Source organism: Cupriavidus sp. 05N38 (assembly GCF_056397345.1).
On the sequence record NZ_JBFTNF010000008.1, the window covers coordinates 1 to 56,021 of the forward strand.

The 56,021-nt window shown below is 67.8% G+C and carries 56 protein-coding genes (1 of these 56 running past the window's edge); 47 read left to right on the forward strand and 9 right to left on the reverse strand.

Annotated features, from left to right (window positions below):
• The first annotated feature begins 95 nt into the window (after positions 1-95).
• The 7 genes from AC1DK4_RS07825 (at position 96) to crcB (ending at position 6,735) form a co-directional block, all read left to right on the forward strand.
• Positions 96-1,328, forward strand: coding sequence for a pyridoxal phosphate-dependent aminotransferase (locus AC1DK4_RS07825; RefSeq protein ID WP_441613344.1), 1,233 nt, complete (start codon positions 96-98; stop codon positions 1,326-1,328).
• 50 nt (positions 1,329-1,378) lie between these two features.
• Positions 1,379-2,689, forward strand: coding sequence for a homoserine dehydrogenase (locus tag AC1DK4_RS07830; protein ID WP_441613345.1), 1,311 nt, complete (start codon positions 1,379-1,381; stop codon positions 2,687-2,689).
• A 7-nt stretch (positions 2,690-2,696) separates the two neighbouring features.
• A complete protein-coding gene (gene thrC / locus AC1DK4_RS07835) occupies positions 2,697-4,142 on the forward strand; it encodes a threonine synthase (RefSeq protein ID WP_441613346.1) in 1,446 nt (481 codons plus the stop codon).
• Between the two features lie 170 nt (positions 4,143-4,312).
• Positions 4,313-5,554 carry a molybdopterin molybdotransferase MoeA gene (locus AC1DK4_RS07840; protein WP_441613347.1) on the forward strand — a complete coding sequence of 414 codons (1,242 nt, stop codon included), beginning with the start codon at positions 4,313-4,315 and terminating at the stop codon, positions 5,552-5,554.
• A gap of 14 nt (positions 5,555-5,568) precedes the next feature.
• On the forward strand, positions 5,569-5,826 hold the full coding sequence (gene moaD / locus AC1DK4_RS07845) for a molybdopterin converting factor subunit 1 (RefSeq protein WP_441613348.1): 258 nt from the start codon (positions 5,569-5,571) through the stop codon (positions 5,824-5,826).
• Between the two features lies 1 nt (position 5,827).
• A complete protein-coding gene (moaE, locus tag AC1DK4_RS07850; protein ID WP_441613349.1) occupies positions 5,828-6,355 on the forward strand; it encodes a molybdopterin synthase catalytic subunit MoaE in 528 nt (175 codons plus the stop codon).
• Positions 6,355-6,735: a fluoride efflux transporter CrcB gene (gene crcB, locus AC1DK4_RS07855; RefSeq protein WP_441613350.1), complete on the forward strand. Its 381-nt coding sequence runs from the start codon at positions 6,355-6,357 to the stop codon at positions 6,733-6,735. The genes moaE and crcB overlap by 1 nt, the downstream gene beginning before the upstream one ends.
• 19 nt (positions 6,736-6,754) lie before the next feature.
• Here crcB and AC1DK4_RS07860 read toward each other — a convergent pair whose 3' ends face one another.
• The gene (locus AC1DK4_RS07860) at positions 6,755-7,651 is read right to left on the reverse strand and encodes an alpha/beta fold hydrolase (protein ID WP_441613351.1); all 897 of its coding nucleotides are present in this window, start codon (positions 7,649-7,651) and stop codon (positions 6,755-6,757) included.
• 151 nt (positions 7,652-7,802) lie between these two features.
• Between AC1DK4_RS07860 and AC1DK4_RS07865 the strand changes: the two genes are divergently transcribed.
• The 11 genes from AC1DK4_RS07865 (at position 7,803) to clpB (ending at position 21,901) form a co-directional block, all read left to right on the forward strand.
• Positions 7,803-8,408: a TetR/AcrR family transcriptional regulator gene (locus AC1DK4_RS07865; RefSeq protein ID WP_441613352.1), complete on the forward strand. Its 606-nt coding sequence runs from the start codon at positions 7,803-7,805 to the stop codon at positions 8,406-8,408.
• Positions 8,405-9,091 (forward strand): enoyl-CoA hydratase/isomerase family protein, encoded by a 687-nt coding sequence (locus AC1DK4_RS07870; RefSeq protein ID WP_477131456.1) that lies wholly within the window; start codon positions 8,405-8,407, stop codon positions 9,089-9,091. The genes AC1DK4_RS07865 and AC1DK4_RS07870 overlap by 4 nt, the downstream gene beginning before the upstream one ends.
• Before the next feature lie 167 nt (positions 9,092-9,258).
• Positions 9,259-10,443, forward strand: coding sequence for a substrate-binding domain-containing protein (locus AC1DK4_RS07875; RefSeq protein ID WP_441613355.1), 1,185 nt, complete (start codon positions 9,259-9,261; stop codon positions 10,441-10,443).
• 14 nt (positions 10,444-10,457) lie between these two features.
• Positions 10,458-11,297: an ABC transporter ATP-binding protein gene (locus tag AC1DK4_RS07880; RefSeq protein WP_441613569.1), complete on the forward strand. Its 840-nt coding sequence runs from the start codon at positions 10,458-10,460 to the stop codon at positions 11,295-11,297.
• A complete protein-coding gene (locus AC1DK4_RS07885) occupies positions 11,290-12,027 on the forward strand; it encodes an ABC transporter ATP-binding protein (RefSeq protein WP_441613356.1) in 738 nt (245 codons plus the stop codon). Before AC1DK4_RS07880 ends, AC1DK4_RS07885 begins: the two co-directional genes overlap by 8 nt.
• A gap of 155 nt (positions 12,028-12,182) precedes the next feature.
• The gene (locus AC1DK4_RS07890; protein WP_441613357.1) at positions 12,183-13,214 is read left to right on the forward strand and encodes a branched-chain amino acid ABC transporter permease; all 1,032 of its coding nucleotides are present in this window, start codon (positions 12,183-12,185) and stop codon (positions 13,212-13,214) included.
• A 17-nt stretch (positions 13,215-13,231) separates the two neighbouring features.
• Positions 13,232-14,308 (forward strand): branched-chain amino acid ABC transporter permease, encoded by a 1,077-nt coding sequence (locus AC1DK4_RS07895; protein ID WP_441613358.1) that lies wholly within the window; start codon positions 13,232-13,234, stop codon positions 14,306-14,308.
• Between the two features lie 44 nt (positions 14,309-14,352).
• Positions 14,353-15,912: an acyl-CoA synthetase gene (locus AC1DK4_RS07900; RefSeq protein ID WP_441613359.1), complete on the forward strand. Its 1,560-nt coding sequence runs from the start codon at positions 14,353-14,355 to the stop codon at positions 15,910-15,912.
• A 121-nt stretch (positions 15,913-16,033) separates the two neighbouring features.
• Entirely contained in the window at positions 16,034-18,190 is a 2,157-nt protein-coding gene (locus AC1DK4_RS07905; RefSeq protein ID WP_477131471.1) for a D-(-)-3-hydroxybutyrate oligomer hydrolase, read from the forward strand.
• A complete protein-coding gene (locus AC1DK4_RS07910) occupies positions 18,190-19,101 on the forward strand; it encodes a MaoC/PaaZ C-terminal domain-containing protein (RefSeq protein ID WP_441613360.1) in 912 nt (303 codons plus the stop codon). The genes AC1DK4_RS07905 and AC1DK4_RS07910 overlap by 1 nt, the downstream gene beginning before the upstream one ends.
• Positions 19,102-19,309: 208 nt before the next feature.
• Positions 19,310-21,901, forward strand: a complete 2,592-nt coding sequence (clpB, locus tag AC1DK4_RS07915) for an ATP-dependent chaperone ClpB (protein ID WP_477131457.1) — start codon at positions 19,310-19,312, stop codon at positions 21,899-21,901.
• A 185-nt stretch (positions 21,902-22,086) separates the two neighbouring features.
• Here the strand turns inward: clpB and AC1DK4_RS07920 are convergent, their stop codons facing one another.
• The 3 genes from AC1DK4_RS07920 to AC1DK4_RS07930 form a co-directional block, all read right to left on the reverse strand.
• A complete protein-coding gene (locus AC1DK4_RS07920; protein ID WP_441613362.1) occupies positions 22,087-22,485 on the reverse strand; it encodes a hypothetical protein in 399 nt (132 codons plus the stop codon).
• 143 nt (positions 22,486-22,628) lie between these two features.
• Entirely contained in the window at positions 22,629-23,279 is a 651-nt protein-coding gene (locus AC1DK4_RS07925; protein WP_441613363.1) for a hypothetical protein, read from the reverse strand.
• 98 nt (positions 23,280-23,377) lie between these two features.
• Positions 23,378-24,337, reverse strand: a complete 960-nt coding sequence (locus tag AC1DK4_RS07930) for a LysR family transcriptional regulator (RefSeq protein ID WP_441613364.1) — start codon at positions 24,335-24,337, stop codon at positions 23,378-23,380.
• 104 nt (positions 24,338-24,441) lie between these two features.
• On the opposite strand from AC1DK4_RS07930, the gene AC1DK4_RS07935 reads away from it, so the two are divergent.
• The 10 genes from AC1DK4_RS07935 to AC1DK4_RS07980 all read left to right on the forward strand — a co-directional run bounded on the left by AC1DK4_RS07935 (position 24,442) and on the right by AC1DK4_RS07980 (position 33,740).
• Positions 24,442-24,771 carry a hypothetical protein gene (locus tag AC1DK4_RS07935; protein WP_441613365.1) on the forward strand — a complete coding sequence of 110 codons (330 nt, stop codon included), beginning with the start codon at positions 24,442-24,444 and terminating at the stop codon, positions 24,769-24,771.
• A 73-nt stretch (positions 24,772-24,844) separates the two neighbouring features.
• Entirely contained in the window at positions 24,845-25,615 is a 771-nt protein-coding gene (gene tam, locus AC1DK4_RS07940) for a trans-aconitate 2-methyltransferase (RefSeq protein ID WP_441613366.1), read from the forward strand.
• 147 nt (positions 25,616-25,762) lie between these two features.
• On the forward strand, positions 25,763-26,143 hold the full coding sequence (locus AC1DK4_RS07945) for a DUF427 domain-containing protein (protein ID WP_441613367.1): 381 nt from the start codon (positions 25,763-25,765) through the stop codon (positions 26,141-26,143).
• A 90-nt stretch (positions 26,144-26,233) separates the two neighbouring features.
• Positions 26,234-27,136 (forward strand): lysophospholipid acyltransferase family protein, encoded by a 903-nt coding sequence (locus tag AC1DK4_RS07950; protein ID WP_441613368.1) that lies wholly within the window; start codon positions 26,234-26,236, stop codon positions 27,134-27,136.
• Between the two features lie 686 nt (positions 27,137-27,822).
• Positions 27,823-28,830, forward strand: a complete 1,008-nt coding sequence (locus AC1DK4_RS07955) for a sulfate ABC transporter substrate-binding protein (RefSeq protein WP_441613369.1) — start codon at positions 27,823-27,825, stop codon at positions 28,828-28,830.
• A gap of 62 nt (positions 28,831-28,892) precedes the next feature.
• A complete protein-coding gene (ssuE, locus tag AC1DK4_RS07960; RefSeq protein WP_441613370.1) occupies positions 28,893-29,534 on the forward strand; it encodes an NADPH-dependent FMN reductase in 642 nt (213 codons plus the stop codon).
• A gap of 131 nt (positions 29,535-29,665) precedes the next feature.
• Positions 29,666-30,700, forward strand: coding sequence for a sulfonate ABC transporter substrate-binding protein (locus tag AC1DK4_RS07965; protein WP_477131458.1), 1,035 nt, complete (start codon positions 29,666-29,668; stop codon positions 30,698-30,700).
• Positions 30,701-30,847: 147 nt separating this feature from the next.
• Positions 30,848-32,011, forward strand: a complete 1,164-nt coding sequence (gene ssuD / locus AC1DK4_RS07970) for an FMNH2-dependent alkanesulfonate monooxygenase (protein WP_441613372.1) — start codon at positions 30,848-30,850, stop codon at positions 32,009-32,011.
• A gap of 11 nt (positions 32,012-32,022) precedes the next feature.
• Complete coding sequence (gene ssuC, locus AC1DK4_RS07975) at positions 32,023-32,832, forward strand: aliphatic sulfonate ABC transporter permease SsuC (protein ID WP_441613373.1); 810 nt, start codon at positions 32,023-32,025, stop codon at positions 32,830-32,832.
• Positions 32,833-32,858: 26 nt separating this feature from the next.
• Positions 32,859-33,740: an ATP-binding cassette domain-containing protein gene (locus tag AC1DK4_RS07980; protein WP_441613374.1), complete on the forward strand. Its 882-nt coding sequence runs from the start codon at positions 32,859-32,861 to the stop codon at positions 33,738-33,740.
• On the opposite strand, the gene AC1DK4_RS07985 is transcribed toward AC1DK4_RS07980, so the two are convergent.
• Positions 33,737-33,892, reverse strand: a complete 156-nt coding sequence (locus AC1DK4_RS07985; RefSeq protein ID WP_441613375.1) for a hypothetical protein — start codon at positions 33,890-33,892, stop codon at positions 33,737-33,739. The two genes, AC1DK4_RS07980 and AC1DK4_RS07985, sit on opposite strands and share 4 nt — an antisense overlap.
• A 105-nt stretch (positions 33,893-33,997) precedes the next feature.
• Between AC1DK4_RS07985 and AC1DK4_RS07990 the strand changes: the two genes are divergently transcribed.
• The 16 genes from AC1DK4_RS07990 (at position 33,998) to loiP (ending at position 48,657) form a co-directional block, all read left to right on the forward strand.
• Positions 33,998-34,213: a TOBE domain-containing protein gene (locus AC1DK4_RS07990; RefSeq protein WP_006161487.1), complete on the forward strand. Its 216-nt coding sequence runs from the start codon at positions 33,998-34,000 to the stop codon at positions 34,211-34,213.
• 54 nt (positions 34,214-34,267) lie between these two features.
• Positions 34,268-35,194, forward strand: a complete 927-nt coding sequence (locus AC1DK4_RS07995; RefSeq protein ID WP_477131459.1) for an EAL domain-containing protein — start codon at positions 34,268-34,270, stop codon at positions 35,192-35,194.
• Entirely contained in the window at positions 35,191-35,877 is a 687-nt protein-coding gene (locus AC1DK4_RS08000; RefSeq protein ID WP_441613377.1) for an RBBP9/YdeN family alpha/beta hydrolase, read from the forward strand. The genes AC1DK4_RS07995 and AC1DK4_RS08000 overlap by 4 nt, the downstream gene beginning before the upstream one ends.
• Positions 35,878-36,094: 217 nt before the next feature.
• Complete coding sequence (cysT, locus tag AC1DK4_RS08005; RefSeq protein WP_441613378.1) at positions 36,095-37,039, forward strand: sulfate ABC transporter permease subunit CysT; 945 nt, start codon at positions 36,095-36,097, stop codon at positions 37,037-37,039.
• 1 nt (position 37,040) lies between these two features.
• Positions 37,041-37,979, forward strand: a complete 939-nt coding sequence (cysW, locus tag AC1DK4_RS08010) for a sulfate ABC transporter permease subunit CysW (protein ID WP_441613379.1) — start codon at positions 37,041-37,043, stop codon at positions 37,977-37,979.
• Positions 37,976-39,100: a sulfate/molybdate ABC transporter ATP-binding protein gene (locus AC1DK4_RS08015; protein ID WP_441613380.1), complete on the forward strand. Its 1,125-nt coding sequence runs from the start codon at positions 37,976-37,978 to the stop codon at positions 39,098-39,100. The genes cysW and AC1DK4_RS08015 overlap by 4 nt, the downstream gene beginning before the upstream one ends.
• A complete protein-coding gene (locus AC1DK4_RS08020) occupies positions 39,097-40,044 on the forward strand; it encodes a CysB family HTH-type transcriptional regulator (protein WP_441613381.1) in 948 nt (315 codons plus the stop codon). Before AC1DK4_RS08015 ends, AC1DK4_RS08020 begins: the two co-directional genes overlap by 4 nt.
• A 284-nt stretch (positions 40,045-40,328) precedes the next feature.
• Positions 40,329-40,535, forward strand: a complete 207-nt coding sequence (locus tag AC1DK4_RS08025) for a LiaI-LiaF-like domain-containing protein (RefSeq protein ID WP_441613382.1) — start codon at positions 40,329-40,331, stop codon at positions 40,533-40,535.
• Complete coding sequence (locus AC1DK4_RS08030; RefSeq protein ID WP_441613383.1) at positions 40,532-40,957, forward strand: terminase; 426 nt, start codon at positions 40,532-40,534, stop codon at positions 40,955-40,957. Before AC1DK4_RS08025 ends, AC1DK4_RS08030 begins: the two co-directional genes overlap by 4 nt.
• A gap of 118 nt (positions 40,958-41,075) precedes the next feature.
• Positions 41,076-42,266: a sensor histidine kinase gene (locus AC1DK4_RS08035; protein WP_441613384.1), complete on the forward strand. Its 1,191-nt coding sequence runs from the start codon at positions 41,076-41,078 to the stop codon at positions 42,264-42,266.
• A gap of 65 nt (positions 42,267-42,331) precedes the next feature.
• Positions 42,332-43,165, forward strand: a complete 834-nt coding sequence (locus AC1DK4_RS08040) for a LytR/AlgR family response regulator transcription factor (RefSeq protein WP_441613385.1) — start codon at positions 42,332-42,334, stop codon at positions 43,163-43,165.
• 121 nt (positions 43,166-43,286) lie between these two features.
• Complete coding sequence (locus AC1DK4_RS08045; protein ID WP_441613387.1) at positions 43,287-44,549, forward strand: MFS transporter; 1,263 nt, start codon at positions 43,287-43,289, stop codon at positions 44,547-44,549.
• A gap of 101 nt (positions 44,550-44,650) precedes the next feature.
• On the forward strand, positions 44,651-45,148 hold the full coding sequence (gene rraA, locus AC1DK4_RS08050) for a ribonuclease E activity regulator RraA (RefSeq protein WP_441613388.1): 498 nt from the start codon (positions 44,651-44,653) through the stop codon (positions 45,146-45,148).
• A 2-nt stretch (positions 45,149-45,150) separates the two neighbouring features.
• Positions 45,151-45,573, forward strand: a complete 423-nt coding sequence (locus AC1DK4_RS08055) for a gamma-glutamylcyclotransferase family protein (protein WP_441613389.1) — start codon at positions 45,151-45,153, stop codon at positions 45,571-45,573.
• A gap of 631 nt (positions 45,574-46,204) precedes the next feature.
• The gene (gene aceA / locus AC1DK4_RS08060; protein ID WP_441613390.1) at positions 46,205-47,497 is read left to right on the forward strand and encodes an isocitrate lyase; all 1,293 of its coding nucleotides are present in this window, start codon (positions 46,205-46,207) and stop codon (positions 47,495-47,497) included.
• A gap of 404 nt (positions 47,498-47,901) precedes the next feature.
• The gene (gene loiP / locus AC1DK4_RS08065) at positions 47,902-48,657 is read left to right on the forward strand and encodes a metalloprotease LoiP (RefSeq protein ID WP_441613391.1); all 756 of its coding nucleotides are present in this window, start codon (positions 47,902-47,904) and stop codon (positions 48,655-48,657) included.
• 155 nt (positions 48,658-48,812) lie between these two features.
• Here loiP and AC1DK4_RS08070 read toward each other — a convergent pair whose 3' ends face one another.
• Together AC1DK4_RS08070 and AC1DK4_RS08075 are read right to left on the reverse strand one after the other, a co-directional pair.
• Positions 48,813-49,247: a universal stress protein gene (locus AC1DK4_RS08070; RefSeq protein ID WP_441613392.1), complete on the reverse strand. Its 435-nt coding sequence runs from the start codon at positions 49,245-49,247 to the stop codon at positions 48,813-48,815.
• Between the two features lie 100 nt (positions 49,248-49,347).
• Positions 49,348-50,319 carry a LysR family transcriptional regulator gene (locus AC1DK4_RS08075; protein ID WP_441613394.1) on the reverse strand — a complete coding sequence of 324 codons (972 nt, stop codon included), beginning with the start codon at positions 50,317-50,319 and terminating at the stop codon, positions 49,348-49,350.
• Between the two features lie 256 nt (positions 50,320-50,575).
• Between AC1DK4_RS08075 and AC1DK4_RS08080 the strand changes: the two genes are divergently transcribed.
• Positions 50,576-51,277, forward strand: coding sequence for a haloacid dehalogenase type II (locus AC1DK4_RS08080; RefSeq protein ID WP_441613395.1), 702 nt, complete (start codon positions 50,576-50,578; stop codon positions 51,275-51,277).
• A 43-nt stretch (positions 51,278-51,320) separates the two neighbouring features.
• Positions 51,321-52,907, forward strand: coding sequence for a malate synthase A (gene aceB / locus AC1DK4_RS08085; protein WP_441613397.1), 1,587 nt, complete (start codon positions 51,321-51,323; stop codon positions 52,905-52,907).
• A 195-nt stretch (positions 52,908-53,102) separates the two neighbouring features.
• Here aceB and AC1DK4_RS08090 read toward each other — a convergent pair whose 3' ends face one another.
• The gene (locus AC1DK4_RS08090; protein WP_441613398.1) at positions 53,103-53,999 is read right to left on the reverse strand and encodes a LysR family transcriptional regulator; all 897 of its coding nucleotides are present in this window, start codon (positions 53,997-53,999) and stop codon (positions 53,103-53,105) included.
• 96 nt (positions 54,000-54,095) lie between these two features.
• Here AC1DK4_RS08090 and AC1DK4_RS08095 point away from each other — a divergent pair, with 96 nt between their 5' ends.
• On the forward strand, positions 54,096-55,019 hold the full coding sequence (locus AC1DK4_RS08095) for a dihydrodipicolinate synthase family protein (RefSeq protein WP_441613399.1): 924 nt from the start codon (positions 54,096-54,098) through the stop codon (positions 55,017-55,019).
• 104 nt (positions 55,020-55,123) lie between these two features.
• Here the strand turns inward: AC1DK4_RS08095 and AC1DK4_RS08100 are convergent, their stop codons facing one another.
• Positions 55,124-56,021 carry the 3' portion of a Bug family tripartite tricarboxylate transporter substrate binding protein gene (locus AC1DK4_RS08100; RefSeq protein ID WP_441613400.1) on the reverse strand. Its footprint extends 71 nt past the window's final position, so 898 of the gene's 969 nt are visible here — the last part of the coding sequence; its start codon lies off the right edge, out of view; its stop codon occupies positions 55,124-55,126.

Consider the following 56,021-nt stretch of genomic DNA (forward strand, 5'->3'; position numbering starts at 1 on the left):
GCAGCGGACAGGCGCTCGCGGACCGCTCCTTCCCACCCAGATTCTCTAGCCAGCCGCCGTTCACCCGGCGGCCCTTGCCTCCTGCCGACATCGCCGTGAAACCGATCCAGAAATCCAACAAGCTCAACAATGTTTGCTACGACATCCGCGGCCCGGTGCTGGAGAAGGCCAAGCAGATGGAAGAGGAAGGACACAAGATCATCAAGCTGAACATCGGCAACCTGGCCGTGTTCGGTTTCGACGCGCCGGAAGAGATCCAGCAGGACATGATGCGCAACCTGCCCAATTCGGCGGGCTATTCGGATTCCAAGGGCATCTTCGCCGCGCGCAAGGCGATCATGCACTACACGCAGCAGAAGAACATCGAAGGCGTGGGGCTGGACGACATCTACGTGGGCAACGGCGCCTCGGAGCTGATCGTGATGTCGATGAACGCGCTGCTCAACAGCGGCGACGAAGTGCTGGTGCCGGCGCCGGATTATCCGCTGTGGACCGCCGCGGTGAGCCTCTCGGGCGGTACCCCGGTCCACTACGTATGCGACGAGGCCAACGAGTGGATGCCCGACCTCGACGACATCCGCGCCAAGATCACGCCCAATACCAAGGCCATTGTCGTCATCAACCCGAACAACCCCACCGGGGCGCTGTATTCGGACGAACTGCTCAAGAGCATCGTGACGATCGCGCGCGAGCACGGCCTGATCATCTTCGCCGACGAGATCTACGACAAGGTACTCTACGACGGGCACACCCACACGTCGATCGCCGCCTTGTCGACCGACGTGCTGACGGTGACCTTCAACGGCCTGTCCAAGAACTACCGCTCCTGCGGCTACCGTGCCGGCTGGATGATCGTGTCGGGCGACAAGCGTCCGGCGCTGGACTATATCGAGGGGCTCAACATGCTGTCCTCGATGCGCCTGTGCGCCAACGTGCCCGGCCAGTGGGCCATCCAGACCGCGCTGGGCGGCTACCAGAGCATCAACGACCTGGTGGCCGAAGGCGGCCGCCTGCGCCGCCAGCGCGACCTGGCGCACGAGCTGATCACGCAGATCCCGGGTGTCACCTGCGTCAAGCCCAAGGCCGCGCTATACCTGTTCCCGAAGCTCGACCTGTCGATGTATCCGATCCAGGACGACCAGGAGTTCATCTACGAACTGCTGCAGGAATCCAAGGTGCTGCTGGTACAGGGCACGGGCTTCAACTGGGACAAGCCGGACCACTTCCGGATCGTTTTCCTGCCGCACGAGGAAGACCTGCGCGAGGCCATCGGCCGCGTAGGCCGCTTCCTGGAGGCATACCGCAAGCGCCACGGCCTCGCGGCCTGAGCCGGCGCGCGGCGCAATTCATTTTTCCGCAACTCTGAGTCAGATCGTCCATGAATCCCATCAAAGTAGGCCTGCTTGGCATCGGTACCGTCGGTAGCGGCACGTTCAACGTGTTGCAGCGCAACCAGGAAGAAATCCGCCGCCGCGCAGGACGCGGCATCGAGATCGCCATGGTCGCCGACCTCAACACCGAACGCGCCCGCGAGCTGACCGGTGGGCAGGTCGAGGTGGTGGCCGACGCGCACCAGGTCGTCACCCGTCCCGAGATCGACATCGTCATCGAACTGATCGGCGGCTACGGCATCGCGCGCGAGCTGGTGCTCAAGGCCATCGAGAACGGCAAGCACGTGGTCACCGCCAACAAGGCGCTGCTGGCCGTGCACGGCAACGAGATCTTCGAGGCCGCGCGCAAGAAGGGCGTGATCGTGGCCTTCGAAGCCGCGGTGGCCGGCGGCATCCCCATCATCAAGGCGCTGCGCGAAGGCCTGACCGCCAACCGCATCGAGTGGATCGCCGGCATCATCAACGGCACCACCAACTTCATCCTGTCGGAGATGCGCGACAAGGGCCTGGACTTCGACACCGTGCTCAAGCAAGCCCAGGCGCTGGGCTATGCCGAGGCCGATCCCACCTTCGACATCGAAGGCATCGACGCCGCCCACAAGATCACGCTGATGAGCTCGATCGCCTTCGGCATGCCGGTGCAGTTCGACAAGGCCTATGTGGAAGGCATCACCAAGCTGTCGGCCGTGGATATCCGCTATGCCGAAGAGCTGGGCTACCGCATCAAGCTGCTGGGCCTGACGCGCCGCCGCGAAAACGGCATCGAGCTGCGCGTGCACCCGACCCTGGTGCCGACCAAGCGCCTGATCGCCAATGTGGAAGGCGCCATGAACGCCGTGCTGGTGCAGGGCGACGCCGTCGGCGCCACGCTGTACTACGGCAAGGGCGCCGGCGCCGAGCCGACCGCTTCGGCCGTGATCGCCGACCTGGTCGACGTGACCCGCCTGCACACCGCCGACCCCGAGCACCGCGTGCCGCACCTGGCGTTCCAGCCGGACGAACTCTCCAGCGTGCCGGTGCTGCCGATCGAGGAAGTCACCAGCTCGTACTACCTGCGCATGCGCGTGGCGGACGAGACCGGCGTGCTGGCCGACATCACCCGCATCCTGGCCGACGCCGGCATCTCCATCGATGCCATGCTGCAGAAGGAATCGCGCGAGGGCGAGCCGCAGACCGACATCATCATGCTGTCGCACCTCACGCGCGAGAAGCAGGTCAATGCCGCCATCGCCAAGATCGAGGCACTCCCCACCGTGCTGTCCGCGGTCACGCGCCTGCGCATGGAAGAACTGAACTGAGCGAGCGATGAAATACCAGTCGACGCGCGGCCACGAGATGCCGCAAACCTTCTCCGAGATCCTGCTGGGCGGCCTGGCGCCGGACGGCGGCCTGTACCTGCCGCAGGAATACCCGCAGGTCACCACCGACGAGCTCGAAGCCTGGCGCAAGCTGTCGTACGCCGATCTCGCCTTCGAAGTCCTGTCGAAGTTCTGCGACGACATCCCGGCCGAGGACCTGCGCGCACTCACGCGCAAGACCTACACCGCCGAGGTGTACTGCAATGCCCGCCCCGGCGACAACACCGCGGACATCACCCCGCTGCGCACGCTGGGTGAGGAGGGCGGTACTCCCCTGCAGCTGCTGGGCCTGTCCAACGGCCCCACGCTGGCCTTCAAGGACATGGCCATGCAGCTGCTCGGCAACCTGTTCGAGTACGCGCTTGCGCGTGCCGGGCAGGAGCTGAACATCCTCGGCGCCACCTCCGGCGATACCGGCAGCGCCGCCGAGTACGCGATGCGCGGCAAGCAAGGCATCCGGGTGTTCATGCTCAGCCCGCACCGCAAGATGAGCGCGTTCCAGACCGCGCAGATGTTCAGCCTGCAGGACCCGAACATCTTCAACCTGGCGGTCGAAGGCGTGTTCGACGATTGCCAGGACATCGTCAAGGCCGTGTCGAACGACCTGGACTACAAGGCCCGCCAGAAGATCGGCACGGTCAACTCGATCAACTGGGCGCGCGTGGTGGCCCAGGTGGTGTACTACTTCAAGGGCTGGCTGCTGGCCACCGACGGCCCGGGCCAGAAGGTCTCCTTCTGCGTGCCATCGGGCAATTTCGGCAATGTCTGCGCCGGCCATATCGCGCGCATGATGGGCCTGCCGATCGACAAGCTGGTGGTGGCCACCAACGAGAACGACGTGCTCGACGAGTTCTTCCGCACCGGCACCTACCGCGTGCGCAAGTCGGCCGAGACGTATCACACCTCCAGCCCGAGCATGGACATCTCGAAGGCCTCGAACTTCGAGCGCTTCGTGTTCGACCTGCTCGGCCGCGATGCCGGCAAGCTGGCCGAGATGTTCCGCGATGTGGACACCAGGGGCGGCTTCGACCTGGCCGGCACGCCGGAATTCGACCGCATCCGCGCCTTCGGCTTCGTCTCGGGCCGCAGCACCCACGAGGACCGCGTCGCCACCATCCGCGACCTGTCCGGACGCTACGGCATCACCATCGATACGCACACCGCCGACGGCGTCAAGGTCGCGCGCGAGCACCTCACCCCCGGCGTGCCGATGGTCGTGCTGGAAACCGCGCTGCCGGCCAAGTTCGCCGACACCATCCGCGAGGCGCTCGGCCACGAGCCGGAGCGGCCGGCCAGCTTCGACGGCATCGAAAAGCTGCCCCAGCGTTTCGAGGTCATGCCGGCCGACGCCGGCAAGATCAAGGCCTTCATCGCCGGCCATACCGGCTTGTAAAGACCATGCCGCCGCCGGCCCGTTGGCCGGGGCGGCGGCAACTCGCTACAATCGGATCTGCCGAGCTGAACCGCACGGCCCGCGCATCGCCCCGCATGTACCGGGGGCGGTACGCGGGCCGTTTCCCATGGGCGACCGTGGGGTTGCCGTCCCACCTAACCGCTTTCGTCATGACCCAAGCCGCCGCGCAAGCCCGTCCCCCCATGCTGACCATGGCCCAGGCCCTCGAAGCCCTGCTGGCCGGCGCCACGCCGCTCGCGCAAGCCGAGCGTATCGCCACGCTGGACGCCAATGGCCGCGTGCTGGCCACGCCCGTGGCGAGCTCGCTGGACGTGCCCCCGGCGGACAACACCTCGATGGACGGCTACGCCGTGCGCAGCGCCGACGTGGCGGCGCCCGGGGCGCGCCTGCGCGTGGCGCAGCGCATTCCCGCGGGCCATGTCGGCACGGCGCTGGCTGCCGGAACCGCCGCGCGCATCTTCACCGGCGGCCTGATCCCGCCGGGTGCCGACGCCGTGGTCATGCAGGAGCAATGCGTGGCGGAGGGCGACGAGGTGATCGTCAACCATGCGCCGCAACCCGGCGAATGGATACGCCGCGCCGGCGAGGATATCCGCTCGGGCAGCGTGATCCTGCCGGCCGGCACGCGGCTGACGCCGCAGGCGCTGGGCCTGGCGGCCTCGGTGGGGCAGGCCGAACTCGACGTGGTGCGGCGCGTCAAGGTCGCCGTCTTCTTCACCGGCGACGAGCTCGCCATGCCCGGCGAGCCGCTCAAGCCGGGCGCCATCTATAACTCCAACCGTTTCACGCTGCGCGGCCTGCTGGAAAAACTCGGCTGCGAGGTCAGCGATTTCGGCATCGTGCCCGACACCCTGGCCGCCACGCGCGACACGCTGCGGCGCGCCGCAGCCGGGCATGACCTGATCATCACGTCGGGCGGCGTCTCGGTGGGCGAGGAAGACCATATCAAGCCGGCGGTGGAAGCCGAAGGGCGCCTCAACCTGTGGCAGATCGCCATCAAGCCGGGCAAGCCGCTGGCCTTTGGCGAGGTCGCGCGCGACGGGCAGGCCCCGGTCTACTTCCTGGGCCTGCCGGGCAACCCGGTGTCCAGCTTCGTGACCTTCCTGCTGTTCGTGCGTCCCTTCATCCTGCGCTTGCAGGGCGTGCAGGACGTGATGCCGCGCCGCCTGCTGCTGCGCGCGGATTTCGACCTGCCCAAGGGCGACCGCCGCAACGAATTCCTGCGCGTGCGCATCAACCAGGCCGGCGGGCTGGAGATGTTCGCCAACCAGAGTTCGGGCGTGCTGACCTCCACCGTGTGGGGCGACGGCCTGGTCGACAACCCGCCGGGCCAGTCGATCGCGCGCGGCGACACCGTGCAGTACATCGCCTTCGATGGACTGGTGGGTTGAGGAGAGCGGCTGCCATGAAGATCGAACTGCGCTTCTTTGCCAGCGTGCGCGAGCAACTGGGCCTGGGGCAGGAACGTGTCGAAGTACCAGCCACGGTGGCCACCGTGGGCGAGTTGCGCCAATGGCTCGGCCAGCGCGGCGGCGCCTGGGCCGAGGTGCTGGCGGAAGGCCGTGCGCTGCGCATGGCGGTTGACCACGACGTGGCGAGTCCTGGCAGCGTGCTGGCCGAAGGCTGCGAAGTGGCCTTCTTTCCGCCGGTCACGGGAGGCTGAGATGAGCGTCAAGGTACAGCGCGAGGATTTCGACCTGGGCGCCGAGGTGGCGGCATTGCGCCAGGACCAGCCGGGCGTGGGCGCGGTGGCCAGCTTCATCGGCACGGTGCGCGATGTCAGCGACGGCGCTGCGGTCAGCGCGATGGAGCTGGAGCACTATCCGGGCATGACCGAGAAGGCGCTGGCCCGCATCGAGGCGGTGGCCCGGGAGCGCTGGGCGCTGCTCGGCGTCACCATCGTGCACCGGGTCGGGCCCTTACTGCCGCTGGACCAGATCGTGCTGGTGGCGGTGGCCTCGGCGCACCGCGGCAACGCCTTCGCCGCCTGCGAATTCATCATGGACTACCTCAAGTCCGAGGCGCCGTTCTGGAAGAAGGAGCAGACCCCGGAGGGCGCGCGCTGGGTCGACGCGCGGGTCACCGACGAGGCTGCATTGCAGCGCTGGGGCATTCGCTCGCTCAATGCCAGCGGGGAGGCGGCCACCGGCGCGCCCGACGCGCAGCGGCAAGATCAGGAAGCCGGGAACTGATGGGCCCGCTCGGATTTGTCGCGGTGGGTGTCGGCGCCGCGGCGGGCGCGTGGCTGCGCTGGCTGTTCTCGGTCATGTGGAATGCGGTCAACCCCGCGCTGCCCTACGGCACGCTGGCCGCCAACCTGGTGGGCGGCTACCTGATCGGCCTTGCCGTGGGATTTTTCGATTCGCATGCCGGACTGCCGGCCGAATGGCGGCTGCTGGCAGTGACCGGTTTTCTCGGCGGACTGACCACCTTCTCCACCTTCTCCAGCGAGGTCGTGGCCAACCTGATGGCCGGCGACTATGGCTGGGCCGTGGTACATCTGCTGCTGCACCTCGGCGGCTCGCTGGCGCTGACCGTGCTTGGCCTGTGGACCTACCGCCTGCTGGCCTGAGCGTCCTGCCGGCGCATCGTCACGGGCGCCAGCCTGCGGCCGCGCCGGACAGCATCGCCAGCAGGGCCGTGTTGAATGCTTCCGGCCGCTCCATATGCGGCGCATGGCCCGTCCCCGGCACGATGGCCAGCCGCGCGGCCGGTTGCAGGGCCTGCGTGGCCTGGCCGACGGCCGGCGCATAGAGGCGGCTGCGCTCTCCATACAGGTGGAACAGCGGCACGCCGGTCTGCGCCAGGGTCTGCCGGTAGTCCCTGCGGGCCATGTCCTCCCACAATGAGGCCAGCGCTTGCGGTGCGCATTGCCCCATGACGGCCTCCAGCCAGGTGGCCCGCGCCAGATCGGGCTGGCTGCCCGCTGCCCACAGTCCATCTCGCACCAAAGCGGCCGTCGCGGGCCAGTCCTGCCGCACGCGCGCGGCCATCTGCGCGGCCAGGGTCGTGTCGTAGCGCCCGTGCAGGCCGTGCTGCCAGTCCGGGCCCGTTACCAGGCACGGCGTCATATCGATGGCGCCGACCGCCGCCAGCGGCAGCGCGGCATGGCTGCGCAGCAACTCCCACGCCGCCATCGCACCCATCGACCATCCCGCCACCGTCACCTCGCGCAGGCCCAGGTGGCGGACCAGCGCCGCCACGTCCGCCGCCAGCCGCGCCACCGTGGCCCGGGCTGCTTGCGGCAGCGCAGCAGACAGGCCATGTCCGGCGTGGTCCGGCGCGATCACCCGCAGGCCCGCCTGCGCCAGCGCGCGCTGGCCGTCGAAGGCTTCGCCCGACAGCGACCAGCCGTGCAGCAGCAGCAGCGCCGGGCCGTTGCCCGCCTCCCGCCAGCCCGGCAGGCCGCCGCGGGCCGGATGGACGTCGAAGTCGGGCGGGGCCGATGCGGCAGGATGGGCGAGCAACGCCGTGCGCGAATCATCCAAGGGCGAGTTCCCGGTCGTTGAGCTGGCTTGTCTCGAACCCGCGGCCGTGGCAGGCTCTGGCTTCGGGAAAGCGATGTATTGACATTCGGATTGCCACGTTTATATCATGAAACATGAATCAGCTATCATGTTTCATGATCCCGGAGCTCTGATGTCCCTGACCGAATCCGGCGCAAGCCAGCCCAAGACCGCGCGCGGCCAGAAGACCCGCGAGGCGCTGCTGCGCGCCGCCGAGAAGGTGTTCGGGGAGAAGGGCTACTACGTGGCGTCGATCTCCGAGATCACGCAGGAGGCCGAGGTGGCGATGGGCACCTTCTACCTCTACTTCAAGGACAAGGAAGACATCTTCCGGGCGCTAGTGCAGCACATGCTGGAACTGGTGCGCGCCCACCTGCGCAAGCACGTCGGGCCGGCGCAGACGCAGATCGAAGCCGAGCGGCTCGGCCTCAAGGCCTTTCTCTCCTTCGTCTCGCGCCACAAGAACCTGTACCGCATCGTGCTGGATTCCTATTCGGTGGACGAAACCATCTACAGCAGCTATTTCCAGGTTTTCGCCGACGTCTACAGCCGGCGCCTGGGCAAGGCCGAAGAGCAGGGCCAGATCTCGCCGGGCGATGCCGAGGTGCGCGCCTGGTGCCTGATCGGCATCAGCAACTTCCTCGGCATGCGCTACGCGCTGTGGAAACGTCCGGCGTCGATGGACAAGGTGGTCGATACCGCCTTCGACATGATTTCCCACGGCCTGGAGGCGCGATGAGCGCGCTGGTGCTGGTCGAGCGCGTCGGCGGCACGGCCGTGGTGCGGCTCAACCGCGCCGTCCGCCACAACAGCCTGGTGCCGGAGTTGCTGGAGCAATTGCTGGCCGCGCTTGAGCGCGTGGAGGCCGATGCCGATGTCCGCGCGGTGGTGCTGGGGCATGCCGGCCGCTCGTTTTCCACGGGCGGCGACGTGGCCGCCTTCGCCGCCCATGCGGCGCAGCGCACGGCGCTCGAGGCCTACGCCCAGCGCCTGCTGGGTTTGCTCAATACGTGCATCCTGCGCCTGGCGGCGTTGCGCTGCCCGGTCATCGCGGCAGTGGAGGGCTGGCTCACCGGCGGCGCGCTGGGCCTGGCGCTGGCCTGCGACATGACGGTGCTCGGCGAGGGCGCGCGCATCGCGCCGTACTACACCGTGGTGGGCTTCAGTCCCGACGGCGGCTGGACGGCGATGCTGCCGCAGATGATCGGCCACGCCCGGGCGCGTGCGATCCAGCTCGAGAACACCACGCTGACCGCCAGCCAGGCCGCGGCGCTCGGCATCGCGACGCACCTGGCGCCTGGTGGCCAGGCCGAGGCCTGCGCGCTGTCGCTGGCGGCCGCACTGAAGGACAAGGTCGCCGGCAGCGTGGCGCACACGCGCGCGCTGCTGCGCTGGGACCCGGAGGCCACGACCCCGTGCTGAGCGGCACGCGCGCAGGAATGCAGCAAGCAGCAAGCAACAAGCTGAAAGCACCGCAAGGCAAGAAGCAGAAGAACAAGCTGTAACGTCAGGCAATACCGTCGCCGATCGTCGGTCGGCAGCCCGATCCGCACCAGCAACAAGAAGAAACATCCAAAGAGGAGACAGGAATGCAACGCAAGCACCAAGCCGCCGGCGCGCTCGCCCTGGCCGGCCTGCTGGCCGCCGTCGGCGTCCAGGCCAAGGACATCCGCATCGCCCACGTCTACGACAAGACCGGCGCGCTCGAAGCTTATGCCAAGCAGACCCAGACCGGGCTGATGATGGGCCTGGAGTACGCCACCAACGGCACCATGGCGGTCAATGGCAACAAGCTGGTGGTGCTGGAGAAGGACACCCAGGGCAAGCCCGACGTGGCCAAGGCGCAGCTGGCCGCCGCCTATAGCGACGACCGCGCCGACATCGCCGTCGGCCCGACCTCCTCGGGCACGGCGCTGGCGATGCTGCCGGTGGCCGAGGAGTACAAGAAGATCCTGCTGGTCGAGCCCGCCGTGGCGGATTCGATCACCGGCGAGAAGTGGAACCGCTATATCTTCCGCACCGGCCGCAATTCCTCGCAGGACGCCATCTCCAACGCGGTGGCGCTGGACAAGCCCGGCGTGCAGATCGCCACGCTGGCACAGGACTACGCCTTCGGCCGCGACGGCGTGAAGGCCTTCAAGGGCGCGCTCAAGAACGCCAAGATCGTCCACGAGGAATACCTGCCCACCAACACCACGGACTTCACCGCCGGCGCGCAGCGCCTGTTCGACTCGCTCAAGGACAAGCCGGGCCGCAAGGTCATCTTCATCATCTGGGCCGGTGCCGGCAACCCGTTCAAGATCGCCGACCTCGATCCCAAGCGCTACGGCATCGAGATCGCCACCGGCGGCAACATCCTGCCGGCCATGACCAGCTACAAGAACTTCCCGGGCATGGAAGGCGCGACCTACTACTACTTCGGCATTCCCAAGAACAAGGCCAACGAGTGGCTGGTCTCCAACCACTACAGCAAGTTCAAGACCCCGCCCGACTTCTTCACCGCAGGCGGCATGGCGGCCGGCATCGCGCTGGTCGAGGCGCTCAAGAAGACCAACGGCGACACCGGTACGGAAAAGCTGATCGGTGCGATGGAGGGAATGTCGTTCGAGACGCCCAAGGGGAAGATGACCTTCCGCAAGGAGGACCACCAGGCCCTGCAGTCCATGTATCACTTCAAGATCAAGGTCGATCCGGCGTTCGCGTGGGGCGTGCCCGAGCTGGTCCGCGAGATCAAGCCCGAGGAGATGAGCGTGCCGGTCCGCAACAAGCGGTGATGACGGTGGGCGCCATTTCCGCCGGCACTTCGGCAGCGCTGCAGCGCGCGGCGGCAGGGCCGCCCGCGCTGGAGACGCGCGACCTCACCATCCGCTTTGGCGGCCATGTGGCCGTGAATGCGGTGTCATGCGCATTCCGCCCCGGCGAGCTGACCTGCATCGTCGGTCCCAATGGCGCGGGCAAGACCACGTACTTCAACCTGATCTCCGGGCAACTGCCGCCCAGCGCCGGCCAGATCCTGCTGGGTGGCGAGGACGTGACCCGCCTGCCGGTGCCGCACAAGGCACGGCGCGGCATCGGCCGCGCCTTCCAGCTGACCAGCCTGTTCCCGAACCTGTCGGTGTTCGAGAACGTGCGGCTGGCGGTACAGGCGCGCCAGCGCGTGGGGCTGGACCTGTGGTCGGTGTGGAGCGGCAACCGCGCCGTGCGTGCAGAGGCCGAGTCCTGCCTGGAGCGCGTGGCCATGGCCGACAAGCGCCATGTGCCGGTGGCCTCGCTGCCGCACGGCGACCAGCGCAAGCTCGAAGTGGGCATCCTGCTGGCATTGCAGCCGCGCATCTTCATGTTCGACGAACCCACCGCCGGCATGAGCGTGGACGAGGTGCCGGTGATCCTCGACCTGATCCAGGAGATCCGGCGCGACAGGAGCAAGACCGTGCTGCTGGTGGAACACAAGATGGACGTGGTGCGTTCGCTGGCCGACCGCATCATCGTGCTGCACAACGGCAACCTGATGGCCGACGGCGACCCTGCCGAGGTGATCGCCTCGCCGATCGTGCAGCAGGCCTATCTCGGCATCGCCGGCGCGCAGGGCGACGAGATGGCACCCGCGCAGGAGGGCAGCCATGGCTGAGCAGGCGGCATCTCCCATCCTGAGCCTGGATGGCGTACACACGCATATCGGCCCGTACCACATCCTGCACGGCGTGAGCTTCGCGGTGCCGCGCGGCGGCGTGACCATGCTGCTGGGACGCAACGGCGCCGGCAAGACCACCACGCTGCGCACCATCATGAACCTGTGGCAGGCCGGCGAGGGGCGCATCGATTTCGACGGCGCCGACATCACGCGCCGGGGCACCCCGCGCGTGGCGCAGGCCGGCATTGCCTACGTGCCGGAAAACATGAGCGTGTTCGCCGAACTGACCGTGGCGGAAAACATGCGCCTGGCCGCGCGCAGCGGCGCCATCGACACGCAACGCCTGGAATGGGTGTTCCGCATGTTTCCGGCGCTGAAGATCTTCTGGCACCAGCGCGCCGGCGTGCTCTCCGGCGGCCAGAAGCAGATGCTGTCGGTGGCGCGCGCGATCATCGAGCCGCGCAAGCTGCTGATCGTCGACGAGCCCACCAAGGGCCTGGCGCCGGCCATCATCCAGAACATGATCACGGTGTTCCGCGAGCTCAAGCAGACCGACGTCTCGATCCTGCTGGTGGAGCAGAACTTCCACATGGCCAAGTCGGTGGGCGATACGGTGGCGGTGATGGACGACGGCCGCGTGGTGCACACCGGCAGCATGGCGGCGCTGGCGGATGACGATGCGCTGCAGCAACGCCTGCTGGGCTTGTCGCTGGCGGCGCATCAGTAGGCTTTTCCTGTCCGCGCTCCCGCCTGCGGGAGCGGGGCAGGGGAGAGCAACCGTGTCAAGCGGGGCACTTCAAGCGGGGCGCGGACAATAGCAGCGTGAGAGGCGGCGGCCCATTGCCGGCTTCATGCCAGAACGTAGAGATCGGGACCGAGACAATGGCGAGTACAAGCACCTTACCCACCACGCCGGCCGCGCCGGCGGACCTGCCCAAGGTCCGCCTCGACTGGACCCCGCTGGCGCTGGCGCCGCTGCTGATGCTGCTGGCCTATCCCCTGGTGGGCAGCGGCTCGACCTGGCTGACGCTGACCATCGCCGGCCTGGCCATGGGCATGATCGTGTTCGTGGTGTCGTCCGGCCTGACGCTGGTGTTCGGCCTGATGGACGTGCTCAACTTCGGCCACGGCGCCTTCATCGCGCTCGGCGCCTATGTGGCGGCATCGGTGTTGCTGCCGCTGGGCGGCTGGGTCGAGGCCGACAGCCTGGCGCTCAATCTTGCGGTGTTCGGCCTGGCCATCGTGGCGGCGATGGTCGCGGCGGGCATTGTCGGCTTCCTGTTCGAGCGCGTGGTAGTGCGTCCGGTGTACGGGCAGCATCTCAAGCAGATCCTGATCACCATGGGCGGCATGATCGTGGCCGAGCAGCTGATCAAGGCCATCTGGGGCGCGGAGACCATCGCGCTGCAGGTGCCCACCACCTTCCGCGGCGCGGTGCTGCTGGGCGACGCCGCCATCGAGAAATATCGCCTGATCGCAGTGGTGCTCGGCCTGGCGGTCTTCATCGCCATGCTGCTGGTGCTCAACCGCACGCGCATCGGCCTGCTGATCCGCGCGGGCGTGGAGAACCGCGAGATGGTGGAGTCGCTCGGCTACCGCATCCGCCTGCTGTTCATCGGCGTGTTCGTGGTCGGTGCCGGCCTGGCCGGCATGGGCGGCGTGCTGTGGGGGCTGTACCAGCAGAACATCACGGCGTCGATCGGCGCGCAGGTCAACGTGCTGATCTTCATCGTCATCATCATCGGCGGGCTCGGCTCGACCACCGGCTGTTTCGTCGGCGCATTGCTGGTGGGGCTGATGGCCAACTACACTGGTTTTCTGTTCCCCAAGCTGGCGCTGTTCTCCAACATCCTGCTGATGGTGATGATCCTGCTGTGGCGTCCGCAGGGACTGTATCCGGTAGCCAGGCGCTGAGCCCCGAGGAAAATGCGATGACCCGACTCCTTTCCGGCGACCTGCCGCGCAGCCGCGTGCTGACCGTCATCCTGGTGGCGATGCTGCTAGCGCTGGCCTGCGCGCCGTTCCTGTTCCCCGGCGCGCGCGCGCTCAACATGGCGGCCAAGATCTGTGTCTTCGTGGTGCTGGTGGCCAGCTACGACCTGCTGCTCGGCTATACCGGCATCGTCTCCTTCGCCCACACCATGTTCTTCGGCATCGGCGGCTACGGCGTGGCGATCGCCATGTCGCGGCTCGAGCCGGGCTGGGGCGCGCTGGCGCTCGGCACCGTGGGCGCGCTGCTGGTGTCGATGGCGCTGGCTTTCCTGATCGGGCTGTTCTCGCTGCGGGTGAGGGCGATCTTCTTCGCCATGATCACGCTGGCCGTGGCCACCGCCTTTGCCACGCTGGTATCGCAGCTGTCCGAGTGGACCGGCGGCGAGGACGGCATCACCTTCAAGGTGCCCGAGATCTTCACGCCGGGCTTCACGCTGGGAGACGCCGAGTGGTTCGGCGTGCCGCTCAACGGCAAGCTGTTCTCCTACTACTTCGTGTTCGCCGGCGCGCTGGCCTTGTTCCTGTTGCTGCTGCGCGTGGTGAACTCGCCGTTCGGGCGCGTGCTGCAGGCCATCCGCGAAAACGACTTCCGGGCCGAGGCGATCGGCTACCGCACCGTGGTCTACCGCACCGTATCCACCGTGCTGTCGGCCGCCTTCGCCACGCTGGCCGGCGTGCTGATGGCGCTCTGGCTGCGCTACAACGGTCCGGACACCTCGCTGTCGTTCGAGATCATGGTGGATATCCTGCTGATCGTGGTGATCGGTGGCATGGGCACGCTGTACGGCGCTATCATCGGCACCACGCTGTTCCTGGTGGCGCAGACCTACCTGCAGGACGTGATGAAGCTGGCCAGCGACGGCACCGCGGCGATCCCGCTGCTGTCCGGCCTGTTGCACCCGGATCGCTGGCTGCTGTGGCTGGGGCTGCTGTTCATCCTCAGCGTGTATTACTTCCCGCAGGGCATCGTCGGCCGCCTGCGCGGCGACCGGGCCGAACACGAGGTAGCCTCCTAGACTGGTACTGCGCGCAAGATAAAAGACAACGGGAGACCCTGCACATGTACGTCGTCGACTGGCTGCACAAGAACGCCCGGCACACCCCGGACAAGATCGCGCTGGTCGACGTGCAGAGCGGCCGCACGGTGACGTACCGCCGGTTCGACGAGCGCGCCAGCCGCTTTGCCGAGTATCTCGGCGAGCATCTGCGGCTGGCGCCCGGCGCCCGCGTGGCGGTGCTGGCGCACAACAGCTCGGATTACCTCGAAATGCTGTATGGCTGCGCCAAGGCGGGCATGGTGATGGTCTGCCTGAACTGGCGCCTGCCCGAGGCCGAGCTGCTGCCCATCCTGGAGGATTGTTCGCCCGAGGTGCTGGTCGCCGGCGACGGCTTTCTCGCCACCGCCATCGCCCTGAGCCGCGCCATGCCGCTGCGCGCCGTGCTGCATATGGCCGACGACGAAAGCGCGGACGTGCCCGGCGGTTGGACCGAGTACGAGACGGTGCTGGCGCGCGCGTCCGGCCGCGTCATCGAGATGCCCTGCCGCGACGAACACGAAATCTGGCACCTGCTCTACACCTCCGGCACCACCGGCCGGCCCAAGGGCGTGATCCAGACCTACGGCATGGTTTTCTTCAATGCCGTGAACGCCATGCTGGCCAACAAGATCACGCGCGACGACGTGTTCCTGAACGTGCTGCCGTTCTTCCACACCGGCGGGCTCAACCTCTACGCCAACCCGGTGCTGCATGCCGGCGGCACCGTGCACATCATGCGGCAGTTCGATGCCGCGGTGACCCTGCGCAAGCTCGATGCGGCCGCCGGCACGCACGCGGGGGCGGGCATCACGATGTTCTTCGCGGTGCCCGCGGTCTACCTCTTCCTGAGCCAGCACGCGGGCTTCGCCGCGGCGGATTTCTCGCGCGTGCGCAATATGTCCGCCGGCGGCTCGCCGGTGCCGCGCCCGCTGCTGGAGGCCTACCTCGCCAAGGGCGTGACGATCTGCTTCGGCTTCGGCATGACCGAGACCGGGCCCACCGTATTCGTCTGCGACGAGGCCACCGCGCGCCGCAAGATCGGCACCATCGGCAAGCCGGTAGGCTCGATGCTCACGCGCGTGGTGGACCCGCTCGGCTACGACGTGGCGCCCGGCGAACGCGGCGAGCTGCTGATCAAGGGCCCCGGCGTCACACCCGGCTACTGGAACCTGCCGCAGGCCACGGCTGCCGCCATCCGCGACGGCTGGCTGTACTCGGGCGACATCGCCTATATGGATGAAGAGGGCGACTACTACATCATCGACCGCGCCAAGGACATGTTTATCTCCGGCGGGGAGAACGTCTATCCTGCCGAAGTGGAGAACGCGCTGTTCCAGCTCGCCGCGGTGGCCGAGGCCGCTGTCATCGGCGTGCCGGACGCGCGCTGGGGCGAGGTCGGCATGGCGCTGGTAGTGGCCCGGCCCGGCCAGGCGCTCGATGCCGAGGCGCTGCTCGCGCATTGCCGCGCCACGCTGGCCGGATACAAGGTGCCGCGGCACGTGCGCTTGATCGAGGCGCTGCCGCGCACCCCGTCCGGCAAGGTGGAGAAGCACAAGCTGCGCGCGCGCTTCGCGCCGTCCTGAGCGGCCAGGGGCTCGCGCGGCAAGGGGTTGCAGTATTGGGAAAGCAGTTGGCGTAATGCGTTATCCGATCAAGCAAGCATGCAAAAAGGGGCACGATATGTGGCGCGAGTTTGCAGTGAGTATCGGTGGTACCGTTCGGCCAGTCTGGAGCGCAACGCGGGCGCGGCTCGCGCTGGCCGGCGCGGCCGGCCTTCTGCTGGCCGCGTGCGGTGGCGGCAACAATAACAACAGCGGCAACGGCAATCCCAATATCAAGCCGGTCAATATCGGCACGGTGACCATCAAGAGCTACGACGGCAACACCGACGACCTGCTGACCGCCGGCCTCGGCAAGGACGGCCTGGCATCGGCCACCGCGCCGTTGCCGCTGAACCCGGCGGCGCCCACTGCGGTCGAACTGCGCCGCTATGCCATCTACACCAACTACCGCGCGCTGGTGGATACCACCACGGGCGGCGGCTTCGGCTCGCTGTACGGCCCCAACGTGGACGCCCAGGGCAACGTCACCGCCAGCCAGGGCAAGGTGGCGGGGCGCGAGTACCTGGCGTTCTCGGACGACGGCAGCGGCAAGCAGAACGTCACGATGCTGGTGCAGATCCCCGACAGCTTCAACGTCGCCAAGCCCTGCCTGATCACCGCCACCTCGTCCGGCTCGCGCGGCGTCTATGGCGCCATCTCCACCGGCGAATGGGCGCTCAAGCGCGGTTGCGCGGTGGCCTACACCGACAAAGRCACCGGTGCTGCACCGCACGACCTGGATACCGATACCGTGCCGCTGATCGACGGCACGCGCGCACCGCGCAGCACCGCCGGCGCCAATGCGCAGTTCGCCGCGCCGTTCCCGACCACCACCCTGGCCGCGTTCAACGCGCTCGCGCCGCACCGCCTGGCGTTCAAGCATGCGCATTCGCAGCGCAATCCCGAAAAGGACTGGGGCGCCTTCACGTTGCAGGCCGCGCAGTTTGCCCTGTGGGCGCTCAACGACCGCTTCGGCACGGTGGCCTCCGACGGCACGCGCGAGCGCTCGTTCGCCCCTGAGACGGTGGTGGTGATCGCGTCGAGCGTCTCCAACGGCGGCGGCGCAGCCATTGCGGCGGCCGAGCAGGACACCCAGGGCCTGATCGACGGCGTGGCCGTGGGCGAGCCCAACCTCAACCTGCCCGCCGTCACTGGCGTGACCGTCACGCGCGGCGGCGCGCCGGTCCTTGCGTCGGGCCGCACGCTCTACGACTACACCACCACGGCCAACCTGCTGCAGCTGTGCACGTCGCAGGCGGTGGCACTGGTGAACGCGCCGGCCGTGAGCCTGTACGGCCTGCCTGCCGTGGCGCTGGCCCAGCCGGCGCTCAACCGCTGCCAGTTGCTGGTCAGCGCAGGCATCATCACCGGCCCCGACACCGCCACCCAGGCCGCCAACGCGCTGCAGGCGCTGCACGACGCGGGCTGGGAGGCCGAGTCGGACGTGCTCCATCCCTCGCTGGCCCTGTTCGAAGTGGCCAATGCGGTTTCGGTGACCTTCGCCAATGCGCTTGCGCGGGCCAGCGTGACGGACCGCCTGTGCGGCTTGAGCTTCGCCGCCACCGGCACGGCGGTGCTGACGCCGGCGGTCATCGCGCCCGAGGTGCTCAATATCCTGTACGCGACCGGCAACGGCGTGCCACCCGCGGCCGGCGTGCAACTGATCAACGACAACAACCCGGGCGGCCCGCTGCGCGACATCTATTCCAAGTCGCCCGGCAACGGCGTGGCCGACGCCAACCTCGACGGCGCGCGCTGCCTGCGCGGGCTGCTCAGCGGCGCCGATGCCCAGTCCCAGGCGCTGCAGGCGGGCCTGGCGCAGACGCTGCGCTCGGGCAACCTGCACGGCAAGCCGGCCATCATCGTGCATGGCCGCAGTGACGCCTTGCTGCCGGTCAACCACACCTCGCGGCCCTACCTTGGCTACAACAACCTGCAGGAGGGCGGCGCCAGCAAGCTGTCCTATATCGAGGTGACCAACGGCCAGCACTTCGATAGCTTCATCGGCGCGGTGGCCGGCTATGACAACCGCTTCATCCCGCTGCACGTCTACCTGAACCGTGCGCTGGATGCGGTGTACGCCAACCTCACCGCCGGCACTGCGCTGCCGCCGTCGCAGGTCGTGCGCACCGTCGCGCGTGGCGGCACCCTCTCTCCCGCGCCCACCATCCTGCCCACCAATCTGCCGCCGTTCGCCGCCGTCCCGGCCAATGCCGACCGGATCACGGTCACCGGCGGCACCGTAGAGGTACCCAACTGATGAAGGCATCCAGCCCGCGCATCCTGACGCAGGAGGACTTCGATCGCTTCGCCCGGCTCTCGCGCGACGACAATCCCATCCACTGCGACCCGGCGTTCGCCAGCACCACGCATTTCGGCGCCACGGTGGCGCACGGCATGCTGCTGTTCTCGTTGCTGTGCGCCCAGATGCGGCGCAGCAACCCGCGTCCCGTGCTGCCGATCGGGCAGACGCTGATGTTCCCGCGGCCCACCTTCGTCGGCGACGGCGTGGCGGCCGTGCTGGTGCTCGACGACACGCCGGGGCGCGACCGGATTGCCCTGGATACCGAGATCCGCTGCGTGCAGCGCGGGCGTGCGCGCACGCCCGAGTCCGATGAGCAGGTTACGGCACAGGGCGACGCCGTCCTGCTGGTCGACGCCACGGCCGCCGCGCTGGCCGAGGCCCAGCGCCATGATGGGGACGATGCCGTACAGTCCGCCGTCGCCGGCGACGGCACGCTCTACCATCTCAGCATGGGCCAGGAGGCGTCGGCGATACGTACCTTCAGTGCCGCGGATATCGACGAGTACGTATCCCTGACCGACGACGGCAATCGCTTCTACACCGATCCGGTGTTTGCCCGCAGCCGGGGCTTCGGCGGCGCCATCGTGCCGCTGCCATTGCTGGCCGGGATGTTCTCCGACCTGCTTGGCACCCGCCTGCCGGGCCGGGGCACCGGCTGGATGAAGCAGTCGCTGCGGCTGCGCTCGCCGGCGCGGCTGGGCGAGCAGCTGACCGCCTCGGTGCGCATCGTGCGCCTGCGCGGCGACAAGGATCTGGTCAACCTGGCCACTGTGATCTCGGGCGACGACGGTCGCGTGGTGCTGGCCGGCGAAGCGCTGGTGCTGGTGCGCAACCTGGAGGACAAGCGGGCGCCGGTCGCAGCCTGAGGAGGCCCTCCGGGCACGCGCGACGGAGTATCTCCCGCGCCACACCCCGGTGCCCCAAAAACGGGCCGCCGGCCCTTGAAAAGTCGGCGCYGAGCCTTATCTTTCGGAAAGACATCCAGTGTCCGGACCCCAGGGGGATCGGCAGGCCGGGGCGCATCCGCCCCGCCTCCCGCATCAGGACACGCATCCGAGAAAGAGGGCATCCTAAATGCGACTAGACAAACTGACTACCCGATTCCAGGAAGCGCTGGCAGATGCGCAAAGCCTGGCCATCGGCAACGACAACCAATACATCGATCCGCTGCACGTCTTGYGCGCCCTGCTGGCGCAGAATGACGGTGCCGCGCGCGGCCTGCTGGCGCGCGCCGGGGTCAACGTGAATGGCCTGACCACCGCGCTCGACGCCGCCATCAAGCGCCTGCCGCAGATCCAGGGCAACAGCGAAGTCCAGGTTGGGCGCGAACTCAACGCGCTGTTCAATGCGACCGAGAAGGAAGCCATCAAGCGCGGCGACCAGTTCATCGCCAGCGAACTGTTCCTGCTCGCCGTGGCCGACGACAAGGGCGAGGCCGGCCGCGTCGCGCGCGAGAACGGCCTGTCGCGCAAGTCGCTGGAATCCGCCATCGAGACCGTGCGCGGCGGCGATGCCGTCAACAGCGCCGATGCGGAAACCCAGCGCGAAGCGCTCAAGAAGTACACCGTGGACCTCACCGAGCGTGCCCGCATCGGCAAGCTCGACCCGGTCATCGGCCGCGACGACGAGATCCGCCGCGCCATCCAGATCCTGCAGCGCCGCACCAAGAACAATCCCGTGCTGATCGGCGAGCCGGGCGTGGGCAAGACCGCCATCGTGGAAGGCCTGGCCCAGCGCATCGTCAACGGCGAAGTGCCCGAGAGCCTGAAGAACAAGCGCGTGCTGGTGCTCGACATGGCCGGCCTGCTGGCCGGCGCCAAGTACCGCGGCGAGTTCGAGGAACGCCTCAAGGCCGTGCTGTCGGACATCGCCAAGGACGAAGGCCAGACCATCGTCTTCATCGATGAGATCCATACCATGGTGGGCGCGGGCAAGGCCGAGGGCGCCATCGACGCCGGCAATATGCTCAAGCCCGCGCTGGCGCGCGGCGAGCTGCACTGCATCGGCGCCACCACGCTGGACGAGTATCGCAAGTACATCGAAAAGGACGCCGCGCTGGAGCGCCGCTTCCAGAAGGTGCTGGTCGACGAGCCGAGCGTGGAGGCCACCATCGCCATCCTGCGCGGGCTGCAGGAGAAGTACGAACTGCACCACGGCGTGGAGATCACCGACCCGGCCATCGTCGCCGCGGCGGAGCTGTCGCACCGCTACATCACCGACCGCTTCCTGCCGGACAAGGCCATCGACCTGATCGACGAGGCCGGCGCGCGCATCAAGATGGAGATCGACTCCAAGCCCGAGGTGATGGACAAGCTCGAGCGCCGCACCATCCAGCTCAAGATCGAGCGCGAGGCCGTCAAGCGGGAGACCGACGAGGCCTCGAAGAAGCGGCTCGAGCTGATCGAGCAGGAAATCACGCGCCTGGAGAAGGAGTACGCCGATCTCGAGGAAATCTGGAAGGCCGAGAAGGGTGCCGCCCAGGGCGCGGCCGCGCTCAAGGAAGAGATCGACAAGATCCGCCTGGAGATCACGCGCCTGCAGCGCGAAGGCAAGCTCGACAAGGTGGCCGAGCTGCAGTACGGCAAGCTGCCCGAGCTCGAAGGCAAGCTCAAGGCCGCCACGGTGGCCGAAGCCAGCGAGCAGAAGCAGCCCAACAAGCTGCTGCGCACGCAGGTCGGCGCCGAGGAAATCGCCGAGGTGGTCAGCCGCGCGACCGGCATCCCGGTCTCGCGCATGATGCAGGGCGAGCGCGAGAAGCTGATCAAGATGGAGGACTACCTGCACCGCCGCGTGGTGGGGCAGGACGAGGCCGTGCGCCTGGTGTCCGACGCCATCCGCCGCTCGCGTGCCGGCCTGGCCGACGAGAACAAGCCCTATGGCTCGTTCCTGTTCCTCGGCCCCACCGGCGTGGGCAAGACCGAGCTGTGCAAGGCGCTGGCGGAGTTCCTGTTCGATTCGCAGGACCACCTGATCCGCATCGACATGAGCGAATTCATGGAGAAGCACAGCGTGAGCCGGCTGATCGGCGCGCCGCCGGGATACGTGGGCTACGAAGAGGGCGGCTACCTGACCGAGGCGGTGCGCCGCAAGCCGTACAGCGTGGTGCTGCTCGACGAAGTCGAGAAGGCCCACCCGGACGTCTTCAACGTGCTGCTGCAGGTGCTGGACGACGGCCGCCTGACCGACGGGCAGGGCCGCACGGTGGACTTCAAGAACACCGTGATCGTGATGACCTCGAACCTCGGTTCGCAGATCATCCAGGCGATGTCCGGCGAGCCGCACGAGGCGGTCAAGGGCGCGGTATGGCAGGAAGTGAAGACCCATTTCCGCCCCGAGTTCCTCAACCGGATCGACGAGGTGGTGGTGTTCCACTCGCTCGACCAGCAGCATATCGAGTCGATCGCACGCATCCAGCTCGAACGGCTGCGGGCACGGCTGGCACGCATGGACATGGCGCTCGAAGTCAGCGAGGCGGCGGTCGCCAAGATCGCCAGCGCAGGCTACGACCCGGTGTTCGGCGCGCGTCCGCTCAAGCGCGCGATCCAGCAGCAGATCGAGAATCCGGTGGCGCGCGCCATCCTGGAAGGCCGGTTTGCCGCCAAGGACGTGGTGCCGGTGGACTACCGCGATGGTGAGTTCACCCTCGGCGCCGCCAAGGTGGAGTGAGGTCCGGGATGCCGGCAAGGGTGCCGGCCGCCTGGCGGCCGCATCCCTTGAGGCAAGGTGTTGCCCAAACAGAAAAACCGCCCTGCATGGGGCGGTTTTTCTTTGTAATAAGAACTAACGATTTGCTGCCTGGGCCAGGTGCCGATGTCGTGACAGCGCAACAGCGCAACAGCAGCGCGGCCCGCTCAGCGATGGTACCCGTGCTGATGGTGATACGCGTACCAGTCGCGGCGCGCCCACCAGCGGCCACCGTCCCAGTACCTGTCGCCGTGCCAGCCGATCACGATCGCGGGCCCCGGCGCGACCACCACGGGTGCCGGTCCATAGACCACCGGCGGCGCCGGGTAGGCCACGGCCGGAGGCGGACCATAGCCGGGCGGCGGCCCGTAGCCCGGAGGCGGCCCGTAGACCGGGGCCGGGGGCGGCGCATAGACCGGCGCCGGGACATAGACCGGTGCCGGCGCCACGACCACCGGCGCGGGCACGCCGATGTTCAGGTCGACATCGACACGTGCCAGCGCAGGCTGGGAGACCGCCCAGGCCAGCGCTCCGATACCCAGCGCGTAGCAGAAACCTTGCTTCATTTTTTGTCCTCGTCATGCAATAGCCGTGACCTGACTTTAGTCCTGCCGCGAGCCCAGGGGGGGATACAACTGTAACGGTATTTCACGAGGCCGCCCGCCGGCGCGTGCCTCTGCCCGCCGCGACATTCGGCCGCCGCGACCATTCACGCCGAGCGCTCGTTGCGCAGCCGGTACAAGGGCACCAGTTCCCTGGCGCAAGCGTTGGCCGCGCGCTTGCCCTCCGCATCCAGCGTCCGGGAAACGGCATTCTTCACGCGGCGCAGCCCGCCGTTTTCCAGGAAGGCTTTCAGGGCGGCGTTCTCCATATACCGATTGAATTCGAGCGCGTCCGCACCCGTGATGCCCGCGTCGCGCAGTGCCAGGCCCGCCAGTGCGGCCTGCCTGGTCTTCTGCCCGACCGGCGAGTTGAGCAGGCGTGCCAGGCTGGTCGCCAGGTCGGCATCGCCGATCTCCGCATCGAGCGCGGGCCTGACGGCGGTCTCGATGATCTGCGCGGAAAGCTTGGTGCGCGTGCATTCCACGTAGCGCTCCTTCGGTATCGGGCCGATCTTCGCGGGGAGCTTTGCAAAGGCCAGTTTCAGCCCGGAAGCCAGCAGCGCATCGATGTCGAGCGCGCGCACGAGCGCGGTCATGGCTTCTTCGTAGGTGGGCGGGAACAGTTGCTGCGGCGGCAGCGGGCGCTGCTCGATGACCAGGGCCGGCTGTTCCGCTTCAGGCCTGCGCGGCCCGCTCGCCGGCGTGTCAGCCGGGCGCAGTGGCGATTGTGCCGGCAGGTGCGGGCGGATCCGCGGCACGAGCGGCGCTGGCAACCAGGGCGGCCGCGGCGGCCGCGCCGATGACGCAGATGAGAATGACCCGGTGGTTCATGATCGCGTCGGCCCGCGCTGGAGTTTCAGCCGATTATGCCGGGTTTGGGCGCCGCGCGGGGGAGCGGCCTGGGGTCGTCGCCGCATTGCGCGCCGGCGATGTCGCGCACCAGTGCGCGGAATCGCGCGGCCGCGGCGCAGAGGCCGTCGTCACGCATGGCCAGGTGCAGGGGCGCGCTCAGCGGCGGGTGATCCGCCAGCGCGCGATAGACAATGTCCTCGCCGCCCAGCCGCCGCATCGACGCCGGCACCACCGACACGCCGAGGCCCGCCGCGACCAGGCTCAGCGTGGCCGGCAGGCGCGGCGCTTCCTGCGCTACCAGCGGGCTGAAGCCGGCTTCGCGGCATGCGCCCAGGATGGCGTCGTACAAGCCGGGTCCGGCCGGACGGCGATAGAGGATGAAAGGCTCGTGCGCGAGGGCCGCAAGCGGGAGCGGCGTGGCATCCGCCGCGAGCGGATGCGCCGCGGGCAGTGCGGCCAGCATCGGCTCCTCCAGCACCGCGTCGAGCAGCAGGCCGGCGGTACTGCCGACCGGCGAGCGCACGAAAGCCGCGTCGAGCCGCTCATGCAGGAGCGCGTCGACCAGTTCGCTGGTGCCGGCTTCTTCCAGCGTCACGGCCACGCCTGGCACGGCCTCCCGGAAGCGGCGCAGCGCGGCGGGCACGAAGGGATGCAGGGCGGCCGAGCTGGTGAAGCCGACCGCCAGCCGGCCCTGTTCGCCGGCCGCCGCGCGGCGCACCGCGTCCGCCACGCCCGCGGCGCGTGCCAGCACCGCGCGCGCTTCCTCCAGCAGCGCCAGCCCGGCCTCGGTGGGCCGCACGCCGCGCGGCAGGCGGCGCATCAGCACCACGCCCAGTTCCTCCTCCAGCCCGCGCAGCAGGCGTGTCAGCGGCGGCTGCTGCATGCCCAGGCGCTCGGCGGCCCGGGTGACATGCCCTTCCTCGGCAAGGACGACGAAGGCCCGCAGCCGGCGCAGTTCGATCATTGCAATACTCTCAAGGTATGGGGTTTGTACTAAAGATGCATTGGAAATCATAGCAGTTCGCGCCTATGCTGTCGGCGTGTCAGGCGAGACGGCGGAGCGCAGCGATGGAACAAGACAGCAACCCGGGCGAAAGCGTCGTCGCGCCAGCCTGGTCCGGCAATCTGCTGGAATTCCTCGCGTGGGTGGAGGCCGGCCCCCGCACCTTCGAGGACACCATGGACGCCTGGCGCACATCCTGTCCGCGGCTGAGCGCGTGGGAAGACGCCACCGCGGCCGGCCTGGTGGGGCTCGACCTGCGCCCGGGCCTGCCGCGCGCGCAGGCCATCGTGCACCTGACCGCCAGGGGCAGGGCGGCCTTGCGCGAGCCGCGCCTGCCGGCCTCGGCGTGCGGGCCGGCCGCGAACCCGCCGGACCGCCCGGACCGCCCGGACTGAACAACCGAACACCAAAACGCCAGAGCCGGACACCAGAACCGGACACTGGCCCCGATCCTGCAAAGGAGCAGCAATGACCTGGTCAGCCAAGCAATACGTGAAATTCGAGAATGAACGCACCCGCCCGGTACGCGACCTGCTGGCCGCCGTGCCGGGGCGCGAGCCGCGCCGCGCGGTGGACATCGGCTGCGGCCCCGGCAATTCGACCGAGGTCCTGGCAGCCTGCTTCCCGGGCGCCAGCGTGGCCGGCCTCGACAGCTCGCCCGACATGATCGAGGCCGCGCGCAAGCGCCTGCCGGACCTGGAGTTCGAAGTCGCCGGCATCGAGTCCTGGGATAACCCGGGCCCGTACGACCTGATCCTCGCCAACGCCGTGCTGCAGTGGCTGCCCGAGCACGACCGCCTGCTGCCCGCGCTGGCCGCCAAGCTCGCGCCCGGCGGCAGCCTGGCGATCCAGGTGCCCGATACCCTAGACACCCCCGCCCACCGGCTGATGCGCGAGGTCGCCGCGGACGGCCCGTGGGCTGGCAAGCTCGCCGCCGCCGCGCAGGCACGCACGACGCTGGCTCGTCCGGCCTGGTACTACGCCTTGCTGCGCGCACACTGCAGCACGGTCGACGTGTGGCAGACCACTTACCACCACGCGCTGGAAGGCGGCCCGGCGGCCATTGTGGAATGGTTCAAGGGCACCGGGCTGCGCCCGTTCATCGACCCGCTCGACGAGGCCGAGCGCGGCGCCTATCTCGAGCGCTACACGGCCGAGGTGGCGCGCGCCTATCCGGCGCTGGCCGACGGCTCCGTGCTGCTGCCGTTCCCGCGCTTCTTCATCGTGGCGACGCGCTGAGGCAAGGCGCCCGGCTCGCCGCAAAAGTGGCGAATATGTTTCCTGGCGTGGTCCGGGAGGCTGGCCGGGCGCCCTCGGCCTGCGCCGTTTCCGGCATCGAAGTAACATTGCGGGCATTGCGCCAGCCACACACCGGAGACCGCCAGGATGAACACCAAGCCAATCAAGATTCCCGGCCCCGATCACCCGATCACGATCGAGCCAAATCCCCGGCGCGTCGTCGTCAAGGCCGGCGGCGTGGTGGTGGCCGATACGCTCGCGGCGCTGACGCTGCGCGAGGCCGCCTACGCCGCGGTGCAGTACGTGTCGCGCACGGATGTCGACCTGTCCCGCCTGCAGCGCAGCGACCATGCCACGTACTGCCCGTACAAGGGCGAATGCAGCTACTACAGCATTCCCGCGGCCGGCCAGCGCGGCATCAATGCTGTGTGGACTTACGAGCACCCCTACGCGGCCATGGCGCAGATCGCGGGCTACATGGCGTTCGATCCGGCGCGGGTCGACAGCATCGAAATCGTGGCGCCCTGAGCGGCGCGGCACGTTTTCCCGAACCGAACCAACGCAGCAAAGCATGAATGCGCGTGGCGCCAGGCCACGCACCGATGAACTGATACAAAGATGGATGACCATTTTCGGCATGGGGCAGGTGCGCTGCCCGTCTTGTTCCGGCTGATTGCCGCATTGCCGCTGCCGCTGCTGCAAGGCACCGGCCGCGTGCTGGGGCGGCTTGCCTACGCCGTCCCGGGCCAGTACCGCGAGCGCCTGCGCGCCAACGCCGCGATCGCGGGCTACCCGGATGCCGCATTTGCGCGCCGCGCCGCCGGCGAATCGGGCGCCATGATCATGGAGTTGCCGCGGGTCTGGTTTCGCACCCGGCAAAGCGTGGCGCAGGTGGTCACGGACGACTGGCACGTGGTGCAGGGCGCCATCGATGACGGCCGTGGCATTTTCTTCCTGACACCGCACCTGGGCTGCTTCGAGATTACCGCGCGCTATACCGCGCAGCGGCTGCCCCTCACCGTCATGTTCCGCCCGCCGCGCAAGGACATCCTCGCGCCGCTGCTCGACGCGGCGCGCGGCATGTCGGGCCTGCAGGTGGTGCCGGCGACCTCGCAGGGCGTGCGCGCCTTCGTGCGGGCGCTGCGCCAGGGCAATGCGGTCGGGCTGCTGCCGGACCAGGCGCCGAGCTTCGGCGACGGGGTGTGGGTGCCGTTCTTCGGCCGCATGGCCTATACCATGACGCTGCCGGGCAAGCTGGCCGCGCAGACCGGCGTGCCGATCGTTCTTGCGGCGGGTGAGCGGCTGCCGAACGGGCGCGGCTGGCGCATGCACTATGTGCGGCTGCCCGAACCGCTGCCGCCCGATGCGCCGGCGCAGGCGGCCTTGCTGAATGCGGCGATGGAAGCATTGATCCGGCGCTTCCCGCAGCAATACCTGTGGAGCTACAACCGCTACAAGGCACCGCCCGGTGCGCCGCCCGCGCCGCTCGAGGCCGAGCCGGGCGTGCCAGAGGCGCTGTAGGGGCTGTCGCCGCTGCCATCGCGGCGGTCGCACCGGGGGCGCCGTCACGACAGAATTTTCTGCTCCTGTCGCGCGTTTGACATGGGTCAAGTGCCGCGGCATGCGGGCCCGCTAAGATGGTTTCTGTCATGGAGATGCGGGGGCGCTCTTCATGACTTGTCTACCCGTTTCCAAATACGGAAACTTGGCCCGCGCCACGCAAGTGGGGCGGGCTTTTTTCTGTGCGCCGACGCGCAGACAGAAGGCGTTGCCCAAGGATCCAGGGCCCGGCCGCGGATGTTCCGGTGGTGCCGGTGCCTGGCCCGCCGGTTCCCCGGATTCCGTTCGCGCGCCACAGGATGTCGCGCAGGACTGTTGCGATGTCCAGTCGTGCGGCGGCAAGTTTCCCTCGGTTATCGCTCCGTGCGGCGCGGCTTGCTGGCCGTGTTCGGTGAAATGCGCGACAGCGGCACGCATCGCGTCACGCTCAACCCCGGCTCATCGCAGCGCGCGCATGGCCTGCCGTGCATGTCCATATTTCCGCCAAATCTTATGCGGAAAACGTGCAAGGATCGGCGAAACCATTCGTTCCTTTCAGATAGACCGGTCGGTAGTCTTCTTCCCTGACACAAGCCTTCCCACACAAGGAGGGCCATGAAACGAGGCGCAAGCGCGCCATTTCACGACAGATGACGGGAGCAAGACACATGATTCGCAAGCTGGCCATCGGATTCGCGGCACTCGCCGTGATCGGTTCCACCCAGACCGCCTGGGCCAACACCAATCTGCTCAATGTCTCGTACGACCCCACGCGGGAACTGTACGTGGACGTCAATGCCGCCTTCGCCAAGGCCTGGAAGGCCAAGGGTGGCGATGCGCTGACCATCCGCCAGTCGCATGGCGGCTCGGGCAAGCAGGCGCGCTCCGTGATCGACGGCCTGGATGCCGACGTGGTGACGCTGGCGCTGGGCTATGACATCGACGCCATCGCCGAGAAGGGCCTGCTCAAGCCGGACTGGCAAAAACGCCTGCCGCACAATGCCTCGCCCTATACCTCCACCATCGTGTTCCTGGTGCGCAAGGGCAACCCCAAGGGCATCAAGGACTGGAACGACCTGGTCAAGCCCGGCGTGCAGGTGATCACGCCCAACCCGAAGACCTCGGGCGGCGCGCGCTGGAACTACCTGGCCGCATGGGGCTACGCGCTGCGCCAGCCGGGCGGCAATGAACAGAAGGCGAAGGAATTCGTGGGCGCGCTGCTCAAGAACGTGCCGGTGCTCGATTCCGGCGCGCGCGGCGCCACCACGACCTTCGTCGAGCGCGGCCTGGGCGACGTGCTGATCGCGTGGGAGAACGAGGCGATCCTGGCCATCAAGGAACTGGGGCCGGACAAGTTCGACATCGTCGCTCCCTCCGTCTCGATCCTGGCCGAGCCGCCGGTCGCGGTGGTCGACAAGGTGGTGGACAAGAAGGGCACGCGCAAGGTGGCCGAGGCTTACCTGCAGTTCCTGTACACCGACGAAGGCCAGGAAATCGCGGCCAAGAACTACTATCGCCCGATCTCCGAGAAGGTTGCGGCGAAGTACGCGGCCAACTTCCCCAAGGTCAAGCTGTTCACCATCGACGAAGCGTTCGGCGGCTGGCAGAAGGCGCAGAAGGCGCACTTCGCCGACGGTGGCTCGTTCGACCAGGTCTACCAGCCCGGCAAGAAATAAACAGCGGCGCGGGCGTGGCGCGAGCCGCGTCCGCCGCGCCAACCAGCCAAGAAGGAAGCCCGATGTCCATCCTGACCCTGTCCGGCAGCCCGTCCGCCCCGTCGCGTTCCGCACGCCTGCTGACGCATCTGCGCGGCGTGCTCGAAGCCGCTGGCGAGCGCACCAGCCACCTGGCCCTGCGGGAGCTTCCGCCCGCCGCGCTGCTGGCGGCCAGGGTGGACGATCCCGACATTGCCGCGGCTACCCGCGCGGTGGCGGACGCCCAGGTGGTGATTCTCGCCACGCCGGTCTACAAGGCTGCCTACAGTGGCTTGCTCAAGACCTTCCTGGACCTGCTGCCGCAATCCGGGCTGCGCGACAAGGTGGTGCTGCCGATTGCCACCGGCGGCAGCCTGGCCCATACGCTGGCCATCGACTACGCGCTGCGCCCGGTGCTGTCCGCGCTTGGAGCGCGCCATATCCTGCCCGGCATCTTCGCCGTGGACCAGCAGATCGTTTTCTCCGAGACGCACGGCCTGAGCCTCGATCCCGCCCTGGAGGCGCGCCTGGCCGAGGGCGTGCTGCGCCTGCGCGAGGCGCTGGCCCATGCACGCATCGAAGTGCCGCTGGACCTGTTGCCCGGTGCTGCCGCGGCTGCCGTCGCGCCAGCGGCATTCTCGCGCCCGGCCCCGCGCCCCGCACTGGCCGAGCGATGTTCCGCCTGAGTTGAAGCGGGCGGCGCCGCCGCCGCCCCGCACACTTGCCCGCTTCGTGATCGCGATGCCGCCCGCCGACGGGCCGGCAGGCGGGCACACGTCCGCCACGCCAGAACACAACGTCACTCAGGAAGATCGACATGACCGCACCAGTCTCCACGCTTTCCGATAAACACCAGACGCCGGCTGCCGGCACCGCGCTCAAGCGCCGCCTGCTGCTGGCCGCGCTGGTCGCCGCCACCGGGCTTGCCTACGCGCTGCTGCCCGGCCGTGCGCAGGCGCAGGACAACGCCAGCAAGGTGTTGCGCATCGGCTACCAAMAGTACGGCACGCTGACCCTGCTCAAGGCGCGCGGCACGCTGGAGAAGCGCCTCGCGCCGCAGGGCATCACGGTCAAGTGGACCGAGTTCCCGGCCGGGCCGCAGCTGCTCGAAGGCCTGAACGTGGGCGCGATCGATTTCGGCACCGTGGGCGAAGCCCCGCCGATCTTCGCGCAGGCGGCCGGCGCGCAACTGGCCTATATCGGCAACGAGCCGCCGGCGCCGACGGCCGAGGCCATCGTGGTGCCGAAGGGCTCCGCGCTCAAGTCGGTGGCCGACCTGCGCGGCAAGCGCGTGGCGCTGAACAAGGGCTCGAACGTGCACTACCTGCTGGTGCGCCTGCTGGAGAAGGCAGGGGTGCAATACAGCGAGATCCAGCCCGTCTACCTGGCCCCGGCCGACGCGCGCGCGGCCTTCGAGCGCGGCGCGGTCGATGCGTGGGTGATCTGGGACCCGTTCCTGGCTGCCGCCGAGAAGCAGCTCGACGCGCGCGTGCTGGCCGATGGCCGCGGTGCCGACGGCAAGGATGTGGTCAGCAACCACCAGTTCTACCTGGCGTCGCGCCAGTACGCGCAAAGCAGGCCTGACGTGGTCAAGCTCGTCCTCGATGAACTGGCCGCGCTGGGCGCCTGGGCCGAGAAGAACCAGAAGGAGGCGGTGGCCGTGCTGGGTCCGCAGCTCGGTCTGGACCCGGCCGTGGTGGCGCTTGCGGTGTCCCGCTTCTCGTACGGCGCCCGCGCCGTGACGCCGGCGGTGCTGGGCGAGCAGCAGCGCATTGCCGACGTGTTCTACACGCTCAAGCTGATTCCCAGGCCGGTCAAGGTAGCGGACGCTGCCTGGCAGGCTCAGCACTGAGCGCGAACGCGGCCGCCGCCCGCACACGCGACTCCGCGAGGCGGTCGCTGCGAACGGCTGGTCGCGAAGCACCGCCGGGAAGCGACAAGAAGCGACACGACAAGCGCGACAAGCACGACAAGCACGACAAGCACAAGAGGTGAAGACATGCAGGTTTTCTGGTTTATCCCCACGCACGGCGACAGCCGCTATCTCGGAACCTCGGAAGGGGCGCGCGAGGTCAATTTCGACTACCTGAAGCAGATCGCCACCGCTGCCGACAACCTCGGCTACGAGGGCGTGCTGATTCCTACCGGCCGCTCGTGCGAGGACCCGTGGGTGGCGGCTGCCATGCTGGCCGCGGTCACGCGCAGGCTGCGCTTCCTGGTGGCGGTGCGTCCCGGCCTGATGGCACCGACGCTGGCCGCGCGCATGGCGGCCACGTTCGACCGCCTGTCCGGCGGACGGCTGCTGGTGAATCTGGTGACCGGCGGCAATGCGTCGGAACTGGAAGGCGATGGCCTGTTCCTCGATCATGCCGAACGTTATGAAGCCTCGGCCGAGTTCATCCGCATCTGGCGCGAGGTGCTGGCCGCCAGCCATGAAAGCGCCGAGCTGGATTTCGAGGGCAAGCACCTCAAGGTCAAGGGGGCCAAGGTTCTGTATCCGCCGCTGCAGCGGCCGCATCCGCCGGTGTACTTCGGCGGCTCGTCGGCCGCGGCGCACGAGCTCGCCGGCGAGCAGGTAGACACCTACCTGACCTGGGGCGAACCGCCACAGGACGTGGCGCAGAAGCTGGCCGACGTGCGCGAGCGCGCGGCGCGCCACGGACGCACCGTGAAGTTCGGCATCCGCCTGCACGTGATCGTGCGCGAGACCGACGCCGCGGCCTGGGCCGCGGCCGACGAACTGATCAGCCACCTCGACGACGACACCGTGGCGCGCGCGCAGGCGGACTTCGCCCGGATGGATTCGGAAGGGCAGCGCCGCATGGCCGCGCTGCATGCCGGCGGCGGCAAGCGCTCGCGCGCGGAACTGGAGATCAGCCCCAACCTGTGGGCTGGCGTGGGACTGGTGCGCGGCGGCGCCGGCACGGCGCTGGTGGGCGACCCGCAGACCGTGGCGGCGCGCATGCAGGAGTACGCCGAGCTGGGCATCGACACCTTCGTGCTGTCCGGCTACCCGCACCTGGAAGAGGCGTACCGCTTCGCCGAACTGGTCTTCCCGCTGCTGCCGCGCTCGGTGCGCGACAAGCTGCCGGGCAAGGTGTTGTCCGGCCCGTTCGGCGAAGTGATGGCGACCGGCATCGTGCCGCGTGCGTCGCAGAGCTGAGGGGGCATGCCATGACCGCTCCCTTGACTCTCCCGCCGCGCCGCGCCGCGTGGCTGAACCAGGCCGCCGGCTCGGCCGCGCCCTGGGTGGTGCCGGTGCTGCTGGTGCTGGCATGGCAGATCGCCTCGCAGGGCGGCTGGCTGTCGAGCCGCATCCTGCCGGCGCCGCTCGACGTGCTGAAGGCCGCGTGGGGCCTGGCGGTGACGGGCGAGCTGTGGCGCCATGTGTGGGTCAGCAGCTGGCGCGCCGTGCTCGGCTTTGCCATCGGCGGCGGCTTCGGGCTGGCGCTGGGCCTGCTCACGGGCACCTTCCGCCCGGCCGCGACGCTGCTCGACAGCACCTTGCAGATGGTGCGCAACATTCCGACGCTGGCGCTGATTCCGCTGGTGATCCTGTGGTTCGGCATCGACGAGACCGCCAAGCTGTTCCTGGTCTCGCTGGGTGTGTTCTTCCCGATCTACCTCAACACCTACCACGGCATCCGCGCGGTGGACCCGGGGCTGATCGAGATGGCGCGCAGCTATGGATTGTCGGGCTGGCGGCTGTACCGCGAGGTGATCCTGCCGGGCGCCTTGCCCAACATCCTGGTGGGCGTGCGTTTCTCGCTCGGCCTGATGTGGGTGATCCTGATCGTGGCGGAGACCATCTCCGCGCAATCGGGCATCGGCTACATGACGATGAACGCGCGCGAATTCCTGCAGACCGACGTGGTGCTGGTGGGCATCCTGCTCTACGCCTTGCTGGGCAAGCTGGCGGACCTGCTGTCGCGCGGGCTGGAGCGTTTCTGGCTGCGCTGGCATCCCGGCTACCAGGCGCACTGAGCGCCACCGGCCAAGGAGAACACGATATGCAAAGCAATCCGATCGAACAGGCGGCGCTGGCGGAGGTGCCACCTGCCGGCGAGCCTGGCAAGGGCCTGGCGCTGCATGTGCAGCAGGTAGTCAAGCGCTACGGCGGGCGCGAGGTGCTGCACGGCATCGACCTGCACGCCGCGCCGGGCGAGTTCCTGGCCATCGTTGGCCGCAGCGGCTGCGGCAAGAGCACCTTGCTGCGGCTGGTTGCCGGCCTGGAGGACAGCGACGGCGGCGCGGTGAGGCTCGGCGACACGCCGGGCCGCGCGCAGCAGGACGCGGTGCGGGTGATGTTCCAGGACGCGCGCCTGCTGCCCTGGAAGAAGGTACTGGACAACGTGGCGCTGGGCTTGCCGCGCGCGCGCCGTGCCGATGCGGCTCGTGTGCTGGGGCAGGTTGGCCTGGCCGAACGCGCCGGCGAATGGCCGGCACGGTTGTCGGGCGGGCAGCGCCAGCGCGTGGCCCTGGCGCGCGCGCTGGTCCATCACCCGCGCCTGCTGTTGCTGGACGAGCCGCTGGGCGCGCTCGACGCGCTGACGCGCATCGAGATGCAAGGCCTGATCGAAGGACTGTGGCAGCGCCATGGCTTCACCGCGCTGCTGGTGACCCACGATGTGTCCGAAGCGGTGGCGCTGGCCGACCGCGTGGTGCTCATCGAGGACGGGCGCATCGCGCTGGACCAGCGTGTGGCGCTGCCGCGGCCGCGCCAGCGCGGCTCGGCGGCCTTCGCGCATCTGGAGGACGCGGTGCTGCGCCGGGTGATGCAGCGCGCAGGCGATGCGCAGGATGACGGGCAGGCGCAGGGCCAGCACGAAGCCGGCCCCGCCGTCGACTGGTCGGTGGCGCGGACCGCCGACTCGGTGCGCTGGGCGATCTAGCGCCATGTAGCAGACAAGGCAGCGAAGAACACGAAAGGCAGCACCGAAGGCAACGCAAAGGGCAGCACAAAAGGCAGCACCGAAGGCAACACAAAGGCAGCACAAAAGGCAATAACGAAGGCAGGCATCGAGGCAAAGGGCATGGCGTGCATCAAACACCCGTGCCAGGCGTGCGCGGAAGGCAGCAAACCGCCGCGAGCGCCACTCACCATCTTTTACGCAATCTTCATTTTCACTCACGCAAGGGAGCTTCTATCATGAGCATTCAAGCCATCAACGTACGCAACCAGTTCCGCGGCAAGGTCGCCGCCATCATCGAAGGCCCGGTGGTCTCGGAGGTCGACGTCGAGACGCCGGCCGGCATCGTCACCTCGGTCATCACCACCCGCTCGGTCAAGGATCTCGGCCTCACCATCGGCAGCGAAGTGGTTGCGCTGGTGAAGGCGACCGAGGTTTCGCTGGCCAAGCTTTGATGCATGGTCCGGAACGGCAGGCACAACGTAGAGGAGTCCGCAAAGGAATTCGCCATGGCAAGCGCGCATGAAACAGGCGGGGCAGGCGCGGGGCTGGCAGCCCTCGCGCATTACCTGGACGGACTGCCGCGGCAACCCGGCAGCGATCGCCAGTTGTGGCGTGACGAGCATGGCCAGGTGCAGGGCCAGTTCTTCAACTGTTCGCTGACCAGTGCCTTCGAGCCGCTCATCACCCTGTCGAGCCGCGACGTGGTGGCGCATGAAGGCACGCTGCGCACCTATGCTGGTGGCGGCGTGGGGCTGGCGGCGTGGAAGCTRTTYGCGATGGCKGCCGACGAYGCSKCRCTGGTRTCGCTGGAYCGCCTSTCGCGCCTGGTGCATGCCATCAACTATTTCGCGGCGGATGGCGACCGCAAGCTGGTGCTCAACGTGCACAACCGGCTGCTGGCGGCGGTCGCGGACGATCACGGCGCGGCATTCCGGCGCGCGCTGCAATCGCTCGGCCTGCCGATCGATCGTTTCGTGATCCAGGTGCCGGCCAGCGCCAACGACGACCTGCCGCTGCTGCTCCATGTGGTGGGCAATTACCGGCGCAACGGCTTCGCGGTGAGCCTGCAGGCATCGGATCCGGCAGAGGCGGGCGCGCTGATGGCGCACGCACTGCCCAACTGGCTCAAGCTCGATATGCGCCGCAGCTGGACGGACCGCCAGCTCGCCGGCCTGCAGGCCAGTGCCGACAGCGCCGGCGTGACCCTGATCGGGCGCCGCCTGCAGAACGCCGAGCACGCCGAGCGGCTGCAGGCGGCCGGGATCGTGCTGGGGCAGGGGGTGTTTACCGGCGAGGCGGTGAGCGCGCGCCGGCTGCACGAAGTGCAACCGGACCACCGGGCGGCGCCCGGCGATGCCGCGCGGGATGGCGGCGGGGTGGCGCGTTCCGGTCCGGGCCGCGCGCCGCTGGAATTCAGCAAGGAGCCGATATGACGCGGACGAAGAGGCCGGCGGGCATGGCCGCACCAGCCGCCGCCGAGGTGTGGCTGAAAGTGCCGAAGGGTTTGCAGATCCTCACGGTACCCGGCCTGCACGGCAGCGGTCCCGGTCACTGGCAGAGCCGCTGGGAGCAGCGTTTCCCGGACTGGCAGCGCGTGGAGCAGCACGACTGGTCGCGCCCGAGCCTGCCGCTGTGGGCCGAGCGTGTCTCGGAGAGCATCATGCGGGCGCAGCGAGTGGCGCCGCGCGGCGCCATCCTGGTGGCGCACAGCTTCGGCTGCCTGGCCACGCTGCGCCAGGCCGCGCTGGATGCCGAGGGCATTGCCGGTGCCTTGCTGGTGGCGCCGGCCGATCCGGACAAATTCGGCGTGGCCGGATTGCTTCCCGCGCACCGGCTGCCGTTTCCGACCATCCTCGTGGCCAGCCGCAACGATCCCTGGATGCAGCAGCGCACGGCATTCAGCTGGGGCACGCTGTGGGGCAGCGAGCTGCACGACGCGGGCATGCTAGGGCACATCAACGCCGATTCGGGCCTGGATCAGTGGCCGGCAGGCCTCGCCCTGCTCGATACGCTGATCCAGCGCATCGAGGCCGACGGCAGTGCCGGCCTGGCTGGAGACCGTGCCGGGCCGTGGGATGCCGAGGTGGAAGTGTCCTCGACGTTCCCTTATATCTAAAACGTCTAAGAAAATGCGTAAAGATTCGTTCTGTTTATAAGGGCGTATCTGCAGAATTTGTCTCGTAGGCCGGTGCGTTATGCGCCGGCGTCATAAAGAGAGCCCTCCCCGTAGTCCCCCGATTCCGCTAGCCGGATGCCTGGCCGCCGTATCCGCCAGTCTTCCGGACTCTGTGCGTGGGTGGCGGGTGCGGCACAGACGGCACTGACGAGACGATATGCCACCCTCGATTTCCCTGGCGGACAACCCGCCCCCGGCCAGACCGGATGCCCCCCAGGCACGCGAAAGCGCGTCAGGCAAGGCCAGCCAGCAGCGCTTTACCGTGCTCCCCGGCTTCGGCCTGTCGCTGGGCTTCACGCTGTTCTACCTGACGCTGGTCGTCCTGATCCCGCTGTCGGCCACCTTCCTCAAGACCTTCACCATGAGCTGGGAAGCGTTCTGGGGTGCGGTGAGCGCGCCGCGCGTGGTGGCCTCGCTGCAACTGAGCTTCGGCGCCTCGCTGATCGCCGCCATCATCAATACCGTGTTCGGCCTGGTGGTGGCGTGGGTGCTGGTGCGCTACCGCTTTCCCGGCAAGCGCCTGATCGATGCGCTGGTGGACCTGCCGTTTGCCTTGCCCACCGCGGTGGCCGGCATCGCGCTGACCGCGTTGTACGCCGGCAATGGCTGGCTCGGCCGCTACCTGGAGCCGATGGGCATCAAGGTCGCCTTCACGCCGCTGGGCGTGGTGGTGGCGCTGACCTTCATCGGCTTGCCGTTCGTGGTGCGCACGGTGCAGCCGGTGCTGGAAGATGCGGAGCAGGAACTGGAAGAGGCCGCCGCCAGCCTGGGCGCCACGCGCCTGCAGACCTTTGCCCGCGTGATCCTGCCGACCATCCTGCCGGCGCTGCTGACCGGCTTCGCGCTGTCGTTCGCGCGGGCCACCGGCGAATACGGCTCGGTGGTGTTCATCTCCGGCAATATGCCGATGGTCTCCGAGATCGCGCCGCTGATGATTTATTCGAAGCTGGAGCAATACGATTACGCCGGCGCCACCGCAATGGCCGTGGTGATGCTGGTGATCTCCTTCGCGCTGCTGCTGTTGATCAACCTGCTGCAGGCATGGACGCGCCGCCACCACACGGCAGGGCGCGCCGCCGTGGCGCAGGACAAGGAGAGCTGAGATGGCCGGTATCGTTACCAAGGGCCTGGGTGGCCGCGCCGCTCCCGCGGCGCGCTTCGCGGATGCCACCGGGGAAGCGCCGTGGGTGCGCTACACGCTGATCGCGGTCGCGGTCCTGTTCCTCGCGCTGTTCCTGTTCGTGCCGCTGGCTTCGGTTTTCTACGAGGCGCTGCGCAAGGGCGTGCAGACATATTTCGCTTCGCTGGTCGAGCCCGATGCCGTGGCCGCGATCGAGCTCACACTGCTGGTGGCCGCCATCGCGGTGCCGCTCAACGTGGTGTTCGGCGTGTCGGCGGCCTGGGCCATCGCCAAGTTCGAGTTCCGTGGCAAGAGCGTGCTGACCACGCTGATCGACCTGCCGTTCTCGGTGTCGCCGGTGATCTCGGGCCTGGTCTACGTGCTGCTGTTCGGCGCGCAGGGCTGGCTGGGACCATGGCTCGAGGCGCACGACATCAAGATCATGTTCGCCGTGCCGGGCATCGTGCTGGCCACCATCTTCGTCACCTTTCCGTTCGTCGCGCGCGAGCTGATCCCGCTGATGCAGGCACAGGGCAGCGAGGAAGAGGAAGCCGCCATCGTGCTGGGCGCGTCCGGCTGGCAGACCTTCCGTCGCATCACGCTGCCCAATATCCGCTGGGGCCTGCTGTACGGCGTGATCCTGTGCAATGCGCGGGCCATGGGCGAGTTCGGCGCGGTCTCGGTGGTGTCGGGCCATATCCGCGGGCTGACCAACACCATGCCGCTGCACGTGGAGATTCTCTACAACGAATACAACTTCGCGGCGGCCTTCGCGGTGGCCTCGCTGCTGACGCTGCTGGCCCTGGTGACGCTCGGCATCAAGACGCTGGTGGAACACCGGGCGCGCCGCGAGCACGCCGACGACGAGAACTTTGCGCCGGAGAATCCGGGCGCAGGCAAATTGCAAGGACAGGCATCATGAGCATCCAGGTCAGGAATGTGCAGAAGCGCTTCGGGAATTTCGTCGCGCTCGACGACGTCTCGCTCGATTTCGATGAAGGCCAGCTGACGGCGCTGCTGGGGCCGTCGGGCTGCGGCAAGACCACGCTGCTGCGCATCATCGCGGGGCTGGAGCGCGCGGACGCGGGCCAGGTCCTGCTCGAGGGCCGTGACGCGTCCAACCAGCATGTGCGCCAGCGCCAGGTGGGCTTCGTGTTCCAGCACTATGCGCTGTTCAAGCACATGACGGTGTTCGAGAACGTGGCCTTCGGCCTGCGCGTGAAGCCGCGCGCGGAGCGCCCGAGCGAGGCGCAGATCCGCGAGAAGGTGCGCTCGCTGCTGGAACTGGTGCAACTCGACTGGCTGGCCGACCGTTATCCGCCGCAGCTCTCGGGCGGGCAGCGCCAGCGTATCGCGCTGGCCCGCGCGCTGGCGGTGGAGCCGCGCGTGCTGCTGCTCGACGAACCGTTCGGCGCGCTCGACGCCAAGGTGCGCAAGGAGCTGCGCCGCTGGCTGCGCCGCCTGCACGACGAACTGCACGTCACCAGCGTGTTCGTCACGCACGACCAGGAAGAGGCGCTGGAAGTGGCCGACCAGGTGGTGCTGATGAACCGCGGCCACGTCGAACAAGCCGGCACGCCGGAAGCGGTCTACAACCATCCGGCTACGCCGTTCGTGTTCGGCTTTCTTGGCAACGTCAACCTGTTCCACGGCCGGCTCGAGGTCGGCGAGCTCGGCGGCCTGCTGCATACCGGCGAGGCGATACTGCCGGTGGTCGGCAACGGCCACGAGACGGCCGGCGATGCGGTGGCCTACGTGCGCCCGCACGACCTCGATCTCGAACGCTATGCGCCGGGCGCCGACGGCATCGCCGTTACGCTGCGCCGTGCGCTCACGCTCGGTCCCGTGGCCCAGCTCGAACTCGAGCGCGAGGACAACCAGGAGGTGATCGAGGTGGCGTTGCCGCTGGAGCGCTTCCGCCACCAGGGCTTCCGCGAGGGCGAACTGCTCGCCGTGCGGCCGCGTCAGTTGCGCGTCTTCGTCCAACCCAATTCATCAGCCCGCGCCCAGCCCAAGGCGGCGCCGGCAGGAGCCGCACAATGAACTTCCAGCAACTGCGTTCGATCCGCGAGGCGGTGCGCCGCCAGTTCAACCTGACCGAGGTCGCCAACGCGCTCTACACTTCGCAGCCCGGCGTATCGCGCCAGATCCGCGAGCTCGAAGAGGAGCTTGGCGTCGAGATCTTCGAGCGCTATGGCAAGCGCCTCACGGGCCTCACCGAGCCCGGCCGCGAGATCGTGCGGATCGTGGAGCGCCTGCTGCTCGAGGCCGAGAACCTGCGCCAGGCCGGTGACGAATTCGCCGGGCGGCATACCGGCCGCCTGACCGTGGCGACCACCCATACCCAGGCACGCTACGCGCTGCCCAAGGTAGTGCAGAGCTTCCGCCGCGCCTATCCGCATGTGACGCTGGCGCTGCAGGAAGCGTCGCCGGCGCATATCGTGGAACTGCTGCTGACCGGGCAGGCGGATATCGGCATCGCCACCGAGGCCGTGGCCAGCGAGGCCGGGCTGACTTCGTTCGAGGCCTATAGCTGGCAACACGTGCTGGTGGTCTCGCCGGAGCACCCGCTGACCCGCCTGCCCGAGCCGACGCTGGAAGACATCGCCGGCTTTCCGATCATCACCTACGACGCGGGCTTTACCGGCCGCCGCAAGATCGACGGCGCGTTCGCCGCCGCCGGGCTGCAGCCGGAGATCGTGCTGACCGCCATGGACGCCGACGTGATCAAGACCTACGCGGAACTGGATCTGGGCGTGGGCATCATCGCCTCGATGGCCTATGACGAGCGCAAGGATGCCGGCCTGGTCAGGATCTCGGCCGACCATCTGTTCGAGGCCAATACCACCAGCGTGGCCGTGCGCCGCGGTGCCTACCTGCGCGGCTATGCGCATGCCTTCATCAATATGTTCGCGCCGCATTTGTCGCGCGACACCGTCAGCAGTGCCTTGTCCGAGCCGGCCGGCGGGCAGGTGGTCGAGGCCTGATTTGCGCTGTTCCAGCGCAAGCTGGCATGCTCTTCCGGGCACATTCGCCGCCGGGATTCCGGCGGCGGGCTGCCATGCGGCGGTGCCGGTGGCACCGCATCCTCGCGTTTCGCGCCGCTCACTCCCCGTTCGTCGCACGCTGCTTCCGTCTCGCGCGGGGCAGGCGTAAAGTTCGTCCAGTACGTGGCGGATCACCTCGGTGCCGTCACATGGCGTGATGCGCCGCATCAGACGGCGTGCCGGCGATGGCGAGCGGAGCGACAAGGCTGCGAGGAGAGCGCAACATGAAACAAGGCCGTAGCGGCAGGGGGCTCCTGGCCCCGATCATCCTTATTGCGCTGGGCGGGTTGTTCCTGGCGCACAACGCCGGCGTCCTGCCCGCGTATATCACCCGCGAGGGCTGGCCTCTCATCCTGATCGCGCTCGGCGCCGTGCTGCTGGTGCGCCGACTGGCGATCCGCCGTGCGACGCAGCGGGGGCCGCGGCCATGAGCCCGCGCCCTGATGGCCTGCTGGCCTGGCAATGGCGCGGCTACGCCCGCAATCACACCGACCCGCGCAGCCTGCTGCTGCATATCGTGGCCGTGCCGATATTCATGGCAGGCAATGTGCTGCTGGTCTACGGCGTGCTGACGCTGTCCGTGCCGGCGGTGGGGCTGGGCGTGCTCTGCATGGGCGTATCGATGATGCTGCAGGGCCGGGGCCACCGGCTCGAGGCCGAGCGACCGGAGCCGTTTGCCGGCCCGCTCGATATCGCCGGGCGCATCCTGGCCGAGCAGTGGATCACATTTCCGCGCTTTGTGCTGTCGGGGCAATGGTGGGCGGCGCTGCACGGCAGGCCGGCCGGGGAAGGCGGGGCCGCAAAGGTGGCCCAGCGCACATGCGAGCCGGCCGACGGCCGTCCGAGCCGATGAGCGGCCTTTACAATAGCCCGTCAGGCAGCCGCCCGATGTCCGCGCGTGTCCAGCACATGGCGCGCCTGCCACTTTTGCCTTTCAAGACGCATCTGCCCTGTACGGAGCTTCCGTCCCTATGAAATCGCTGGGCCGCTGTCCCGCCGCCATTCCCTCGCGCCTCACGATTCTCGGGCGCGACCTCGTGTTCGTGCTGTGCATGAACACCGTGATTGCCGTCAGTCTCAACTATGGCTTCCGCACCGGCGGCTCGATGTGGCACAACTTCGTCTACAGCCACCTCATCGGCTTGTCGATCTGGCTGTTGATCGATGTTGCCCGCGTGGTGATCTGGTGGAACGAGCGGCCCACGCGCTGGCCGTTCATCTGCCTGGCCGCGATCGCCGTGCCGCTCGGGGTCATCATGGGTAGCTGGGCCACCCGGGTGGTGCTGAACGAGCCGGCGAAGTCCTTCGAAGAGGCCACCGACATGCTGCGCATGTGCCTGGTGGTGGGCATGCTTGCCTCGGCCAGCATGATCTACTTCTACTGGTCGCGCGAGAAGCTGGCGCACCTGGAGCGGCAGGCCGCGCTGGATGCGCTGCAACGCGAGGAAGCCGAGAAGCAACTGGTGCGCGCGCAGCTGATGGCGCTGCAGGCGCAGATCGAGCCGCACTTCCTGTTCAATTCGCTGGCCAACCTGGACTGCCTGATCGCCACTGACCAGCAGGCCGCGCGGCGCCTGCTGCAGCGGCTGATCGGCTTCCTGCGGATGTCGCTGGCGCACACGCGCGCCGAGCAGTGCACACTGCGCCAGGAGTTCGAACTGTTGCGCAGCTACCTCGATATCCAGTGCCTGCGCTTCGGCACCCGGCTCAGCTACAGCGTCGACCTGCCGCCGGAACTGGCTGAAGTGGAGATCCCGCCAATGCTGATCCAGCCGCTGGTGGAAAACGCGGTCAGCCATGGCATCGAGCCGTGCATGCACGGCGGCAGCATCGTGTTGTCGGCGCGCGCGCTGGGCGACGCGGCGGTGCAGGTGGTGATCGCCGATACCGGCGTGGGCTTCGGCCATGCCGTGACGAAGGGGTCGGGCCTGGGCCTGACCCATGTGCGCGAGCGCCTCGCACGCATCTTTGGCGCCGCGGCAAGCATGCAGATGGAAGAAAATTCGCCGCGCGGCGTGGTCGTGCGGCTGACGCTGCCGGTCATGCGTCCTACGGTGACCGCCATCATCGCGCGTACGGCGGCACCGGCGGGCACGATCCCGGCGGGGATCGGCATCGCCCCGGTTGCCAGTGCCGCCGCGCATGGCGCCCCGCAAGCCTGACGCAGCGCTGAGCGCTGCGGCAATCCCTGCCGTCCCGACTGTCCCGACCGTCCACTACCGTTCCCATGTCCCCGACCTTGTTGATCGCCGACGATGAGCCGTTGCTTGCGCGCGCCCTGCATGCAGAACTGAGCAGCCTGTGGCCGGAGGCGCAGGTCGTGTCCGTGGTGCATGACGGCGTGTCCGCGCTGGAGGCGGCACGCCAGCATGCGCCGCAAGTGGCCTTCCTCGATATCCGCATGCCGGGCATGAGCGGCATGGACGTGGCGCGTGAACTGATGGAGTTCGATCATCCGCCGCTGGTGGTGTTCGTCACCGCCTATGACCAGTTCGCGCTGGAAGCCTTCGAGCGCGAGGCGGTCGACTATGTGCTCAAGCCGGTGCAGCCGGAGCGGCTGGAGGCCACCGTGCAACGCCTCAAGGGGCGGCTGGCCGAGCATGCCCAGGCTGGCGAAGAGGGTGGCGCGGCGCTCGATACCGGCCGCCTGGCGCAACTGCTGGCGCGGCTCGAGACGCTGGAGCCGCCAGGCGGCGGCGCCCCGCAGCAGCCGGCCGCGGGCGCGGGCCAGCACGGCTACCTGCGTTTCATCAAGGCGCTGGTCGGGCAGGAGATCCGCATCATCCCGGTGGACGAGGTGATCTACCTCGAGGCAACCGACAAGTACGTCAACGTGGTGTCTACCAGCGGCGAGGCGCTGATCCGCACCAGCCTGCGCGAGCTGTCCCAGCAGCTCGACCCGGAACGCTTCTGGCAGATCCATCGCGGCACGGTGGTGAACATCGACTGCGTGGCCAGCGCCGTGAACCAGTCGCTCGGGCGGCTCGCGCTGAAGCTGCGCAACCGCGCCGAGACCCTGCCGGTGGCACGCCAGTACGCCTATCTGTTCAAGCAGATGTAGCGCTCGGGCCACGCCAGCCGGGCGTGGTTTTCCTCTATGATGCGATATTCGCAGCGCGCGTCCCATGCCAGGCAGCAGCGGCAGGCGCGCCCATGCACCGCACTGTACGGATAGCCGCCCGATGACCGCCGCCACTCTCGATCCCGTCCGTAATCCGCTGCGCCACGACGCCCAGGTCATCGGCCTGGTGGGGCTCGCGCACGGGGTTTCCCATTTCTACCACCTGCTGCTGGCACCGCTGTTCCCGTGGATCAAGGCCGAGTTCGGCCTGAGCTATGCCGAGCTGGGTTTGCTGATGACGGTGTTCTTTGCCGTCTCGGCCTTGGTGCAGACCGCTTCGGGCTTCGTGGTGGACCGCTTCGGCGCTTCGCCCGTGCTGTTCGGCGGCCTGGCGCTGCTGGGTTCGGCGGCCTTGCTGCTGTCATTCAGCCCCAGCTACGCCATGCTGCTGTTCGGCGCCGGCGTGGCCGGCATCGGCAACGGCGTGTTCCATCCCGCCGATTTCACCCTGCTCAACAAGCATGTGTCGCAGCCGCGGCTGGGACATGCGTTCTCGGTGCACGGCATCTCCGGCAACCTCGGCTGGGCCGCGGCCCCGGTATTCCTGGTCACGCTGGCCGAACTGAGCAGCTGGCGCACGGCGCTGGCCTGCGCGGCGGTGGTGGCGTTCGGCGTGCTGGCCGTGCTGCTGGTGTTTCGCCGGGTGCTCGATCCCCGCACCGCCATGGCGGCGAAGGCGGGCGCGCCGGCAGGCAAGGCGGCCGGCGGCGGCATGCTGGCCTTCCTCAGGCTGCCGCAGGTCTGGATCTGCTGGGCCTTTTTCCTGGTCACCACGTTTTCGTTCTCGGGCATCCAGAGCTTCGCGCCGACCGCGCTGACCCAGCTCTACGGCATGCCGCTGGCGCTGGCCACGGCTTCCTACACGGTCTACATGCTGTGCAGCGCCGGGGGCATGATCGTGGGCGGCTTCGCCGCCGGGCGCACCAGCAACCATGACCGCCTGATCGCGATGAGCTTCACGCTGTCCGGCTTGGTCGCCATCGTGGTGGGGCTGGGCGTCTTGCCGGCCGTGATGGTGCCGGTGCTGATGGGGGTGATCGGCTTCGGCGCGGGCACCGCCGGGCCCTCGCGCGACCTGCTGGTGCGCGCGGCCGCGCCGGCGGGCGCCACCGGCCGGGTCTATGGGGTGGTCTATTCCGGCCTGGACATCGGGCTGGCCAGCGGCCCGCTGTTCTTCGGCGCGCTGATGGACGCGCGCTGGCCGAGCTGGGTCTTCTTCATGATCGGTGCCTTCCAGATGCTGGCGATCTTCACCGCCGTCACCGTCGGCAACGGCAACCGCTCGCGCCGCGAGGCCGGGGCGCGGGGCGCGCCCGCCGGCTGAGAGCGGGCGCTCCCCGGCAGGTGGCTGGCGGTGCATGCGCGGGCGCCGAATCTCACCGGATTTCACCGGATTCTTTCCCTCTCATGATTCAGGAGTCATCCATGAACTTTGCCACCGCCGACCTCTGCGATGCCAACGAAGCACGGCTGGCCGACGGCACGCTGCGCGTGCTGGCGCCGGTGTTCCGCCATTTCGGCAAGCGCGCGGCCTTTGCCGGCCCGGCGGCGACGCTGAAGGTGTTCGAGGACAACTCGCTGGTGCGCGAAGCGGTGGAGTCGCCCGGCAACGGCCGCGTGCTGGTGGTGGACGGCGGTGGCTCGCTGCGCTGCGCGCTGGTGGGCGGCAACCTCGGCGTGCTGGCGGAAAAGAACGGCTGGGCTGGCATTGTCGTCAACGGCTGCGTGCGCGACAGCGCCGAGCTGGATGTGTGCGATATCGGCGTGCGCGCGCTGGCGCTGCATCCGCAGAGAAGCCAGAGGCGCAATGTGGGCGAACGCGAAGTCACGGTGCAGATGCCCGGCGCGGTGGTGCGTCCTGGCGACTGGATCTACGCCGATGCCGATGGCGTGCTGGTGGCCGATACCAAGCTGGGGAGCTGAGCATGCCGGTGGTATTCGTCTACGGCACGCTGCGTGCCGGCGAAGTCAACGACCTCAACGCCGCCGCGCGCAAGCACGGCATCGCGACACCGCGCCTGCTGGGCAGCGCCACGGTGCCTGGCCGGCTCTATGACTTCGGCACCTATCCCGGCCTGGTGCTGGATGCCGGCGCGCCTGGCGTGGCCGGCGATCTCTACGAGGTGGATGCCGCGCTGGTGCCGGTGCTCGACGAGATCGAGGAGGTCTACCCCGGCCAGGCATCGTTGTTCGTGCGCGAGGAGCGCAGCATTGTCGCCGGCGGGCAGTCCCTCAGTTGCCTGCTCTATCCGGTTGGGCAGGACGCGGTGGCCGGCCTGCCACGTATCGCCTCCGGCGACTGGGTGGCCTACCGGCGCGAGCGCGAGGCCGGGCTGTCGCCGGCCTGAGCGATCCGGTTCGCCCCGGGCATCGTCCCGGACATCGCCGCCGGCGCAGCGCCGGCATTCCCTCAGGTATTTCAAGCGGCATGACCGATGCCCGCCGCGCAACGACGCCTGGCGGAGCATCGGCAACCATGCCATCACCCAGTGTCCTGGGTTCGCGCATGCCTTGCCGATGGCGCTCCGGAGTGACAAGCGCTGCAACGCGCACGCAGGCCAGACGGGCAGGGCGCGAGAGCGCCGGCAGCCCGGCAGGGATACGTGTCACCCCTTATATTTCACGATGTGGAATGTTGTTTTGAGCCACAAAAAATGTAACTGCGAAGCACAAGGGGCATCTCTCATGATGGGGTATAACTTGCCGCATTGTGAAATTAACGCAGTAACTATATGATTTTGTTGAATAAAAAAACTAAGCGACGACTGCATTCCGGGCTGTTGCGACGCGGAACGCTTCCCTACACTCTTATATAAGACACATGACCCGAGGCGCGAAAAACAGGGCCACCGGGAAGCAGGCAACTGCCTCCGGAAATCACCCCGACAGCGCCTCGGTCGGCTGCCCGGCAGCACGTTCCGGCAAGCCAGCCGCAAGCTTTCTTACGCCATATCCGTCTCAATCACCAGGAGAGTGCACATGTCCCGCGAACAAGAAATCCAGAAGCTGCAAAAGGAATGGGAAACCAACCCGCGCTGGAAGGGCGTGAAGCGCAACTACACGGCGGAAGACGTGGTCCGCCTGCGGGGCTCCGTGCAGATCGAGCACACCCTGGCCCGCCGCGGCGCTGAAAAGCTGTGGCACCTCCTGAACACCGAGCCGTTCGTCAACACGCTGGGCGCGCTGACCGGCAACCAGGCCATGCAGCAGGTCAAGGCCGGCCTGAAGGCCATCTACCTGTCGGGCTGGCAAGTCGCGGGCGACGCCAACCTGGCCGGCGAAATGTACCCCGACCAGTCGCTGTACCCGGCCAACTCGGTGCCGATGGTGGTCAAGCGCATCAACAACACCTTCCAGCGCGCCGACCAGATCCAGTGGAGCGAAGGCAAGGGCGACACCGACTTCTTCGCGCCGATCGTGGCTGACGCGGAAGCCGGCTTCGGCGGCGTGCTGAACGCCTTCGAACTGATGAAGTCCATGATCGAAGCGGGCGCCGCCGGCGTGCACTTCGAAGATCAGCTGGCTTCGGTCAAGAAGTGCGGCCACATGGGTGGCAAGGTGCTGGTGCCGACGCGCGAAGCCGTCGCCAAGCTGACCGCGGCGCGCCTGGCCGCCGACGTGTCCGGCGTGCCGACCCTGGTGATCGCCCGTACCGACGCCGAAGCCGCCGACCTGCTGACCTCGGACGTGGATGACAACGACAAGCCGTTCTGCACCGGCGAGCGCACCGTCGAAGGTTTCTACCGCGTGCGCAACGGCCTGGATCAGTCGATCTCGCGTGCCCTGGCTTACGCCGAAGTGGCTGACCTGGTGTGGTGCGAAACCGGCAAGCCGGATCTGGAGTTCGCCAAGAAGTTCGCTGAAGCCGTGCACGCCAAGTTCCCGGGCAAGATGCTGGCCTACAACTGCTCGCCGTCGTTCAACTGGAAGAAGAACCTGGACGACGCCACCATCGCCAAGTTCCAGAGGGAACTGGGCGCGATGGGCTACAAGTTCCAGTTCATCACGCTGGCCGGCTTCCATTCGCTGAACTACTCGATGTTCAACCTGGCCTACGGCTATGCCCGCAACCAGATGAGCGCCTTCGTCGAACTGCAGGAAAACGAATTCGCCGCGGCCGAGAAGGGCTTCACCGCCGTCAAGCACCAGCGCGAAGTCGGTACCGGCTACTTCGACGCCGTGACCCAGGCCATCGAAGGCGGCCAGTCGTCCACGACCGCCCTCAAGGGTTCGACCGAAGACGAGCAGTTCTTCGACAAGAAAGTAGCCTGAGGCTCCGGCATCCCCGGATCTCCGGACTTCAGATAGACAGGATAGCCAGATCGACTCCTGGTCATCGTGAAGGGCGTGCGACCATCGCGCCCTTCAATTAGGCGCCGCGCCGTCTCCCGCAGGGACGGCGCGGTTTTTTGCTTTCTGGCGGGCCACGTAGGCGTAGGCGAGGGCGGCAGGCTAGGAATCCGGGAGGGGCGCGAGAAATTTCCGGTAAATGTCAAAAATAATGTCTGTATTGATTCGGATATTTCGCGATCATTTTGGATGATTTCGACGATATGATTTCCCGGTGTGTGCCAGAAACGGTACATCGAGAACCGCCGGTGAGCCACCGGCACATGTCCATGCGAGCCCACTGGCGGACGTTCCTGGCCGGTGCTCATCCGATAAGAAATACATTCATGAAGCGCAAATTCTCCCTGGCGGCTGCCATCGGCCTCTCTGCCCTCGCGGTCGGCTGCGCCGGCACCAATGTCGACGGCATGGTGGGTGCCGGTAGCTCGATGCTCAAGGCGGCCTCGCTCAGCGACGCGGACGTCAAGTCCATGTCCGACCAGGCCTGCGCCGAGTCCGACAAGACCAACAAGATTGCGGCGGCCAACAGCGCCTATGGCAAACGCCTGACCAAGATCATGGCCGGCCTGCAATCCATCGACGTCTCCAACATCAACGCCAAGGTCTACCTGAGCAAGGACGTCAATGCCTGGGCCATGGCCAACGGCTGTGTGCGCGTGCTCAGCGGCCTGATGGACATGATGACCGACGACGAAGTGCGCGGCGTGGTGGGCCACGAACTGGGCCATGTGGCGCTGGGCCACACCAGGAACAAGATGCAGGTGGCCTATGCCGCCATGGCGGCACGCGGCGCGCTGGTTGCCAGCGGCAACGGCACCGTGGCCGCGCTGTCGTCCTCGCAACTGGGAGAGCTCGGCGAACAGCTGATCAACGCGCAGTTCTCGCAGACACAGGAGAGCGCCGCCGACGACTACTCCTTCGACGTGCTCGCCAGGAACAAGGCCAACACGCGCGGCCTGGTAACGGCTTTCCAGAAGCTGGCCAAGCTCGACGGCGGCAAGTCCAGCATGTTCTCCTCGCACCCGGGCTCGGCCGACCGCGCCAAGCACATCGAGGACCGCATCAAGAATAGCGCCAGCTAAGCGGCCCGAGCCTGCGCTCGCCGGCATCGGCCGTGCATGCAAGGAAAGGCTGGCATCCCGCGGGGGCGGCCAGCCTTTTCCTTATTCTTTTTCTTATCCTTGCTTTCCTGCCCGGCATCCGAATGCAGATGCGAGCGCGGCAGCGCGATACACCGTCAGCGATACACGATGACCGGAATGTCGGTATGGGTGAGCACCTTCTGCGTCTCGCTGCCCAGCAGCAGGCCCGAGAGGCCGCGCCGGCCATGCGAGGCCATGAAGATGACGTCGCAGCCATGGCGCTCGGCGGCATCGATGATGCCCAGGTAGGGCACGGCGAACGTCGACATGTCCGCATCGAAGGAAATGCCGTCGGCCAGGGCAGCGGCTTCCACTTCCTTCAGGTACAGCCGGGCCTGGCTCTCGATGCGGTCCTTGAACGCCTGCGGGGCTTCCACCACGATCTCGCTGAAGGGCGTGTAGGGATATTCCTCCAGGCACACATAGCCGGTGACACGCGCATTGATTGTCTTGGCCAGTTCCAGCGCGCCGTCGATGGCTTTCTTGGACAGTTCCGAACCGTCGGTGGGTAGCAGGATGTGCTTGAACATGCTGGACTCCTTTGGGGCAAAGAGGCAGTGGATGGCGATGCGCCAGAGGCGGGCCGGACAGCGCCCGCCTGATTCATTGTAGGCAGGGGTGGCGCATGCGTCATTGGCTTAAATCAAATTCCTCTCCTGCGGGCGCGCGTTCCGGCGCGTGCGCGCGCGCCTGCTCGGCCCTTCGCCAGTAGCCCGGATTGCCATACGTGTTCTTGAGGTGATCGATAAACAGCCGCACGCGCAGCGGCAGGTGCTTGCGCTGGGGAAATACGGCATGGATGCCGATCGGCGGCGCCTGGAACTCGTCGAGCACCGTGACCAGCCGGCCGCTGGCGATCTCCTGCCCGACTTCCCACCAGGAACGCCACGCCAGCCCGTGCCCGTGCAGGCACCAGGCATGCAGCACCGCGCCGTCCGTGCACTCCATCGAGCCGCCGACCTTGACCGTGACCGGGCGCCCGTCCTGCTGGAAGGCCCAGCCGCGCTGCACATTGGCGCTGGCGCCGAACGCCAGGCAGTTGTGCCGGGCCAGGTCCTCGGGCACGGCCGGGGTGCCGGCGCGGGCCAGGTACGCTGGGGCGGCGACCACCACGCGGCGGTTCTCGGCCAGGCGGATGGACACCAGGCTGGAATCGGGCAGATCGCCCAGGCGGATGGCGCAGTCGAAGCCCTCGTTGACCAGGTCCACCACGCGGTCGGACAGGTCCAGCGTGATGGTCACGTCGGGGTGCGACTCGATGAACAACGGCACCAGCGGCGCCACGTGCTTGCGCCCGAAGCCGGCCGGCGCCGTCACGCGCAGGTGGCCGCTGGCCTTGACGCCACCAGCCGAAACACTGGCCTCGGCGTTGTGCAGGTCGTTGAGGATGCGCTGGCAGTCCTCCAGGAAGGCCGAGCCCTCGAAGGTCAGGCTGATCTTGCGGGTGGTACGCAGCAGCAGCTTCACGCCGAGGCGCTCTTCGAGCGCGTCGATGCGGCGCCCGATGATCGCGGGCGCCACGCCCTCGGCGGTTGCGGCGGCAGACAGGCTGCCGCGTGCCGCCACCGACACAAAGGTCTCCAGTTGCTTGAAATGATCCACGAATCTCGCCGGTTTGTGCCTCATGCCGCCCTTGCCAGCAAGCGTGCAGGGCAATGGAGTGGATTTGGTGTCTATTCTCTTGAGCGTTAGCGAAGATTAGTGGGGTAAAAGTAAAAGATCAAGTGACCCGCAACGGCTTTGCCGCACTGCAACGTCTACCTACAATGCATGCATTCATTGGTGTACAGGCCCACGCATTGGCAGACCTGCGATGCACGCGGGCCTGCAGGATTCACCCTGAGGAATTTCCTGGCTCATGCAAAAGATCCGCGCAGTCGTCTTCGATGCCTACGGCACGCTGTTCGACGTGTATTCCGTCACCGCGCGCGCAGAACAGCTCTTTCCCGGCAAGGGCGAGGCGCTGGCGATGCTGTGGCGCGAGCGCCAGATCGACTACACCCGCATCCGCTCCCTGGCCGGTCCCGACGGCGCATACTACAAATCGTTCTGGGCGATCACGGTGGATGCGCTGCGCTACGCCGCCGAGCGGCTGCAACTGGATCTTGGCCCGGCCACGGAAGCGCAGTTGCTCAAGGAATACGCCTGCCTGTCGGCCTTCCCGGAGAACCTCGGTGCGCTCAAGCGCCTGCGCGCCGCAGGGCTGCCGCTGGGCATCCTCTCCAACGGCAACCCGGAGATGCTCGATATCTCGGTCAAGAGCGCCGGCATGCACGGCCTGTTCGACCATGTGCTGTCGGTGGACCCGGTGCGCCTCTACAAGACCGCGCCGGCCGCCTACGCGATGGCGCCGCAGGCGTTCGGCTTGCCGGCGGGCGAGATTCTGTTCGTCTCGTCCAACGGCTGGGACGCATGCGGGGCAACGTGGTACGGCTTCACGACTTTCTGGATCAATCGTGCCGGTCATCCGGCGGAGCGGCTCGATGTGAGCCCTGCCGGCACCGGGCACGACATGAACGACCTGCTGCAATTCGCCCGCGCCCGCGGCGCGGCGCTCTGACAGCGGGTAACCCAAACCAACCATCGAACACAGGAGAACACAGATGGCCATCACGCTGCCTGCGGGCATGAAGATCACCGGCGAAATCCTGCCGGCCTACGAAGACATCCTCACGCCGGCGGCCCTGGCCCTGGTGGACAAGCTGCATCGCGCCTTCGAGCCGCGCCGCCAGGAGCTGCTGGCGGCCCGCGTCGAGCGCACCAAGCGCCTGGACGCCGGCGAGCTGCCCGACTTCCTGCCGCAGACCAAGAGCGTGCGCGAAGGCGACTGGAAGGTCGCGCCGGTGCCCCCCGCGCTGCATTGCCGCCGCGTGGAAATCACCGGCCCGGTCGAAGCCAAGATGGTCATCAACGCGTTCAACTCGGGCGCGGACAGCTACATGACCGACTTCGAGGACTCCAACACTCCCAACTGGCACAACCAGTTGCAGGGTCAGGTCAACCTCAAGGCCGCCGTGCGCCGCACGCTGACGCTGGACTCCAACGGCAAGCACTACAAGCTGGCCGACAAGATCGCCACGCTGCAGGTGCGCCCGCGCGGCTGGCACCTCGACGAAAAGCACGTCACCATCGACGGCCAGCGCGTCTCCGGCGGCATCTTCGACTTCGCGCTGTTCCTGTTCCATAACGCCCGCGAACAGATCGCGCGCGGCGCCGGCCCCTTCTTCTACCTGCCGAAGATGGAGAGCCACCTCGAAGCCCGCCTGTGGAACGACGTCTTCGTCATGGCCCAGAACGAAATCGGCCTGCCGCAGGGCACCGTCAAGGCGACCGTGCTGATCGAGACGATCCTGGCCGCATTCGAGATGGAAGAAATCCTGTATGAGCTGCGCGAGCACAGCGCCGGCCTGAACGCCGGCCGCTGGGACTACATCTTCTCGTGCATCAAGAAGTTCAAGGTCGACAAGAACTTCTGCCTGGCCGACCGCGCCAAGGTCACCATGACCGCGCCGTTCATGCGCTCGTACGCGCTGCTGCTGCTCAAGACCTGCCACAAGCGCGGCGCGCCCGCCATCGGCGGCATGAGCGCACTGATCCCGATCAAGAACGATCCGGAGAAGAACGCCATCGCCATGCAGGGCATCATCAACGACAAGAAGCGCGACGCCACCGACGGCTACGACGGCGGCTGGGTGGCCCACCCGGGCCTGGTCGAGCCGGCCATGAAGGAATTCGTGGCAGTGCTGGGCGACGCGCCCAACCAGTTCGGCAAGCAGCGCGACGACGTCAACGTGGCGGCCAAGGACCTGCTGGACTTCCAGCCGGAAACCCCGATCACCGAAGCCGGCCTGCGCATGAACATCAACGTCGGCATCCACTACCTCGGCTCCTGGCTGGCCGGCAACGGCTGCGTGCCCATCCACAACCTGATGGAAGACGCCGCCACCGCCGAGATCTCGCGCTCGCAGGTGTGGCAGTGGATCCGCTCGCCCAAGGGCAAGCTGGAAGACGGCCGCAAGGTGACCGCCGAGATGGTGCGTGGCCTGATCCCGGAAGAACTGGGCAAGATCAAGGAGTTCGTCGGTGGCGACACCAGGACCTATGACCGTGCCGCCGAGATCTTCGAGCAGATGTCGACGTCGGAAGACTTCGCTGAATTCCTGACGCTACCGCTATACGAAGAGATCTGACAGTTCCCATGCGCGGAGAGCACCCGGGCCTGCCCGGGTGCTCGCCGCCGCGGGTCGCCGTCATGAAGCCGTCATGAAGCCGCGCCGCCTCTTGCAGAAGAGGCGGCGCGGTTTTTTTGGGGGCTTGCGTATGCGTGTGCGCGTGCGCGGCGCGGCGTGCAGAGGAAAGAGGCGAGGGCGGCGAACCCGCGACGGCTAGGCCGAGGCCGGGAAGGTCTCTTGCAACAGCGTGCGCACGGTGTCCGCGACGCCGTGCTGGCTGCCGCGGCGCCACGCCAGATGCAACTCGACATCCAGCCCGGCGGCCTTCTCGAGCGGGCGGAAGGCAACACCCGCGTACCCCAGCCTGTGCGCGGACTGGGGGACCAGCGCGACGCCCATGCCTGCGTCGACGAGCGACAGGATGGAATGCGTGTGGCTCAGCGTCTGGACGGTCTCGGGCGCCACGCCTTCGGCACGCAGCCGGCCCGCCACGATCTCGTACAGGTAGCGGGATTCCGACGGGCAGAACTCGATGAAGGGCTGCGCCTCCAGGGACTGGAGGGTCAGCGAACTGCAGCGCATCAAGGGATGCCCGGCCGGCGCCGCAAGCACAAACGGTTCGCGCAGCAGCGGCGCGGACAGCGCAAAGCTGCGTGGCGCGAACGGCCGGACGATGCCAAGCTCGATGCGGTCGGCGCCAATGGCTTCGAGCTGGGCATCCGTCTGCATTTCGCGCAGTGCCACGTGGACCTCCGGGTACCTGGTGCCGATCGCGGCCAGGATCTGCGGCAGCAAGGTGAAGCTGGCGGCAGGGATGAACCCCATCGTCACGGTGCCCGCGTCCGCCCGCATGGCGCGTCGTGCCGCAAGCGTCGCGGCCTGGCTGCGGCGCAGGATGTCCTCCGCTTCGCGCAAGAACGTGGCGCCGGCCAGGGTCAGGCGCACGTTTCCGCCCGAGCGCTCCAGCAGGCGGACCCCGACCTCATGTTCGAGCAGCTGGATCTGCCGGGTAAGCGGCGGTTGCGTCATGTTCAGCAACGCGGCGGCCCGGCCGAAATGCAGTTCCGTGGCCACCGCCACGAAGCTGCGAAGATGCGAGAGCTGAAGCACGATTCAATTCTTGTATTGCGGCATCGCCTGTTTGGATTGGACGCTGCGGCCGGTTCCTCCTTAGAGTGGCACCTCTTGTGTCTTTTCCCCGGGGAGATGAAGGTGGCTACTTTCGAAGGTTCCGCGCTGCGCACCGCGCTTGATGGCATTTCCGGCATCCTGGTCACGCCATTCGATGCAGATGATACCGTCTCGCCGGCACCGCTCGCGCCCGTCGTGGACCGCGCGGTCAAGGCCGGCGTGCATGTGCTGGTTGCCAACGGCAACACCAGCGAGTTCTACGGCCTGCGCGAGCAGGAGGCCGTGCGGATGGTGCACGTGGCCGCCGAATGCGTGGCCGGCCGCGTGCCGCTGCTTGCCGGCGTGGGCCGCAGCGTGCACGAAGCCTGCGCGCTGGCGCGCGCCTCGCGCCGCGCCGGCGCCGATGCGCTGATGGTGCACCAGCCGCCCGATCCGTTCGTGGCGCCGCGCGGGGTGTCGGCCTACGTGCGCAAGATCGCGGAGGCCGGCGAGGGCCTGCCGCTGGTGCTCTACCTGCGCAACGAGAACATCGGGCTGGCTGCCATCGAGGAACTGTGCCGCATCCCTGAGGTGATCGGCGTGAAATGGGCCTCACCCACGCCGCTGGTGCTGGCGCAGGCGATGCGCCGCACGGCCGATCTCGGCCTGGCCTGGGTGGGCGGGCTTGCGGAAGTGTGGGCGCCGCCCCTCTACGCGGTCGGGGCACGCGGCTTTACCTCGGGCCTGATCAACGTGATGCCCGAGCGCTCGGTTGCCATTCATGCCGCACTCGAAGCCGCCGACTACGCCAGGGCGATGCGCCTCATCGACGAGATGCTTCCCTTCGAGGAACTGCGCGCGCAAGAGAACAACGGCGCCAATGTCACGGTCGTGAAAGCCGCGCTGCAGATGATGGGCAACGACTGCGGTGCCACGCGGCCGCCATCGGCGTGGCCCTTGACCCAGCACCAGCATGCGCAACTGCACACCTTGATGTCGGGCTGGGGGCTGGTGCGCTGAAGCCGCGCCGCCGATCCCGCGGCCGCCCTGCTTAACTGACGGGGATCAATTGCCGGGTCCCGGCGGACCGGGGAGATCCGCTGCCGGCACTGCCATCCGTGGCCTCAGTCGATGGCCGCGCCGGAATCCTTGACGAGCTTCGACCACTTGTCGGTGTCGCGGTGGATCAGCACGGCAAACTGCTCCGGCGTCGATGTCAGCGGCGACGCGCCTTGCCGGATCAGCTTGTCGCGCATCGGCTTGTCCTGCGCGATGCGCGAGATCTCGGCCGAGAGCTTTGCGACGACGCTTGCAGGCAGGCCTTTCGGCCCGACCACGCCGAACCAGACGTCTGCCTCATAGCCGGCGATGCCGGCTTCGGCCATGGTGGGGACGTCGGGGAGTGCGGGGGATCGCGTGGCGCTGGTCACCGCCAGGGCGCGCAGCCTGCCGGCTTTGACATGCGGCAGCGAGCCGGGCAGGTTGTCGAACATCAGTTGCACCTGATTGGCCAGCAGGTCTGCCATGGCGGGGCCGCTCCCCTTGTACGGCACGTGGACGATCTGCACGCCGGCCATCGACTTGAACAGTTCGCCCGAGAGATGGTTGGTCGTGCCGTTGCCTGCCGATCCCATATTGAGCGCGTTGGGGTGGCTCTTGGCGTAGTCCACGAGTTCCTTCACGGACTTGACAGGCACCTTGGGGTTGACGACCAGGATGTTGGGCACCCCGGCGAACAGTGCTACCGGCGTGAAGTCCTTTTGCGCGTCGAACGGCAGCCGCTTGTAGAGCGAGGTGTTGATGGATTGCGTGCCCACCGTGCCGAACAGCAGCGTATAGCCGTCCGCGGGTGCCTTGGCGACGACATCCGAGCCGATCGTGCCGCCGGCGCCGGGCCGGTTGTCGACGATGACTTGCTGGCCCAGGGTTTCCGACAGGCGGTTTGCCAGCACCCGGCCAAGCAGGTCGGTGGTGCCGCCCGGCGGAAAGGGCACGACCAGCCTGATCGGCTTGTCGGGAAAG

What these genes read in the sequence shown, in the direction of transcription:
- AC1DK4_RS08040 (WP_441613385.1), top strand. Translation starts at nt 42,332, where the DNA reads ATGTCCCCGACCTTGTTGATCGCCGACGATGAGCCGTTGCTTGCGCGC.
- ssuE (WP_441613370.1), top strand. Translation starts at nt 28,893, where the DNA reads ATGTCCATCCTGACCCTGTCCGGCAGCCCGTCCGCCCCGTCGCGTTCC.
- AC1DK4_RS07950 (WP_441613368.1), top strand. Translation starts at nt 26,234, where the DNA reads ATGGATGACCATTTTCGGCATGGGGCAGGTGCGCTGCCCGTCTTGTTC.
- loiP (WP_441613391.1), top strand. Translation starts at nt 47,902, where the DNA reads ATGAAGCGCAAATTCTCCCTGGCGGCTGCCATCGGCCTCTCTGCCCTC.
- AC1DK4_RS07865 (WP_441613352.1), top strand. Translation starts at nt 7,803, where the DNA reads ATGTCCCTGACCGAATCCGGCGCAAGCCAGCCCAAGACCGCGCGCGGC.
- crcB (WP_441613350.1), top strand. Translation starts at nt 6,355, where the DNA reads ATGGGCCCGCTCGGATTTGTCGCGGTGGGTGTCGGCGCCGCGGCGGGC.
- AC1DK4_RS07875 (WP_441613355.1), top strand. Translation starts at nt 9,259, where the DNA reads ATGCAACGCAAGCACCAAGCCGCCGGCGCGCTCGCCCTGGCCGGCCTG.
- AC1DK4_RS07830 (WP_441613345.1), top strand. Translation starts at nt 1,379, where the DNA reads ATGAATCCCATCAAAGTAGGCCTGCTTGGCATCGGTACCGTCGGTAGC.
- AC1DK4_RS07990 (WP_006161487.1), top strand. Translation starts at nt 33,998, where the DNA reads ATGAGCATTCAAGCCATCAACGTACGCAACCAGTTCCGCGGCAAGGTC.
- AC1DK4_RS07930 (WP_441613364.1), bottom strand. Translation starts at nt 24,337, where the DNA reads ATGATCGAACTGCGCCGGCTGCGGGCCTTCGTCGTCCTTGCCGAGGAA.
- AC1DK4_RS07985 (WP_441613375.1), bottom strand. Translation starts at nt 33,892, where the DNA reads ATGCACGCCATGCCCTTTGCCTCGATGCCTGCCTTCGTTATTGCCTTT.
- AC1DK4_RS07910 (WP_441613360.1), top strand. Translation starts at nt 18,190, where the DNA reads ATGAAGGCATCCAGCCCGCGCATCCTGACGCAGGAGGACTTCGATCGC.
- tam (WP_441613366.1), top strand. Translation starts at nt 24,845, where the DNA reads ATGACCTGGTCAGCCAAGCAATACGTGAAATTCGAGAATGAACGCACC.
- AC1DK4_RS07900 (WP_441613359.1), top strand. Translation starts at nt 14,353, where the DNA reads ATGTACGTCGTCGACTGGCTGCACAAGAACGCCCGGCACACCCCGGAC.
- AC1DK4_RS07890 (WP_441613357.1), top strand. Translation starts at nt 12,183, where the DNA reads ATGGCGAGTACAAGCACCTTACCCACCACGCCGGCCGCGCCGGCGGAC.
- cysW (WP_441613379.1), top strand. Translation starts at nt 37,041, where the DNA reads ATGGCCGGTATCGTTACCAAGGGCCTGGGTGGCCGCGCCGCTCCCGCG.
- moaE (WP_441613349.1), top strand. Translation starts at nt 5,828, where the DNA reads ATGAGCGTCAAGGTACAGCGCGAGGATTTCGACCTGGGCGCCGAGGTG.
- AC1DK4_RS07935 (WP_441613365.1), top strand. Translation starts at nt 24,442, where the DNA reads ATGGAACAAGACAGCAACCCGGGCGAAAGCGTCGTCGCGCCAGCCTGG.
- AC1DK4_RS08055 (WP_441613389.1), top strand. Translation starts at nt 45,151, where the DNA reads ATGCCGGTGGTATTCGTCTACGGCACGCTGCGTGCCGGCGAAGTCAAC.
- AC1DK4_RS07870 (WP_477131456.1), top strand. Translation starts at nt 8,405, where the DNA reads ATGAGCGCGCTGGTGCTGGTCGAGCGCGTCGGCGGCACGGCCGTGGTG.
- AC1DK4_RS08045 (WP_441613387.1), top strand. Translation starts at nt 43,287, where the DNA reads ATGACCGCCGCCACTCTCGATCCCGTCCGTAATCCGCTGCGCCACGAC.
- moaD (WP_441613348.1), top strand. Translation starts at nt 5,569, where the DNA reads ATGAAGATCGAACTGCGCTTCTTTGCCAGCGTGCGCGAGCAACTGGGC.
- ssuC (WP_441613373.1), top strand. Translation starts at nt 32,023, where the DNA reads ATGACCGCTCCCTTGACTCTCCCGCCGCGCCGCGCCGCGTGGCTGAAC.
- AC1DK4_RS08025 (WP_441613382.1), top strand. Translation starts at nt 40,329, where the DNA reads ATGAAACAAGGCCGTAGCGGCAGGGGGCTCCTGGCCCCGATCATCCTT.
- aceA (WP_441613390.1), top strand. Translation starts at nt 46,205, where the DNA reads ATGTCCCGCGAACAAGAAATCCAGAAGCTGCAAAAGGAATGGGAAACC.
- AC1DK4_RS08080 (WP_441613395.1), top strand. Translation starts at nt 50,576, where the DNA reads ATGCAAAAGATCCGCGCAGTCGTCTTCGATGCCTACGGCACGCTGTTC.
- AC1DK4_RS07955 (WP_441613369.1), top strand. Translation starts at nt 27,823, where the DNA reads ATGATTCGCAAGCTGGCCATCGGATTCGCGGCACTCGCCGTGATCGGT.
- thrC (WP_441613346.1), top strand. Translation starts at nt 2,697, where the DNA reads ATGAAATACCAGTCGACGCGCGGCCACGAGATGCCGCAAACCTTCTCC.
- AC1DK4_RS08015 (WP_441613380.1), top strand. Translation starts at nt 37,976, where the DNA reads ATGAGCATCCAGGTCAGGAATGTGCAGAAGCGCTTCGGGAATTTCGTC.
- cysT (WP_441613378.1), top strand. Translation starts at nt 36,095, where the DNA reads ATGCCACCCTCGATTTCCCTGGCGGACAACCCGCCCCCGGCCAGACCG.
- aceB (WP_441613397.1), top strand. Translation starts at nt 51,321, where the DNA reads ATGGCCATCACGCTGCCTGCGGGCATGAAGATCACCGGCGAAATCCTG.
- ssuD (WP_441613372.1), top strand. Translation starts at nt 30,848, where the DNA reads ATGCAGGTTTTCTGGTTTATCCCCACGCACGGCGACAGCCGCTATCTC.
- AC1DK4_RS08020 (WP_441613381.1), top strand. Translation starts at nt 39,097, where the DNA reads ATGAACTTCCAGCAACTGCGTTCGATCCGCGAGGCGGTGCGCCGCCAG.
- AC1DK4_RS08070 (WP_441613392.1), bottom strand. Translation starts at nt 49,247, where the DNA reads ATGTTCAAGCACATCCTGCTACCCACCGACGGTTCGGAACTGTCCAAG.
- rraA (WP_441613388.1), top strand. Translation starts at nt 44,651, where the DNA reads ATGAACTTTGCCACCGCCGACCTCTGCGATGCCAACGAAGCACGGCTG.
- AC1DK4_RS07920 (WP_441613362.1), bottom strand. Translation starts at nt 22,485, where the DNA reads ATGAAGCAAGGTTTCTGCTACGCGCTGGGTATCGGAGCGCTGGCCTGG.
- AC1DK4_RS07980 (WP_441613374.1), top strand. Translation starts at nt 32,859, where the DNA reads ATGCAAAGCAATCCGATCGAACAGGCGGCGCTGGCGGAGGTGCCACCT.
- AC1DK4_RS07885 (WP_441613356.1), top strand. Translation starts at nt 11,290, where the DNA reads ATGGCTGAGCAGGCGGCATCTCCCATCCTGAGCCTGGATGGCGTACAC.
- AC1DK4_RS07840 (WP_441613347.1), top strand. Translation starts at nt 4,313, where the DNA reads ATGACCCAAGCCGCCGCGCAAGCCCGTCCCCCCATGCTGACCATGGCC.
- AC1DK4_RS08000 (WP_441613377.1), top strand. Translation starts at nt 35,191, where the DNA reads ATGACGCGGACGAAGAGGCCGGCGGGCATGGCCGCACCAGCCGCCGCC.
- AC1DK4_RS07945 (WP_441613367.1), top strand. Translation starts at nt 25,763, where the DNA reads ATGAACACCAAGCCAATCAAGATTCCCGGCCCCGATCACCCGATCACG.
- AC1DK4_RS08035 (WP_441613384.1), top strand. Translation starts at nt 41,076, where the DNA reads ATGAAATCGCTGGGCCGCTGTCCCGCCGCCATTCCCTCGCGCCTCACG.
- AC1DK4_RS08095 (WP_441613399.1), top strand. Translation starts at nt 54,096, where the DNA reads ATGAAGGTGGCTACTTTCGAAGGTTCCGCGCTGCGCACCGCGCTTGAT.
- AC1DK4_RS07895 (WP_441613358.1), top strand. Translation starts at nt 13,232, where the DNA reads ATGACCCGACTCCTTTCCGGCGACCTGCCGCGCAGCCGCGTGCTGACC.
- AC1DK4_RS08030 (WP_441613383.1), top strand. Translation starts at nt 40,532, where the DNA reads ATGAGCCCGCGCCCTGATGGCCTGCTGGCCTGGCAATGGCGCGGCTAC.